Source organism: Cytobacillus spartinae, from assembly GCF_042865285.1.
Classification (GTDB): Bacteria; Bacillota; Bacilli; order Bacillales; family Cytobacillaceae; genus Robertmurraya_A; species Robertmurraya_A spartinae.
In genome coordinates this window covers 57,672-115,342 of sequence record NZ_JBIACK010000010.1, presented here as the reverse complement: position 1 = coordinate 115,342, position 57,671 = coordinate 57,672, and the positions used below count along the sequence as shown (strand labels likewise).

Here is a 57,671-nt window from a genome sequence, read left to right as displayed (position 1 = left end):
TCATGGGTACTTAGTGAATGAATTTTTATCCCCACTGACAAATAGACGGGAAGATGAATATGGCGGATCACAAGAAAACCGCTATCGTTTTCTTCGCGAGATTATTGATGGGATTAAAAAAGTATGGGATGGTCCTCTATTGGTTAGGGTTTCAGCATCTGACTACCATGAAGAAGGATTGAATGTTGAAGACTATGTCACGATGAGCCAGTGGATGAAGGAACAAGGAGTAGACTTAGTGGATGTGAGCTCTGGAGCGGTTGTACCAGCACATATTCCTACATACCCTGGATATCAGGTTACTTTTGCAGAAAAAATTAAGCATGGAGCTTCTATTCCGACGGGTGCTGTTGGATTGATTACTTCAGGCCTACAAGGGGAAGAAATCCTTCAAAATGATCGCGCTGACTTAATTTTTATTGCGCGAGAGCTGTTAAGAGATCCTTACTGGCCACGAACAGCAGCGAAAGAACTTGGGTACAAGTTGGAAAGCCCAGTACAATACGATAGAGGTTGGTAAAAAAAGAGGGCTACCGTGGCCCTCTTTTTTGGTTATTTATAGCTTTCGCGGTTATAATTTGATTTTTAGCGATTATATTTATTTTTTCGCGATTTAAATTAAAAATTGTCACCAAAACAGCACTCTGGAGAGATGCTATTTATTAACAGGAACCACGACCTCCATAAAATCCTCTGCCACAATCACATTAGGAAAGATCGTTTGTGCTTCCTCTGCTAGACTTTGCCACGCCGTACGTTCATATCTTGAGCTAATATGGGTCAAACATAATTTCTTTACGTTGGCTTCAAAAGCTACTTTCGCAGCCTGGGTTGTGGTCGAATGAAAATATTCATATGCCAAGCTTTCCTCTCCCATTGAAAAGGTCGCTTCATGTATTAATAAATCAGCTTCTCTAGCTAGCATAACTGAAGGTTCACAAATTCTCGTATCCCCTAATATCGTAACAACTCTTCCTTTTTGATCAGGCCCACGGAAACGTCCGGACTCAATAGTTGTTCCATCATCAAGAACCACATCTTGCCTGTCCTTAATTTTCTTATAGATAGGGCCGGGTGGTATCCCCTCCTCTTGAAGCTTCTCAACAAGTAGAGTGCCAGGACGGTCCTTCTCCACCACACGAAATCCCCACGAAGGAATTCCATGTTCTAATAACCTAGCTTCCACGACAAACTGATCATCTTCAAAAATGGTTCCTTCCTCTATTTCAACAACATGTAAGGGATATTTTAAGTATGTCTGGCTCACAGATAAACTGATTTCAATATAATCCTTTAATCCTTTTGGCCCGTACAATGTTACTTCCGTTTCTCCGGCTTGGAAAGAGCGGCTCGATAACAAGCCAGGTAGTCCATATATGTGATCTCCATGTAAGTGGGTAATAAAAATCTTCTCAATCCTTCTTGGCTTAATCGATGTATGTAAAATCTGATGCTGGGTAGCCTCTCCACAATCGAAAAGCCAAATCGACCCTCTTTCTTCTAATAGCTTTAAAGCTATCGAGGTGACATTTCGTAGCTTTGCGGGAATCCCTGCCCCTGTTCCGAGAAAAAATACTTCCATATTACACAGCTCCTATCAAGACAAATCCGATGCCTGTTAGACATCGGAAGAATATTACTATTATCATAACGTTTTTCCCTCAAGAGTTTCAATCAAGTATTGATTAAACACTTAAATCTCTCTTTTGGTAAAACACATAGGTTACTGCAATTGAAGATACGATTACAAGAAGGGATAATAAAACATAAACTACTTCAAAGCTACCTCCACTTAACAAGTGTTTCGCTTCAAAATACTTAAATGGGGTAAAGTACTTTAAACCCTCAATTTTACTGTTCATGTCGATCACTACAGATAATAAAAATGTAAACAATAAGATTCCGGTGGACAGGGAAGTAGCGGCTTTTGAGTTCTTATAAACACTTGCAATCGCGGTACCAATGAACATGAACATAAGCTGTAGGATAAACATTCCAATCATTAATTGGATAATATCAGGGGTAATACTCTCCCCATCATTGTAATATTGAACCACCACCAAAGAAGTAAGCAAAGTGATTACGTTTATCAGCGTAATATTTACAAGTGAAGCTGCTACTTTAGAAGTAATCACTCTGCCTCGTGAAATAGGCTTAGATAATAAAAATTCAGCCGTCTTATCCCGCTCTTCTTTTGAAACAATGTTTGCTCCAAGCATAGCTGCATGAATAGTTGTCATGACAATTAAATATAAGAATAAAACTCCATAATACCCACTTACAGTTGATAAATCCAAGGAGCCAGTTCCCATAATGGACTGTAATACTTTTGGCATACTTGCCATTAGGTCATTCATGGATTGCCCAGTTGTCTCAAGCCCTCCATATTTACTCATTCCCCCTGCAACCATAAATACAACGCCGATTGACCAAAGAATGAGTGATTTCCTATGAGCTCTCAATTCTCTAAAAAATAGATTCATCCATCTCCCTCCTTTAGGGGGCAAATAATAAGCAATTTTATACAGCGTGAATATCCTTTTTTATATATACCCAATAGCTAACGCCAATAGCAACGACGATAAATCCTAGTCCTAAGAAAACGAAGGGCCATTCGTACGAAGAGTTTTTAATAATATAAGATGGTTCAAAGTATTTAAAGGGCGTTATAAACCGTATTTTTTCATCGTTAGTTGTAGAAGCAAACATCCCTATAAAGAATAACGCAAACACCGTACTCAGAGATATTGGGAGAACAGCTTTTATTTTTCTTGCCAAGACGGAAACCAATATTCCTAGGAAGAAAAAAATTAATTGGATAAAGAACAATGTTAATGATATCAGTATGAAAATATTCGTGCTAAAATCGTCTGTTTTTACTAGAATGGCAGTTGATGTTGATATTAGTATGAATGCAATATTTGTGATTAAAAGTGATGAAAGGCCTGCTAGGATTTTTGACGACACGACTTGATGACGAGTAACAGGTTTTGTTAATAGAAAATCTGCTGTCTTTTCACGAACTTCCTTTGAAACAATAGATGTGCCTAAATTCATAGCCTGTATAGCCCCGCAAAGTGTTACGTAGAAAAACACATATGAATAAAACCCTAACATGGATGTGATGCTCTCTACTTCTAGGCCTACTGCTTTTCTTAATGCCTCTGGCAATCCTTCTAATAGTTTTTTAACTTCCTCTGCTTCTTTTGCAAAAGAAGGAAACATGGAAAGCAAAAGGATAACAAGTAGTAAGATGGAAGCTGTCCAGATAAATGTAAACTTTTTATAAGCCTTTAATTCATGGAGAAACATGTTCATTGCTACTAGTCCTCCTTTTCATAGTAATGCATAAATATTTCCTCTAAATCAGGCTCTTCTACCCATATATTCGTAATCTCAATATCTGCTATTTTACTCATAACGGAATTAACATTTCCTTTAAATAAGAAGCTAATGGTATGCCCTTTCTGCTCTAAATCGTTTACACCATTAATATTAAAGTGGTTTTTGTCCATTTCACTAACAGTTTCAACCTTGAACTTCTTATAGTTGTTTTCCTTTAGCGTACTTATTTTCTCGAGCGTGACGATTTCTCCCTCTTTAATAATCGCAACACGATCACATAATCGCTGTACCTCACTTAGAATATGGGAGGAAAAAAGAATGGTTGCCCCTTTTCTATTCTCTTCTTTTAACAAGTCAAAGAATTTCTGTTGCATGAGCGGATCTAACCCACTTGTTGGTTCATCTAAAATAATTAGTTTCGGCTCATGAAGTAACCCCTGAACAATTCCTACCTTCTTTTTATTCCCGAGTGACAGATCATCAATTTTTTTATTTAAATCTAAGTTCATGATTTCAGCTAATTCTTTTATTCGATTGCTACAGTCCTTTTTATAAAAGCTCGCAGAGTACTTTAGGAGGTCAATAACTTTCATATTGTCATAATAAAATACTTCCGACGGTAAGTATCCAATTTCTTTTTTGATTTCAGGAGCAAACTTAATACAGTCTTTACCGAAAATAGTGGCACTACCACTCGTAGGATATATTAAAGAGAGCAATGTTCGAATCGTAGTTGATTTACCTGCTCCATTCGGACCTATAAAGCCAAAGATTTCACCTTGTTTAACGGTAAAACTTACATTAGATATTCCCCTGCTACTTCCATAAGTTTTTGTAAGATTTTTAACCTCAATAGCATTCATTAGAGCCCCTCCCTTAATTAAAACAAAACTGCTATATCCACCTTCATCATACTACACTCATAATGGCTACACAATCATTTTATGAAATATTTTTATAATATTAATTCATAATTTTTATATCTACCTATTTATTAGGGATGTTGGATAGTTAGCCGTATTTAGATAAGAATAATATTAGTACTGGATAAAGTTGTTTAATAACCATGGACGGATTTTCCAACTGAGAGGTTAATTAGAAAAAGTTTATAAATAGGTAAATTTTATTTGCTTATTTATGGCGAAACAGCTAAAATTTTGTATTTGTATGGGTATGTTTTTTTAAGACTCGTCTAACGATAGATTTTATTTAGATTATTACATAATTTTTTGTGAATTTAGTTAAAGAGAGGTTCTTAAATCGTGAAACAGAACGGAAAGCCGACTGCATTAATCATGATATTTGGAGCAACAGGAGATTTAGCAAAAAGAAAGCTTTTTCCATCCCTTTATAGGCTTTTTGAAAAAGGGAATCTTTCAGAGCACTTTGCCGTTATTGGTGTTGCAAGAAGACCGCTGACCAATGACGAGTTTCAAGACAATGTTAAAAAATCAGTGAGTACTGCTATAGACAAAGAGGATCGAATTGAAGAGTTTTCTTCTCATTTTTATTATCACTCACATGATGTAACAGATTCTGATTCATATGCTTCATTAAACAAACTGGCTGAACAATTGGATTCTCACTATCAACTAGATGGAAATCGCATTTTCTATTTAGCGATGGCTCCAGAATTTTTTGGAACCATTGCACTTCATTTAAAAGAAGACGGACTAACGAATGTGAACGGCTTTAAACGACTTGTGATTGAAAAGCCTTTTGGACACAATCTAGAGTCTGCAAAAGAATTAAACACTCAACTTCGTACCGCTTTCGCAGAAGATGAAATTTACCGTATCGACCACTATTTAGGAAAAGAAATGGTGCAAAATATCGAGGTCATTCGCTTTGCCAATGCCATCTTCGAGCCCCTTTGGAACAATCGTTATATCGCTAACATTCAAGTTACCTCAAGTGAAGTACTTGGAGTAGAAGAAAGAGGGCGTTATTACGAAAAAAGTGGAGCATTAAGAGATATGGTGCAGAATCATATGCTTCAAATGGTTGCACTATTGGCAATGGAACCACCTATTCGTTTGAATACGGATGAAATTCGGTCGGAAAAAGTAAAAGTATTAAGAGCTCTTCGCCCCATCTCAGGAGAAGAGGTTAAAGACTATTTTGTGCGTGGTCAATACGATAGTGGAAGCATCACAAGCGAATCTGCTCCAGCATATCGCGAAGAACAAATGGTTGAACCAGATTCAAACACAGAGACCTATGTTGCTGGAAAATTACTGATAGATAATTTCCGCTGGGCAGGTGTTCCGATTTATATTCGTACTGGAAAGAGAATGGCAGCGAAGTCTACTAAAATTGTTATACAATTTAAAGATATTCCTATGAACTTATACTATCAAACAGAACAGACTTTAAATCCAAATCTGTTAGTCATTCATATTCAACCTGAAGAAGGAATAACGCTTCATTTAAACGCTAAAAAAGCTGGACAAAGTATGGAAGCGACCCCAGTGAAATTAAATTTTGCGAATAAAGGAATTGATGGGATTAATACACCGGAAGCATACGAGAAGCTTCTATATGATTGTATGCGAGGAGATGCTACAAACTTTACCCATTGGGATGAGGTTGCTCTTTCTTGGAGCTTTACGGATAAAATTTCAGAGGTATGGGAAAGTACAGTTGAAAAGAATTTCCCTAACTATGCATCTGGTACAATGGGACCTAAAGCAGCAGATGAACTCCTAGAAAAAGACGGATACTTCTGGTGGCCGGTTACTGATTTAGATGTAGAAAAGTGTTAAACAATAAAATACAATAAAAATGAGACTGCTACAATCGGTAGCAGTCTCATTTTTTTATTCCATCCAATTTGTATGGAATGTTCCTTCTTTATCAGTGCGCTGGTATGTGTGAGCACCAAAATAATCTCTTTGAGCTTGAAGTAAATTCGCTGGTAAAGTTTCCGTACGGTAGCTATCATAGTATGATAACGCTGCTGAGAAGCATGGTACTGGGATTCCGTTTTGTACAGCAACACCAATAATTTCACGAAGTGCATATTGGTAGCTTTCAACGATTTCTTTGAAGTACGGATCAAGAAGTAGGTTGTTTAGACCTGGCTCTGCATCATAAGCCTCTTTGATTTTTTGTAGGAATTGAGCACGGATGATGCATCCACCACGGAAAATCATCGCGATTTCCCCATAGTTAAGATCCCAACCATATTCATGAGAAGCAGCTCTCATTTGAGCAAATCCTTGTGCGTATGAGCAGATTTTACTCATATATAATGCTTTACGAACAGATTCAACGAAGCTTGCTTTGTCACCTTTAAAATCTTGAACATTTGGTCCGCTTAGTACTTTACTTGCATGAACACGCTCGTCTTTCATAGCAGAGATGAAGCGTGCAAATACTGATTCTGTAATAATTGGGAGAGGTACACCTAAGTCTAGTGCACTTTGGCTTGTCCACTTACCAGTTCCTTTTTGACCAGCAGTATCTAAGATGACATCTACAAGAGGTTTTCCTGTTTCATCATCTTTTTTCGTGAAAATGTCAGCAGTAATTTCAATTAGGTAGCTGTCAAGCTCTCCTTTATTCCATTCTGCAAACACTTCATGAAGCTCGTCTGCTGATAAGCCTAATACATTCTTTAATAGAAAATATGACTCTGAAATTAACTGCATATCTCCATATTCAATACCATTATGGACCATCTTCACGTAATGTCCTGCACCGTCCGGACCAATATATGTCGTACAAGGCTCTCCGTCTACTTTTGCAGAGATATCTTTAAAAATGGGAGCCACTAGCTCGTAAGCTTCTTTTTGTCCACCAGGCATAATAGATGGCCCTTTTAAAGCCCCCTCTTCACCGCCTGATACACCCGTACCGATAAAGTGAAGACCAAGTTCACTTAGTTCTTTATTTCGACGTTGTGTATCTGTAAACAACGTATTTCCACCGTCAATTAGAATATCACCTTTTTCAAGATGTGGTTTAAGCTGTTCAATTGTAGCATCGGTTGGTCCACCCGCTTTAACCATAAGCATGATCTTACGTGGCTTTTCTAATGAATCAACGAATTCTTCAATTGTATATGTACCTACGAAGTTTCTTCCTTCTACTTCTTGAAGCATTTCATCTGTTTTTTCACGTGAACGGTTGTATACAGATACAGAATAACCTCTGCTCTCAATGTTCATCGCAAGGTTTTTCCCCATTACTGCTAAACCAATCACACCAAATTGTTGTTTTGACATTTCTTTACTTCCCTTCTAACCTATAATTACCTTTCTCTAAGAGAATCCACTATACTTTAGCAAGATTCTGCAAAAAGAGCAAGAATGAATATCCCTCTTAATAGTAACTATTTTATTGTTTGTAAAATGATCGTGCATCATACTTCGCTACTTTTCTTTATCATTGAAATTGCGTAGAAAGTCTTTGTTAAAGCTTGTATCGGTTCCAATAGTGTGATTTTCTTTTTTCAATGGACGATTGTTAGCGTGTTCGATAATACTGTCTCCATATTTTTCCCTTAATTTTTGCATCGCGTTTATGAGAGGTTCTTTTTTAGCATCCTTTTCAAAAGAAAATAGATCAAGTTGTTTAACAGCCTCTTTTTGTTCAACAAGGTCCGTTCCAGTAATTCCAAGTAGGCGAACAGCATCTCCGGTCCAATGCTTTAGAAAAAGTTTCTTAGAGAATTCTGCAATCTCTTCTTTTCCACTTAAGGGATTCTCAAGTTTTTTACTTCTAGTGAATGTTTTTCTATCTTTATACCTGATGGTTATTGAAATTGTAGTTGCAAGTACTTGTTTGTTTTTCAGCCTAACGGAGACCTTTTCAGAAAGTTTTTCTATTACTCGAAAAAGTTCAAGTTGATTGGTAGTATCCTTCGGCAAAGTTGTAGAGTTTCCGATACTTTTAAAATCAGAGACTGCGTCAGGATCAACCCTCCTAAGGTCAACTCCATTCGCCCTTTCTATTAAACGAGTACCATTAATCCCAAGCAAAGAACGGATTTGTACTTCATTTCCATTAGCTAGGTCACCAATTTTATGGATGTTCAAATTTCGCAATTTCTCAGCTGTTTTACTCCCAACCCCATGCATCTGTTCAATATCCATTGGCCACAACACATTTTTAATATCTCTTTTTCTTAAAATCGTTATACCCATCGGCTTTTTCATATTAGAAGCCATTTTGGCTAAAAATTTATTCGGTGCAACACCGATACTACAAGGTAAGTCTAGCTGCTCTAGTATCCTCTTCTGAATCGTTTCGACCAGTTTCATAGGAGATTCAAAACCAGTACTCTCAGTAATATCCAAATACCCTTCATCAATCGAAACAGGCTCAACAAGTTCGGAGTACTGTCTTAGTATTTCGAACATCCCGATAGATGCAGCACGATAGCGTTCAAAATTGGGTTTCTTGACGATTAACTCTGGACAAAGTTTTTTTGCTTCCCATAAAGGCATAGCTGTCTTGACACCAAATTTTCTAGCTTCATAGCTACATGTAACAATAATACCACGTCGCTCCTCCACATTCCCGGCAATAGCTAGAGGCTTCCCCTTTAAGGATGAATCATATGCCGCTTCAACTGATGCATAAAAACTATTCATATCAACATGTAAAATGACTCTTCCTCCCCGTGGATACATTTCCATCATGCCGACACTTCCCTTTATATGATGTTATTTATTTTATCAAAAAAAATCATCCAATGCGTAGGATAGTGTGGGGACGGGTAGTAATGTCCACACAAAAGAAGAGCAGCTTTATAAGCTACTCTCCTTTTCGTTATTCATAAATTCTTGAATTTCTCTTATTCCCTCTAAAGATTTCACTAGTAATGAAGGATTAATAATAGTAATTAGACGGGAATCGAGGTTAGCAACTCCAGTAAAGTAACTTGTTTTATCATAAGCTACTAATCCTAATTGTTTGAGTTGACTTGCAGGAATATCGATAATTTCTTTTGCATCATTTACAAAAACACCGATTGATAGCTCATCTGTTTTTAAAACGATTAAACGTGTTGATTCATTCTCTGCAATAAATTGATCATACAGGATCTTTTGAAAATCAATTGCTGGGATAAGCTCTCCTCTTACTTTTCCGATTCCTTTTACGTATGATGGTAAATGTGGAATAGGAGTAATTCCCTCAATTCTCTCAATCGAGATTACATAATTAATCGGAATAGCATACTCTTCGCTACCTACTTGAAATACGACCACCTTGTTCATTTCTGTCACATTATAGCCCCCTAACAAAAATACGAACACTTTATACTATCTTCATATTACTAATTTCCTATAAGTTTTGTCTATGAGGTAGCTCACTTTTTTCAAAAATAAATTCAAGGTGGGATTATTTGAGTCAATTGCACTAAAAGAGGAGAACCCTACTCGGATTCTCCTTTCTAAACAGTAATCTATTAATTAGCTACTTCTTCTACAATAGCAACGACCATTTCAGCCAATTTATTTAGTTCTTCGATTGGCATACGCTCGTTTGTTGTATGAATTTCTTCATATCCTACCGCTAAGTTAACAGTCGGAATTCCGAAGCCTGCAATGACGTTTGCATCACTGCCACCGCCACTTTTTTGTAATTCAGAGCTACGTCCAATTTTAGATGCTGCTTTACGAGCCACTTCTACAACATGATCGCCTTCACCGTACTTAAAGCCAGGATACATGACTTGAACGTCTACCTCAGCTTTTCCGCCCATTTCTTCTGCAACAGCTTCGAACGCCTCTTTCATTTTGCGGACTTGTTCTTCCATTTTCTCTGGTACAAGTGAACGAGCCTCCGCTAAAATGTCTACAAGATCGCATACAATATTCGTCTGTTGACCACCTTCAAAACGGCCGATATTCGCTGTTGTTTCCTCATCAATACGGCCTAATGGCATCCTTGCAATTGCTTTTGCTGCCATTGTTATCGCCGAAACACCTTTTTCAGGTGCAACACCAGCATGAGCAGTTTTCCCAAGGATTCTTGCCTTAACTTTTGCTTGAGTAGGTGCAGCCACAATGATGTTCCCTACTTTTCCATCACTATCAAGCGCATAGCCAAACTTAGCTTTTACTAGAGATGAATCTAAGGCTTTCGCTCCAACTAATCCTGATTCCTCACCAACTGTGATAATGAATTGGATTGTACCGTGTGGAATGTTTTGTTCTTTAAGAACACGAACTACTTCAAGCATGACTGCTAACCCAGCTTTGTCATCTGCTCCTAAAATCGTCGTTCCGTCTGTTACGACATATCCATCTTGAATAGATGGTTTAATCCCTTTTCCAGGTACAACTGTATCCATATGAGAGGTAAAATAAATCGTATCTACGCCTTCTTTTGTACCTTGAAGTGTACAAATTAAGTTACCTGCTCCGTGACCAGTTTGGGCCGTTGTGTCGTCTTCAAATACATCCACACCTAAGTCCATGAATTTTTGTTTTAAGACTTTTGCAATTTCAGCTTCAAATTTTGTTTCAGAATCAATCTGAACAAGCTCTAGAAATTCGTTTAATAATCTTTCTTCATTAATCATGTAGTAATTACCTCCACTAAGTTGTTGCTCACTTGACTAGTATATCGATAAAGCGTTTAGAACCGCAAACAATAAACCCAATTACAAAGGAATGTTTCCGTGTTTTTTATACGGTCTTGATTCCTTTTTATTGCGTAACATCTCTAGGGATTGAATGATTTTAATTCTTGTTTCCCTCGGATCGATTACATCATCGACCATTCCCATGCTAGCTGCAACATATGGATTTGCAAACTTTTCTCTATATTCTTCGATTTTCTGTGCTCTTGTTGCTTCAGGATCTTCGCTGCCTGCTATTTCTCTTGCAAAGATAATATTTGCAGCACCTTGAGGACCCATTACGGCAATTTCTGCATTTGGCCAAGCAAACACAAGATCTGCTCCAATGGATTTACTATTGAGTGCAACGTAAGCTCCACCATATGCTTTTCTTAAAATAATCGTCAACTTTGGTACTGTTGCTTCAGAGTATGCATATAAGATCTTTGCACCATGACGTATGATGCCCCCATGCTCCTGCTTTACTCCTGGGAAAAAGCCTGTAACATCTTCAAAAGTAATAATTGGAATATTGAAAGAGTCACAGAAACGGATGAATCTTGCAGCTTTGTCTGATGAGTCTATATCAAGACCACCCGCCATTACTTTTGGTTGGTTACAAACTAGACCGACAGTCTCACCTTTGACTCTTGCTAATCCAACAACTATGTTTCTTGCAAAATCTTGTTGTACCTCTAAGAAAGAACCCTCATCAACAACTTGATTAATTACATTCCTTACATCATAAGGACGAATCGCATCAAATGGGATGGCATCCGTTAATTCAGGACGATAATCATCCTCAGTATCTTGCTCATTACGAGGAGGCTTTTCTTCATTGTTTTGTGGTAAGTAACTGAGCAGTAGTCGTACTTGTTCAATTACTTCCTCTTCTGTTGAGCCTTTGAAGTGAGCGTTTCCACTAATCGTGTTATGTACTTTTGCTCCTCCTAAGTCTTCTGCTGAGATTTTCTCCCCTGTAACTGTTTCAATTACCTTAGGACCTGTAATAAACATTTGGCTTGTTTTCTCTACCATGAAAACAAAGTCTGTGATAGCGGGTGAATATACAGCCCCACCTGCACATGGTCCCATAATAACAGAAATTTGTGGAATCACACCAGAATAAATAGAGTTGCGGTAGAAGATCTTTCCGTAACCATCGAGGGAAACAACTCCTTCTTGAATACGCGCACCACCTGAATCGTTTAGACCAACAAAAGGAGCTCCATTTTTAGCTGCTAAGTCCATAACATTCGCAATTTTATTTGCATGCATTTCACCAAGTGCTCCACCAAAAACAGTGAAGTCCTGTGAAAATAAATAGATTGGTCGACCATTTACTTTTCCGTACCCTGTAACGACACCGTCGCCAGGACCCTTTTGATTTTCTAATCCAAAGTCACGAGAGCGATGTTCAATAAAAGGATTTAATTCTACGAAAGAACCAGGATCTACTAATAGCTCTATTCTTTCTCTTGCCGTTAACTTACCTTTTTCATGTTGCTTTTCAATTCTCTCATCTCCGCCACCAAGTTCAATTTCTCTTCGGCGGTCATAAAGTTCATTAATTTTCTCATAGATGTCAGCCATTCTATTCTACCTTCCCTTTCTTTTCACATAATTCATATAATACACTACCGGTTGATTTCGGATGCATAAACGCAACAAGCGCTCCACCTGCACCTGTTTTGGGTTGATCATGAATCATTCTGATCCCATTTTGTTTCATCTCTTCTATTCGATCCTGAATAGAATCAACTCCAAGTGCGATATGATGTATTCCTTCTCCACGCTTTTCAATAAACGTCCAAATTGGGCTATCCTCACTCGTAGGCTCTAACAGTTCAATTTTTGTTTCATTAATTTTAAGGAATGCAACTTTTACTTTCTCACTATCAACTTCCTCTATGCCCTGTAGTTCCAATTTTAATATATCTGTGTAAAATGGTAAGGCATCATTTAGTGATTTTACTGCAATTCCAATATGGTCAACTTTTTTGATCACCGTTTTCCCTCCACATTATCTGATCATTTTTAAAGCGTTTTCAAATTGTTTATTTCCAATTAACGGAAGTGAATTTCACACTATATCCATACTTATAAATATTCTATATATATGTCGAAAATCCTTCAAATTTCGAGCGGTTGTTCAATTTGCAATATGCTAGTAAAATAGAGGAGAGAAATCTGTTCTTTTTAGGAGGGAAACTTTCAAGATGAATAATAGAAAAACTAGAAAGATAGTCGTTTATTTAATGATCTTCGCTATGCTAGCATCAACACTTTTAATGGGAATATCAATGTTCTTCTAATTGACTGGTAGATACTTTTCAGATAGACATGAAAAAGCCTGAGTTCATATGAATTCAGGCTAATATCTTATTTAATTGTCTTCAATGGCTCCATACTGAATCCCCATCTCCTCATAGCTTTTCTTTGAAGATACCACAAGGATTTTGGATCCAATTGGAATGTAATCAAATAATGATTCTATTGCCTCATTTTGCATACGTATGCAGCCTTGCGAAACGTTTTTGCCTATAGACTTTGGATCATTTGTACCATGTATTCCATAGATTCTTCCATCTGTATCACCTGCATTGAATCCAATCCACCTAGTTCCTAGTGGATTTTTCGGATCTCCACCTGGGATATCCTTTTTCCGATAATAAGGATTTTTTGCTTTTACAGTAATGGTGAACAAACCTTCTGGGGTTAAATCCTCTGTTTTTCCTGTTGCTACACTAATAACAGTCTGAACGCGGTTGTCATCGATAAAAGCCACTTCATTCGACAGCTTGTTCACAATGACGAATGGATCACCTGGTAATGGATTCGGGCCCAATGGCCAAATGGGTGATATTGTAAAAGCAAGCAAGAAAGAAGAAATGAGCTTAAACATCATTGGATCACCTACCTGTCCAAATTTCTAGAGCGAAATGGCAAAAAGGACTGAAACAAACCAGTATTTTCTTTATTGTTCTTCGACTTTTATTAATGTATTCAATTTTTCCTGTTTCTTCATTCCTTTGAATGAACTTTTTAAAATCAAGTAATGTTCCATCTCTTTAACAAAATGTAGTAATGCTGCTCTTGCCTCAAATTCCTCACGAGTTTTCGGAAGCTCCATATTTTCAAAATCAGATTTCATACTTAGGAGCTTTTCTAAGTAAACAAATGCCGTATTTCCTGGATTTATATTCTCTGACAGTTCCTGAATAAAATTAGCAATCATCTTTCCTTGTTCAACCGTTAAAGTGATGGATGTTACTAAAGGTAGAACTCGTTCTAGGATTTCAAATTGCTTCTCGCGCATCTTAAAATAATGGTAAAAAAGATTTTCATTCCGTAAAAAGTGATTTTCAACATCTCTAAAAGCAAGTGTTTTTGCTTCATCGATCAGGTTGGCAGTCTCCGTAAGCTCCCTTCCATCCCAATCGCTTTCACCCGTATTTAGATAAACGGCGATTTCCTCGAAAATTCTTTTAAAATTATGTTCGATTTTCACTTGTGCATTACCTAATTTATTCTCTAGGCTTGGCATATATAAATTCATAACGAGTGCGACACCAATCCCAATTAAAATTAACCATAACTCATTAAGTAGTAGTTCTGTTGTAACATTTCCATTTGAATAAACATGTAGAATAATGACACAACTGGTGACAATCCCATCACTAGCTTTAAAAAACACTACGGTAGGAATAAACAATACTAATAAAAGTCCGATTACAATTGGATGATAGCCGATCAATTCAAAAAATATCACAGAGAATAACATACCTAGAATACAGGCGAGAAATCGATCCCAGGATGCACGCAGTGACTTCTTCTTAGTTACTTGTATACACAGAATTGCGATAATCCCAGCTGACACGTAATGTTCAAGTTGAACGCTATGTGCCAACATGATTGCAATAGCTGTCCCAAGGGCTGTTTTTAATGTTCGATAGCCGATTCGAAATTGCATTTAATGTCTCCTAGTTTTACCTGAATTTTTACAGACAAACTTACTACAAGCTTATTATAGTTAATGACATCGAGTTTCATCAAACTGTTTAAGAAAGACTGTTTTTGTATTGGGAGTTTGTTTTCCCACATTGTACACCGTAGCTCCGTGCACTTTCGTAAAAAGCACAATGTCTATTTGTCAAAAACAACAAAGTTTACAAAAAGAGCCTTAAGAAAAAAGGAAAAAACCCCAGTTCCCTGAGGTTTACACTTCTTCACAATACTCTTCAAATGCGTTTTGTAGCTTTTGAACAACAGCCATTGGCTCGTGACCTTCGATTTCATGTCGCTCTATCATCGTTAAAATCTTTCCATCCTTTAATAATGCAAATGATGGAGATGATGGTGGATAACCAGTAAAATAGCTTCGTGCTTTCTCTGTCGCTTCTTTATCTTGTCCAGCAAATATAGTTACTAGCTGGTTTGGAACTTTATCAAAATGCAATGAATGAGCAGCAGCTGGTCTAGCAATTCCTCCTGCACATCCACAAACAGAGTTAACCATCACTAGTGTAGTTCCAGTCTTTGATAAAGCTTCTTCCACTGCTTCTGGAGTAGTTAATTCTGTATACCCTGCTCCAACAATCTCTTTTCTAGCTTGTCTCACGACATCGTTCATAAATAAATTAAAATCCATGTTCATAAGATCGCACTCCTCGTTGAATGTAAATATCATGTTCTATTTATATGATACCAATATGAGATTACTATTTACAAACGATAAAAATTTTTCTCTGATAAAAAGTTTATTTTTTAAAAGGGCGGGTAATGATAAAAATATAGCTAGGTCCATACCCCTAAACTCCCTAGATAAAAGCTAGTGTGCCCTTTGCACACTAGCCTTTTTTTATTATCGTACCGACTGATTATACATCTGGAATAATTCTTCTACAGCTGAAGTTACGGTTCGATTACCAGCAATCACTTCATTTTCAATCTTAGGCAACATTTCTTTTACGAGTGGATGGTAAAAGAAGCTTGTTTCTAAATGATCAACAATCATAGAGTAAACCCACTCTTTTGACTGTTTGCGTCTCCGATCCTCAAAAACACCAGACTGTTTTGTAGTTTCTTCAAATTCCTTAATGGTAGCCCAGACATGATTAATTCCTTGTCCGTGTAAAGCAGAACACGTATAAGCCTTTGTTTGCCACCCTTTTGTAGCAGGCTGTAGAAAATGGAGAATTCGATTGTATTCTTCCTTTGTCTTTTGAGCATAAGGCATATTAGATCCATCTGCTTTATTAACAAATACACCATCAGCAAGCTCCATAATTCCCTTTTTCATTCCTTGAAGTTCATCGCCAGCCCCTGTCAAGACTAAAAGCATAAAGAAGTCGACCATATCTCTTACAATGACTTCACTCTGCCCTACTCCAACCGTTTCAACAAGAATGACATCAAAACCTGCTGCTTCACACAATAGCATCGTTTCTCTTGTTTTTCGGTGAACACCTCCGAGCTTTCCGCCTGACGGTGATGGCCGAATAAACGCTCTAGGATTTCGAGCTAGCTGCTCCATTCTCGTCTTATCTCCCAGTATACTTCCACCTGTAATACTCGAGCTCGGGTCAACAGCAAGAACGGCTACCTTTAGGCCTAAATCGCACAAATACGTTCCAAAGGCCTCAATAAACGTACTTTTCCCCGCGCCAGGTACTCCAGTAATTCCAATTCGAATGGATTTTCCAGTTTGTGAAAGCACTGACTGAAGTAGCTGTTGCGCTTTACGAAAATGATGTTCAGCATTGCTTTCGATTAAAGTAATAGAACGAGCTAATAATGTTCGGTCCCCTGTTAGGATTCCATTGGCTAATTCCTCAATTGTCGGTCCTGTTGGGGCTTTTTTTCTAAATCGTCCTACCGGTGGTCTTACATGATCGTTCGTCTGTTCCACACCTTTTCTGACTAAGCTTGAACTTTGGTCTGGTTGACTTGGATCGCTCCATTCTGGCTTTCTTCCATCTGTCATTAATCTGACACTTCCTCATAGCCGAGCTTATCATAAATCGCACGAACTACTTTTTGTGCAGCAACTGGAATGACCGTTCCTGGTCCAAAAATGGCCGCAGCACCATGTTCATATAAATATTGATAATCCTGAGCTGGAATTACTCCACCTATAACAACTAATATGTCCTCACGGCCCAGTTTTTTGAGTTCTTCTACTAACTGTGGAAGCAACGTTTTATGACCAGCTGCAAGGGAACTCATCCCAATTACATGGACATCATTTTCTACCGCTTGCAGAGCTGTTTCTTCTGGTGTTTGAAAAAGCGGTCCGATATCTACGTCAAAGCCTAAGTCAGCAAATGCAGTTGAAATAACTTTTGCACCTCTATCATGCCCGTCCTGCCCCATTTTCGCGATGAGAATTCTCGGTCTTCTACCTTCATTATCAAGAAACTCATCCGTCATCTTCATAATTTCAGCAATTTCTTCTTCGTTAGAAAAAGCAGAACTGTAAACACCACTAATCGAACGAATAATGGCTTTATGTCGATTCGCCACTTTTTCAATCGCAAATGATATCTCACCTAACGTTGCTCTTACTCTTGCAGCATTTACGGATAGTTGAAGAAGATTGCCTTCTCCATATTCTGCAGCAGCTGTAATAGCTTCCAGCGCCTCTTTTACCTTTTCCTCATCACGAGAAGCTTTTAACCCATTTAATTTTTCAATTTGCTTTAAGCGTACAGCTGTGTTATCAATATCCAAAATCTCTATTGGGTCCTCTTGGTCGAGACGATACTTATTTACACCTATGATGGTTTCTTTACCAGAATCAATTTGAGCCTGACGTCTAGCAGCTGCTTCCTCAATTCTCATTTTTGGAAGTCCTGTTTCAATTGCTTTAGCCATACCACCTAGGTTCTCAATTTCTTCTATGTGCTCCCAAGCCCTTTTAATCAACTGATCTGTAAGAGCTTCTACATAATAGGAGCCTCCCCATGGGTCAATGACATTCGTAATTCCTGATTCTTCTTGTAAGAATAATTGGGTATTTCGAGCAATCCTTGCTGAGAAGTCCGTTGGTAATGCGATTGCCTCATCAAGTGCATTGGTGTGAAGAGATTGTGTATGTCCCATTGATGCTGCATGAGCTTCTATTAAAGTTCTAGTAACGTTATTAAAAGGGTCTTGCTCAGTCAAACTCCATCCAGAAGTTTGTGAATGTGTTCTTAATGCCATAGACTTATCATTTTTCGGGTCAAATGTTTTCATCATTTTCGCCCATATAAATCGTGCTGCTCGCATCTTTGCAACTTCCATGAAATAATTCATTCCGATTGCCCAGAAGAAAGATAATCTTGGTGCAAATGAATCGATATCTATACCCGCTTTTAATCCTGTTCTAACATACTCTAGTCCATCTGCTAACGTATATGCTAATTCGATATCAGCCGGTGCTCCAGCTTCTTGCATGTGATAACCAGAAATGCTGATACTGTTGAACTTAGGCATATATTTAGACGTATATTCAAAGATATCCGCAATAATTTTCATAGACATTTCAGGCGGGTAAATATACGTGTTACGAACCATATATTCTTTCAAAATATCATTTTGAATCGTTCCTGAAAGCTTTTCCTGAGATACCCCCTGTTCTTCAGCTGTTACGATATAGAAAGCCATTACTGGTAAAACCGCACCGTTCATGGTCATAGAAACGGACATTTGGTCTAATGGGATACCATCAAATAATGTTTTCATATCTAAAACGGAGTCAATAGCAACCCCAGCTTTCCCTACGTCACCTACAACTCTAGGATGATCTGAATCATAACCGCGGTGAGTTGCTAGATCAAATGCCACTGATAAGCCTTTCTGACCCATTGCTAGATTTCGACGATAAAACGCGTTACTTTCCTCTGCAGTCGAGAATCCGGCGTATTGACGAACCGTCCATGGTCTGTTTACATACATGGTCGGATAGGGTCCTCTCGTGTACGGGGGCAATCCTGGCTTATCATCCAGATGCTCTACTTTGGAACGGTCTTCACCTGTGTATAGATGCTTTAACATTATTTGCTCGTTCGTTTCGAATAAAAGATCATCTATATTTTTATCCAATTCATCTTTAGCTCTCTGTTCCCATGCTTCTTTGGTTCCTGGTTGCTTTTCTAGTGAAAAACTGATCTTATTAAAATCTGGTTTTTTCATTATTTTTCTCCCTCCATTTTATTTAATAGAGAAGAAAGTGTTTGATAACAATCGCTTCTTAAGTGGATAAATTGTTCAATTCCACCATTCATCCATTGTTCTTCTTCCTCATCCGGCTTACCAGCCAGGTACAAGTGTATTTCTGGATTACTCTGTTTTATATCATTTAATACTTCAAATTCCCATTCGTTATACTGAGTGTTTGAACCGCAAATACAATAATGCTTAAGCTTCGATTCTTGTATAAACGACATAATATCTTCTTTTGTAGTTAATTCCTTACTAACAACTGATTTAACACCGCCAGGGGCTAAAAATCCAGCGATAAAATCAGCGCGAGGTTTATGGTCCTTCAACTTTCCAATGCAAACAAGACCCACTTCAGGCTCAAAGCCTTTTTCAGCTAACCGCTCCGCACGCCTTCTCAACTGCTCATACGGTGTGGAAAGCCTATCTTGTTGAATGGACATACCCTCTCCATGTTCAACAGGTCCCTCTTGGTTTAGTGGCTTATCCTGTAAATTTGCGTACATGTTCGTACCAACAATCGTTTGTTTTCTATTAAAAATATCCTTTTGACGTTTCTTTTTCACTTTTGAAATCTCTTCTTGTATCCATCCTTCTTTTAAAGCCTCAACGATCCCGCCACGCTCTTCAATCATAAGGAATAGCTCCCAAGCTTTTTCAACCAGTTCATTCGTTAGATGCTCCACATACCAAGAGCCCCCAGCTGGGTCTATTGCTTTTGTTAAGAAAGATTCTTCTTTTAAAATTAACTGTGTATTTCGAGCAACTCTATCAGAAAAAGGAGTAGCTTTACCTTCTGGTTCATTGAACGGACTTACATGTAAATATTGAACTCCGCCTAGAACTGCTGCAAAGGCTTCATTTCCCGCTCTTAACATATTTACGTATGGATCATAAACGGTCTTTGTAAAATAAGAGGTTTGTGCAGAGATTGTCATCCCTCTGTTTTCTTCATTACCTCCGTACACTTCTGCAATTTTACTCCATAGCACTCTAGCTGCTCTTAATTTAGCAATCTCCATAAAGAAATTGGCCCCAACCGAAAAATGGAAAACGAGCTTCGATAAAATTTTATCAGCAGTTAATCCTTGTTCAATAAAATGTTGAAGGTGATTAACTCCCCCACTAACCGCAAAGGCAAGCTCTTGGACAGCATTTGCTCCACCATTATGATAAGGGGTTGTATTAACTAAAATGGTTTTTATATTTGGGTAATCTTGATCTGCCTGCTTAATCACTTCAGCCCATTTATCATAATCTAGATCCTTTGAACCTGTCTCCACAAGTTGTGAGATTGGATCTCTACCAATAACCCCTGTTCCATTACCGTAGTTAGGTAGGCTTTTTAACTCTTGTAAAATAGAAGTTTGATATTCTTTTGCATCAATAAAATAGGGATACTCTTCATGTAGGGACCCTACTGTAGTTGAAAGATTATCTACTACTTTTTCATTCACTGCAAAGGATATGGCCATTTGACCTTTTTCTATAGCGATTTTTAGCTTCATTTTTAACTCATCAGGAGATTGTGCAGTAATCCTTTGAGCTACCTTCCATTCATTTCCAACATAACCAAGAGCGTTTTTACCTCTTCTGTAATCAGATTGACTAGGGTATTCACTAATAGAATCTATCTCTTGGTCCTCTCTAGAATAAAGCGGTTTCAATTTTATGCCCTCGTAGGTATCGGTAGAAAGTTTCTTTAACGACTTCCCTTTTAACGATTCTTCTGCTTTTTCTGCCCATTGTTCGTTCGTCAATTTCGGAAATTGAACATCTAACATTTCTTTTATACTCATCATTTATCGCTGTTTTTTATAACAGCATTCCCTCCCTTCAGCATAAGTAAATGAGGTAAAATTGTATTAAAATTCAAAAAAGTTTATGTACATTATTATTTTAGTATACATAGAAAAAACAAGCAATGAGGACTTAAAGAGTAATTCATGTCATTTATGATGTCAAAAAACCGCTGCTTATTTGAGCAACGGTTTTTTGAGTTTTTCTTAATAGATAGAAGTATTTTCTTTAGACATGTTTTCAATAATTTCTTTGATTCTTTGTAAAAACCGGCCACATACTAATCCATCAAGTACGCGATGGTCAAGTGACATACAAAGGTTTACCATGTCACGAACCGCAATCATACCGTTATTCATAACAACCGGACGCTTAACGATGGATTCCACTTGTAGAATAGCAGCTTGTGGGTAGTTGATGATTCCCATTGACTGTACAGAACCGAATGAACCAGTGTTGTTTACAGTGAATGTACCGCCCTGCATATCTGCAGAAGATAATTTACCACTGCGAACTTTTCCAGCGTATTCTGTAATTTCCCGAGCAATGCCTTTGATTGTCTTTTCATCAGCATTTTTGATAACTGGAACAAATAATGCATCGTCTGTAGCTACTGCTATAGAGATGTTAATATCTTTCTTTTGAATAATTTTATCCCCAGCCCACATGGAGTTGATTTGCGGGAACTCTTTTAATGCTTGTGAAACTGCTTTAACGAAGAAAGCGAAGAATGTTAAATTAAACCCTTCTTTTGCTTTAAATTCGTTTTTAAGAGAGTTTCTGTATTCAACAAGGTTTGTTGCATCTACTTCAATCATCGTCCATGCATGCGGAGCTTCATGTTTACTGCGAAGCATGTTAGCAGCAATCGCTTTTCTCACACCTGTTACAGGGATCTCAATATCACCTGGTACCACTGGAACATTCACTTCTGCTGCAGCTGTCTTTGTAGCCGCTGGCTGAACTTGAGGTGTAGGTGCTGGTTGAGATACAGCCTGCCCCGCTTGAACTGCTTTCGGCTCTTCCACTTTATCTCCAGCTGATGGAATATTACCAGACTCAACGATTTTCAGTAAGTCTTTACGCGTAATACGCCCACCTGCTCCAGAACCCTGAACCTGAGTTAGGTCGATCCCGTGCTCTTGTGAGATTTTTAATACGGCAGGAGAATAACGAGCTTTATTTGTAGTATCCTGAGCTGTTGGTGCCGGTTCTACTGCAGGCGCTTCCTCTTTAGATGTTTCAGCTGGAGCATCCGAAGCTGCTGAACCTTCTAACTCAATTGTACAGATGACTTCACCAACTTCTAAAGTTTCTCCTTCACCAGCGATTAATTCTTTAATTACACCAGTAAATGAAGATGGAACTTCAGCGTTAACTTTATCTGTCATTACTTCAGCAAGTGGATCATACTTGTTTACTTTATCGCCAACAGAAACCAACCATTTACTGATTGTACCTTCTGTAACACTTTCCCCTAACTGAGGCATCTTAATTTGTTCAATTGCCAATGGGTTTACCTCCTTATTACTTTCAGGATCTATATGTAGCGGAGCACCAGTCGGCTCCGCTTTTCGTTTGTCTAGCTACGCCTCCTAGTCCCTCGAGCGCTTCAACTCCTCCTTCAGAAGCACATACCGCTTCTTTGTCGGAGTTTCCAACGCTTTTCGGGCCTTTTCAGTCGGCTTCGCTTTTCTTTGTCTAGCTACGCCTCCTAGCTTCTCGGCCGTTTCAATCCTCCCATCAAATCCAAAACCGGGATTTCCTGGGCGGCTTTCCAACGTCTGTCGAAGCTAAACAGTCGGCTTCACTTTTCTTTGTCTAGCTACGCCTCCTAGCTTCTCGGCCGTTTCAATCCTCCCACCAAATCCAAAACCGGGATTTCCTGGGCGGCTTTCCAACGTCTGTCGAAGCTAAACAGTCGGCTTCGCTTTTCTTATTAAAATTCCGCTAGTTCTCTAATTGCTTTTTCTACTTTATCTGGATTCACCATGAAGAATTTTTCCATTGTAGGAGCATATGGCATTGCAGGTACGTCTGGTCCTGCTAAGCGCTTAATTGGTGCATCAAGATCAAATAAGCAATTTTCAGCGATAATTGCAGCTACTTCTCCCATAATACTTCCTTCTTTATTATCTTCTGTGATCAGAAGTACTTTACCTGTCTTAGAAGCTGCTTCAATAATTGCTTCTTTATCTAAAGGATAGATCGTACGTAAGTCTAAAATATGAGTAGTGATTTCGTCTTTAGCTAATCTTTCAGCTGCCTGAAGTGCAAAATGAACACAAAGTCCGTATGTGATAACTGTAACGTCTTCACCTTCACGTTTTACATCTGCTTTCCCAATTGGAAGTACGTAATCATCCGTTGGTACTTCACCTTTGATTAGGCGGTAAGCACGCTTATGTTCAAAGAATAAAACAGGATCTTCGTCACGAATTGCTGCTTTTAAAAGTCCTTTTACATCGTAAGGCGTTGAAGGCATGACAATTTTTAAACCAGGCTGATTTGCGAATACAGCCTCTACTGATTGCGAATGGTATAAAGCACCGTGAACTCCACCACCGTAAGGAGCACGGATAACCATCGGACAGCTCCAATCGTTATTTGAGCGATAACGAATTCTTGCTGCTTCAGAAATGATTTGGTTTACTGCGGGCATAATAAAATCAGCAAATTGCATTTCAGCAATTGGTCTCATTCCATACATTGCAGCACCAATTCCTACCCCAGCAATTGCAGATTCTGCAAGCGGAGTATCAATAACTCTATCTTCACCAAATTGATCGTAAAGGCCTTGAGTAGCTTTAAATACTCCACCTTTTTTCCCGACGTCCTCACCTAATACGAAGACTTTTGGATCTCTTTCCATTTCTTCACGAATTGCCATAGTAACAGCATCAATATAAGAAATTACAGCCATGTTCGTTCCCCCTTACTTATCAGCGTAAACGTACTTCATTGCGTCTTCTGGTTGAGCATATGGAGCGTTTTCTGCATAGTCTGTTGCTTCATTCACAATTTTCATTATGCGATCGTTAATTTCTTTTACCTTCTCATCATTTAATAAGCCAACTTCTGTTAGGTACGCAGCAAATGTGATGATAGGGTCTTTTGCTTTTGCTTCAGCCACTTCATCTTGTGCACGATAGCTGCGATCATCATCGTCAGAAGAGTGAGGAGTTAAACGGTATGAAATGGTTTCAACTAGAGTAGGACCTTCACCTCGACGTCCACGATCAGCTGCTTCCTTAACAACCTTGTATACTTCTAGAGGATCATTACCATCTACAGTAAATCCAGGCATCCCATATCCAATCGCTCTGTCAGAAACGTTTTCACAAGCAAGTTGCTTTTCAATCGGTACTGAGATTGCGTATTTATTATTTTCACACATAAAAATCACAGGTAGCTTATGAACACCAGCAAAGTTTGCACCCTCGTGGAAATCTCCTTGGTTAGAAGAACCTTCACCGAATGTTACAAACGTACAAAGATCTTTGCCTTCCATTTTTCCAGCTAATGCAACACCTACTGCGTGAGGCACTTGCGTTGTAACTGGAGATGATCCAGTTACGATGCGATTTTTCTTTTGACCAAAGTGACCAGGCATTTGACGTCCGCCAGAGTTTGGATCTTCTGCTTTAGCAAATCCAGATAGCATTAAATCTCTTGCAGTCATCCCAAATGTTAATACTACCCCCATATCTCTGTAGTATGGTAGAACGTAATCTTTTTCTCGGTCTAATGCAAAAGCAGCCCCAACTTGTGCAGCCTCTTGACCTTGACAAGAGATAACAAATGGAATCTTTCCAGCACGGTTTAAAAGCCACATACGTTCGTCAATACGACGAGCTAGTAGCATTGTTTCATACATCTCGATAACTTTTTCATCACTTAACCCTAATGCTTGATGACGATTTTCAGTCATATCTATACCTCCCAAATTCATTGTGAAGAGGGTTCCTCTTCAAGAATTAGACTTATGAATGGATTGCTTTTCCATCAACAGCTAGTGCCGCTTCTCCAATTGCTTCAGATAAAGTCGGATGTGGGTGAATCGTATGTGCAATTTCCCAAGGAGTTGCATCAAGTACCATTGCAAGACCAGCCTCAGAAATCATATCTGTTACGTGAGGTCCAATCATATGCACACCTAAAAGGTCATCTGTGTCTTTATCAGCAACAATTTTGACAAATCCATCTGACTCACCGAATACAAGAGCTTTCCCAATGGCACGGAAAGAGAACTTGCCAACCTTAACATTATGTCCTTTTTCCTTCGCTTGATCTTCAGTTAGACCAACACTAGATACTTCAGGATTACTATAAATACATTTCGATACTAAGTTATAATCCATTGGAGCAGGGTTTTCTCCTGCAATATGTTCAACCGCAAGAATCCCTTCATGTGAAGCAACGTGAGCTAGTTGTAGTCCACCGATTACATCTCCAATAGCATATATATGAGATTCCTTTGTTTGGCCATACTCATTAACTGAAATGAAGCCCTTTTCAACTTGAATCTCTGTATTTTCTAAACCAATTCCTTCAACATTTGCCTGCCGACCCACAGAAACAAGGATTTTTTCAGCTTTAAATTCTCTCGCTTCTCCTTTAACCTCTGCAGAGATTGTGACTCCATCACCTTTTTGCAGTGTTTCTGGAAGTACTTTTGCGCTAGTAATGATTTTCACGCCTTTTTTCTTCATTAGGCGTTGCATCTCTTTAGAAATCTCTTTATCTTCAGTAGGAATAATTCGATCAGCATATTCAATTACTGTTACTTCAGTGCCGAAGTCAGACAGCATCGAAGCCCACTCAATTCCAATAACTCCACCACCAACAATAACGATAGATTTCGGTACTTCTTCCATTGCAAGTGCTTCATCTGAAGTCATTACATAGTCAGCATCTGCTTCTAATCCTGGTAAAGTACGAGGACGTGAACCAGTAGCAACGATTACATTTTTCGGAATAAGCATTTGGTTTTCTTCACCGCTATTCATCTCTACTGAAATCGTACCAGGCATTGGAGAGAAGATAGATGGACCTAAGATTCGCCCAAGTCCTTCGTACACATCAATTTTCCCTTGCTTCATAAGATGTTGAACACCTTTATGCAATTGGTCGATAATTTTTTCTTTTCTTTCTTGAACCTTAGCAAAGTTCAATGAAACCTCACTAGTCATTACCCCAAAGTCTTCAGAATGTTTAGTTGTAGCATAGACTTCAGCACTTCTAAGTAAGGCCTTACTTGGAATACATCCTTTATGTAGACAAGTTCCACCTAGCTTTCCTTTTTCAACAATAGCTGTTTTTAAACCTAATTGTGATGCACGAATAGCTGCAACATAGCCGCCCGTACCGCCACCAAGGATGACTAAATCGTATTCCTGTGACAATTTTATTTCCTCCTCTAACTGTTATGCTTTTGTCTTCTTTTTCACATTTCCAGGATATTGCTTTTCACTTTCTTCTCCACGTAATACACGTAAAGCACCTTCAGCGAGTGCTTGAAGTTCATTTTCTCCAGGTTGAACAATGACGTCTGCAATCCAATTGATTTTATCACTTATCTCTTTAACAAAATCTTTACCATAAGCCAATCCACCCGTTAGGATGATTGCATCTACTTTTCCTGCCAAAACTGCACTAGCTGCTCCAATTTCTTTTGCAACTTGATAAGCCATTGCAGAGTAGACAAGCTTTGCTTTTTCATCGCCATTTTCAATCATTTTCTCTACTTTAACAGCATCATTTGTTTCTAAATATCCAACCAGTCCACCTTGCCCGACCAGCTTTTTCATTACTTCCTCACGGTAGAAGTCCCCTGAATAACATAAAGAAACAAGGTCTCCAGCTGGAACAGTTCCCGCACGCTCTGGACTAAACGGACCATCACCATGAAGACCGTTGTTAACATCTACCACTCTGCCTTTTTTATGAGCACCAACAGTGATTCCTCCGCCCATGTGGGTAACTATCAGATTTAAATCCTCGTATCGTTTACCTAAATCTTTTGAAACACGACGAGCCACTGCTTTCTGATTCAAAGCATGGAAAATACTTTTTCTTTCAATTAGTGAAAAACCGGATATCCTTGCTACTGGGTCAAGTTCATCTACGACAACCGGATCTACAATATAAGAAGGAATATTAAGTCCAGTTGCTATTTCGTATGCTATTATTCCACCTAAATTTGATGCATGTTGCCCTGAATAACCTGAGCGTAAATCTTCCAGCATGATATCGTTTACAGCATAGGTTCCGCCTTCAATAGGACGAAGAAGACCCCCACGACCACAAACGGCATTTAATTTCGATATATTAATCCCTTCATTATCAAGCGTTTCAAGAATGGTATTTTTACGGAATTCATATTGGTCAATAATATTGTCAAACTGGTTTATAACTTCGCTTTCATGACGAATTGTCTTTTCAAAAATAGAAATGTCATTATCGAAAACTCCAATTTTCGTTGATGTTGATCCAGGATTGATAACGAGGATTCGATTGTTTGATTCTTGCAACGTTTAGACCTCCAATAGTGAAAAAATGAGTATATAAGGTATAACAACAAAGTATCGTAAAGTACCCTTACTCAAAAATGGCAAAGAGGCTGAATGGTGTATCCAGCTCTCTTCCCCTAATTATTTATTAACGACGGCTTAAAATGTGATGTCCGTTTTGTAAGAATTGGCTACGTGAATTACGCATTCTTTCAATTCTTTCTTCTGCCATGCGATCAGCAGCTACATAAGTAGGAACCCCATCACGTTTTGCAATCTCAATTACTTTTTCGATGTTATTGTAAATGGTTTCAACCTTTTTCAATGCACGCTCACGGTTGTATCCATAAAGTTCATCTGCAACGTTAATAACACCACCAGCGTTAATTACGTAGTCTGGAGCATAAACGATACCCATTTCATGGATAATATCTCCATGACGAGGATCTTTAAGCTGGTTGTTTGCTGCTCCAGCAATAACTTTAGCTTTAATTTGTGGAATTGTATCATCGTTAATTACTGCACCTAATGCACAAGGAGCGAAAATATCACAATCTACGCTGTAAATATCATTAATGTCTACCGCTTTAGCACCGAACTCATCAACAGCACGTTGAACTGCTTCTTTGTTAATATCTGTTACAATCAGCTGTGCACCTTCTTCATGTAAGTGACGGCATAAAGTGAAAGCAACATTCCCAACACCTTGTACAGCGATTACTTTGCCTTCAAGTGAGTCTGTTCCGAAAGCTTCTTTAGCTGCAGCCTTCATTCCACGGTATACCCCATAAGCTGTAACTGGAGAAGGATTTCCTGAAGAACCGAATGCTGGAGAGATACCAGTTACATAATCAGTTTCTTCATGAATTAAGTCCATATCAGCAACTGTTGTACCAACATCTTCTGCAGTAATATAACGACCATTTAAACCTTGGATGTAGCGACCAAAAGCACGGAACATTTCTTCATTTTTATCTTTACGTGGGTCACCAATAATAACTGTTTTTCCTCCACCCAGGTTTAATCCAGCAGCAGCGTTTTTGTAAGTCATACCTTTAGCAAGTCGAAGAGCATCTTCAATTGCCGCAGCTTCAGATTCATAAGTCCACATACGAGTACCACCAAGAGCTGGTCCTAACGTAGTATCATGAATAGCAATAATCGCTTTTAAACCTGATTGTTTATCTTGGCAGAACACCAATTGCTCATAGTCATAAGTTTCCATATACTTAAAAATTTCCATCTTTATTTCCCCCTAGTTAAAATTTACATGTAGTAATAGTATTAAAAATTGAAAAACGTTCTATAAATCCTCTAAAATCGTTTTTCAATATGTTTAGCTATAAAGTTTGTGTTACTTTCAACTCAATTTGCTGAGCAAATCGCCAAAGCAAGTGAATAAAGCTTACTTTCAGCTGTGTCAGCTCTAGATGTTAATACGATAGGAGCTTTTGCACCTGCAATTAGAGCTCCAACCTTTGCATTTGCAAAATAAATTAAAGATTTATAAAGTGCATTCCCAACTTCAATTGTTGGTACAAGTAAAATATCTGCTCTCCCAGCTACTTCACTTTTTATGCCTTTATGTTCTGCAGCTATCGCAGAAACAGCATTATCAAGTGCGAGTGGTCCGTCAACAATGCAGTTCTTGATTTGTCCACGTCTATTCATTTGCGTTAAAATTGCCGCATCAACTGAAGCTTGCATCTCTGGGTTTATAACTTCTACAGCCGCTAGAGGTGCTACCAATGGCGTTTCAATTCCAATTTTCCTAGCTATCTGTACTGCGTTATTTGTTATCTCCACTTTTTGTTCTAATGAAGGTGCTATATTCATTCCAGCATCCGTAACAATCGTAAAACGATTATATCCAGATACTTCAAATACTGCCACATGGGATAAAACTTTCCCTGATCTTAAACCAAACTCTTTGTTCAACACTGCCTTTAACAAAGTAGCTGTTGGCACATTCCCTTTCATTAAAACATTTGCTTCATTTAGCTTCACCGCTTTAACAGCTAACTCGGCGGAAGCACCTAAAGAATTCGTATGAATAATTTTTATTTTTTCACTTTTCACTACTTCTGAATGATGATGGTTTAGGATCTGAAATATTTTTTCTTTATCACCAAACAATAAAAAATTAGCCATGTTTCTCTTGAGTGCTTCAGCTACGGCCTCTAAAACTTCAGAATCCTCAGCCGCAGCAACTGCTACAGTTTTTTCTCCGTATTGGGTTGCTTTTTCAATAAGCGAATCCAATTTCATTAGTGCTCAACCCCTCTTCAATCATGCTGCAACACTCACCATTTAATATATGCAAGAAGCGTGCCAACTCAAATTCTTATGAAAGCGCTTCATTTTTGACAATCTTATCTGCAACTTTTTGCATACCATGAAAATTATTGCGTGTCATTTTTTGCAAAGATACCGTATTTCTCTAACTTATAATACAAGTTTCGAACTGAAAGTCCTAATACCTTAGCGGTTGCGGTCTTATTACCATCATTCCGGTCGAGTGCTTGTTGAATAATTTTTCCTTCATAATCTTCTACAAGATCAGCTAATTTCCCACTTTTACTAACAAAGGACTCTGAATCATTTTTATTGAAAACATTTTCTTTGCTAATTAGATCTGGAACATGATGTAAGTCGATTTCAGTTTCGTGATAATTCATAAAAATAATGGCTCTTCCTAAAATATTTTCTAGTTCTCTCACATTCCCTGGCCAGTCATATTTCATTAATTGCTCCATCGCAGCATCAGAAACCCCATCAACATTTCTTCCATAATCCTGGTTAATCTTTTGAATAAGCCGGTTACAAAGAAGCGGAATATCACCTTTTCTCATTCTAAGGGAAGGAATATGGATTGGCATTCGATTTAGTCTATAATATAAGTCTTCCCTAAATGTCCCATTTACAATGCCTTTCTCAATATTTACATTTGTAGCAGCGATCACGCGTACATTGATTGGTATAGCCTTTGTACCTCCGACTCTTGTAATTTCATGCTCTTGAAGGACTCGTAATAACTTTGCCTGAGTATTGGCTGTTAATTCCCCTATTTCATCTAAAAAGATGCTTCCATTGTTAGCCTCTTCAAAAAGGCCTCTTTTTCCACCTCGTTTTGCACCTGAAAAAGCTCCTTCTTCATATCCAAAGAGTTCGCTTTCAAGTAAGGTCTCAGATAATGCAGCACAATTCACCCTTATAAACTTGTTATATTTGCGGTCACTAGCATTATGGATTGCGTGGGCAAAAAGTTCTTTCCCAGTCCCTGATTCCCCTCGTAGTAAAACTGTTGCAGGTGTTTTTGCACCCAATCTTGCCTGGTCAACAGCAAGCTTCATTTCTTCTGAATCACCGATAATGTCTTCAAAAGAGTACTTTGCTTCTAGTGTACGAATGATTTGCCTAGCTCGACTTAATTCTCTATTTAAGTTCTTTATTTCAGACATATCGTGGATGACTCCAACACTGCCCTTTATCTTCCCATTCACAATGACTGGAGCAACATTTACTATGACTTCTTTCTTATTAGGACCAACGCGCATAGCGACGCCCCTTACAGCTCTTCTCGTTTGGAGCACCTTCATATGCATGCTTTCACCCTCTGAAATATCAGCAGTAGCGGGTTGTCCAATCACTTGTTCATCCGTTAAGCCCGTCAGTTTCGTATAGGCAGGGTTAATCATAATCCCTCTACCATTCTCATCAACGACAGATATTGCCTCTTCACTTGATTGGATAATGGCTTGAAGCATTGTCTGAATATTTTTTAAATCAGTAATCTCTTCGGCTAAGTTTACTACCTCGGTTATATCCTTAAAAACTGAAAACGCACCGATTAGTTCGTCATTTTCCCCTACCATTGGAATTCTAGTAGTAATAATTTTTAACCCATTTGGGAGTACGAGCTCTTGATTCACTTCAGGCCGTCTCGTTTCTAAAACTCTATGTAGCTGACTTGTTGGAATAACCTCTAATACATGCCTTCCAACTGCATCTTCTTGTTTAATTCCGATCATCTTTTCAGCACTTCGATTAAAGAGGATAATCTCTAAATCTTTGTTAATAACGACCATACCGTCATCTGTAGAATTAAAAATTAGATCGTGCTTATATGTTTCATTTTGAAACTTCTCAATTAGATCTTCTTTTTCTTCAATTAGCATGGAAATCAGATAAGCAACACTTCCAGGGATGAGAACTGTATTTTTACTTCTTGCATTTAGTAACTGTTTGAATACTTCATCATTTCCCGTTACATCTATGACAATATCTATTTCTTTTGTTAAGTGCGGGCGCCAATCTATGTCTGTCAAAATTCCTTCCTCTTTTGCAAACATTATGCCAGGAGCATTTTCATTCTTATCAACGACCACTCGGACATCGAGCATAGCTGTTTCTTTTAAAATTTTCAGGATGGAAGTGCCACCTTTTCCTGCACCTACAATTATAACCTTTTGCACCACTTTCACCTGCCATTTATATGGAAAAATATTGCATGTTCATGGTATGAAATTTTTTTCATAATCACATTGTAAAACGAAAAGTAGTCGTTTACAAATTTTTTATTAATTCAGGCTGCTTCGAATAGATTGTTGCTATTCGCATATGATCTTCAACACGAATTCTATGCTACTTCGTGGTGTCTTTTCATCCCTACAACAAGAAAACAACCCCGTAGTCATTTAAAGCGGTATATAGTATTTAATAGCGACGAAGTTTACGAAAAGATGTAAATTTATTATTTTCCATGAAATTGATCCTTAATAGAGTTATAATAGATTGTACTTCTTTTTACGAAAGTTGCATTTCTGAAAGGATCTGTTGATATGATAAGAATCATTGCACTCTTAGTTTTACTTATCCCAGGTATTCTTGCTGCATATGGAATTAAGCTTATGCGCGATATGATATTCACGATACTTCACCCTCCGTTTCCATTCTTATGGCTTCAATTCCTTGTAGGCCTTTTACTATTTGTACTAGGACTAGCTTTCATAGCTGGGTTTATTTTTAGACGTGATCGTCGAAACAATAAAGTTCAAGCTCGCTTTAAGTTACCACAGGAAAAAAATAAATAAACGTAGAAACAGTAAAAAACGCTTGGTCAAAGTTCCATCACTCACCAAGCGTTTCTCTATTTTTTATATTGTTTTCGAATCCTAATTGCTTTAGCAGGATCATCTGTTATAAAACCTGAACAACCTACATCGAATAATCGACGCATTTCAGCTTCCTTGTTAACTGTGTACGGTCTAACGTCAATTCCGTTTTCCATAGATTTTATGATTACTTCATTTGGAGCAGCGATGTATTTAGGTTGAATACTCTTAGCACGAATTGATTTTGCATATACCCAGGGCATATACAGTCCCTCAACAATAAGGGGAGCAATTTCAATTTCGGGAGCCAATCGGTAACAATAGATAATGCTGTAGTGGTTAAAGGATGAGAAAATAATTCGATCGGATAAACCATATCGCCTCACTAGTTCAACAATCTTTTCCTCCATACCCTCATACGGGAAAATACCATTTTTCAGTTCAATATTGCATATAATCTCGTTTGACGTTAACCACTCTAAAACTTCCTCTAACGAGGGGATTCGTTCTTTCTTCAAAAAGGTTTTATTTTCATAACTAGCATCAAGATTTCTAAGTTCTTTATAGGTTAAATCTTTAACGAATCCTTTGCCATTCGTCGTTCGATCTACCTTTTCATCATGGATAACAACCACTTGACCGTCCTTTGAAAGTTGAACATCGATTTCTAAACCTTCAGCTCCGACTTTTTCAGCTTCTCTAAAAGCTTTCATCGTATTTTCTGGATAAGAGACTGAATAACCTCTGTGAGCAAAGATTAATGTCAAAGGATCACTTCCTTAGATGAGTCTAAATTCCACCTATATAAATCCCAGGTGTAAAAAGCCAAAAGTCTCCCTTAATCCCCTATCAATAAGTTATGAGTTGGAAGGCTCATCTTATGTTCCTAAAATAAAGATTATGATTCAAAAAAACTCGTGCTATTTACTCAAAATGTAAATAATTTCTCTCTGCATAAAAAGTCCCCTTAACGGTTGAACTCAATCTTCTATGAAGATTTTTGATTTGTAGCAATGTTTCTGGATAGGCTGCTTCATGGATAGAAACTTGCCCTTCACCTTTCGTTTCTAACAATGACATAATGGACTTCCGATTTTCATCAATAGATGTTAATTCGAGTAATTCTTTTTCAAATTCCTCTTTTATTTCTTCATATTGACTACTTTGTGCAGGATTCAACTGATGAATAAAGCTTTCAAAAACATCTAACTTTCGTTTTAAGGTCTCAAGATTAATGATTTTCTCTTTATAATTAAGCAGTATATCCTCTAAATCCCGCTCGAGTTCTTGCCTATCGAAGCCCTCAACTTGAATAATTGTCTTTCTTTCCATCTTATTTCCCAATATAGCTGTTACAACTTTCCCCTTTGCCTCGATGGAACCACCAATAATTTTCCCTTGCTTCATATCAGTTATAATGTTTTTCCCCTTAAGAACACTCCCAATTGAATAATAACCAATATTAATATCCTCACCAGCTTCAAGGAAACATTCATTGGCGTGTTTTACAAATATATTTTTTGCCGCCTTTATAATGCTATTTCCTTTTCCAAAAACGCCACCCTTAATAAATATGTCTCCACCTTTTGAAGTAATAGATTTAATCCCACTAACACCCATTTCCCCAAGTACAGATATATCCTTAGTAGCCGTTACACTATAACCTGTATTAATAATTCCCTTAACCGTGACACTTCCATCAAACTCAATATTTCCAGTTTCTACTCCCACGTCACCTTCGATGATAAGATGGTCACCTACCGCTATTTTGCCTCCGTGAAAGGAAACCACTCCGTCTACAAGCGCTCTCAAAATGCTCTTGCCATCCTCTTCAAATAAGCCGACTGTTTTTCGATCATATATAAAGTTTTTATTTTTCCCATTCCTAGGATGTAAAACTTCCCCGGTAACCGTCTTTCCTGGAGTCCCTTCAGTTGGTGGAGTTTTCTCTCCAAGCCATGTCCCTTTTTTTACTTCATCAATAAAATTCATATCGTAGTAATCTGCTTTTCCATCTTCTCTAATCGTCGGTTTCCGATCAGATAGTTTGAAATAGATAATTTCGGCATCTTTTCCGTTCTGTGGTTCAGTTCCCTCAGCAATTGTGATATCCTTCATTACCTTTAACTCATCATGAAGAACTGAAACATTGATTCCTTCTTTTACTCCACCGTTATGTAGGGTTTCTAATATTGTTGAGATAAGTTTTTCCCTGTTCTCTTCTAGCTCAGCTTGAGTACTATTCAGACGAATTTTCGCAATCATTTTATCTTTTGAAACCATTAGATGTACTAATGGCTTCATTTCACCTATATGAGTTTTCTCAGTATGGACTTCTTCAAGAGCTTCTTTTAATGGTAAGAATTTTGTAATGCTTATTCTAGGAAGGTCCTTTAATAATTCATTTAAATCAGACATAGAAGATCCTTCTTTTAAGACTGTAAGGAACACTGACCCGTTCTCTTCTTCTAATTGAATGTATTCATTTATAAATAGTTCCATATTAAAATACCTTTCCCAAAATATTTGCTAAATTTAGTATATAGGAAAATAAGAGGATTCGCTTGGAATTTTTTGAGAAGTTTAATGATTTTCAGGAAAAATTTTTTAGGTAATTTGAACTAAAAAACTACATTTACACATTATAAAAACCCAATAAATCTAATGATTTACTGGGTTTTATTAAAGGTATAATTCAATAATGTTATATAATTTCTAACTCTTTCAAGAAGCCTTATGCTCTAAGCGTAGTTTATCCGCGACCATGGCAATAAACTCTGAGTTTGTAGGTTTTGCTTTCGACATACTGACCGTGTATCCAAAAAGGCTTGAGATACTGTCAATGTTTCCACGACTCCAAGCTACTTCAATTGCGTGACGAATGGCACGTTCTACTCGAGACGCAGTCGTATTGTATTTTTTAGCGATATCTGGATATAACACCTTTGTAATAGATCCTAAAAGTTCAATATCGTTGTATACCATTGAGATGGCTTCACGTAAATACAGATATCCCTTTATATGAGCTGGTACGCCAATTTCATGAATGATACTTGTGATACTAGCATCAAGATTTTTTGGCTTTTGTTCAACCTGAACACGATATCCATTATTTGAAGCTAATGTTGAAGGTTTTCTAAGAATACCGTTGGACTTTCCACTCACTTGGCGGATATGGTTTCCTAGATTTTCAAGATCAAATGGCTTCAAGATAAAATAAGAAGCCCCTAATTCAACTGCTTTCTTCGTAACATCCTCTTGTCCGAATGCAGTTAGCATAATGACATGTAGTGGCGGATTCTTTTTCATCTCACGTACTTTCTCGAGCACTGCTAACCCATCAAGATGCGGCATGATTATATCTAAAACAAGGACATCTGGATTAACACGTTCAAGTAGGTCCAGACATTCTTGACCATTATGAGCTACCCCAACAACTTCCATATCCTCTTGAGAACCGATATAGTCTTCTAACATTCCCACCAGTTCTCTATTATCATCCACTACACAAACTTTAATTTTTTTCACTTCAAGTTTCCTCCTCGATCCGTTTTCTCGTCTCTGTAAGTCGTTATATATATATATTCTAATAACAGATTCGACAATGCAACTAAAAATCCTTTTCTTTTTTTATTTTTTCTAAAAAAAGCCATAATATCTTTATTTTTCTTTAATTTTCTCTCATATTCGACTCGATTCGAGTATTGACATCAAATTGATAGTAATTTTGTCGAAAAATCTTTATTTCGCTGATTTAAAGCAAAAAAAAGGCGGAAAAATCCGCCTGCATCATTTTTCTGGGCGATAAGCACCCTTTGATATTCTGTGCTGGTAAACGCATTTTTGTTCTAGCTCCAGCGACTAGCTCCTCGATCACTTCAACTCCTCCTACAGAAGCAAACACCGCTTCTTTGTCGGAGTCTCCAGTGCTTGTCGGAGCTGACCAAGTCGCTTCCGCTTTTCTTCTTTGTCTAGCTCCAGCGACTAGCTCCTCGATCACTTCAACTCCTCCTACAGAAGCAAACACCGCTTCTTTGTCGGAGTCTCCAGTGCTTGTCGGAGCTGACCAAGTCGCTTCCGCTTTTCTTCTTAACTTGCTTTTTCTCTTGGTTTTTCGTAGATGTCGATTCCGGCTTCATTCAGCATCCATTCGATATGAACGCCGTATCCAGATGTAGGATCATTGACGAAGACATGTGTTACAGCACCAATTACTTTACCATCTTGAATAATTGGGCTTCCACTCATTCCTTGTACAATACCGCCGGTTTTATCTAATAATTCTTTGTCTGTTACCTTTATAACCATTCCTTTTGTTGCTGGAAACTTCTGTGGAATCGTACTAACAACTTCTATGTCAAACAGCTTTACTTCATCGTTATCAACAACAGTTAGTATCTGTGCTGGACCTTCTTTTACTTGGTGGGATAATGCAATAGGCATCGGCTTATCCATGATGCCATTTGACATGTCTCGATTTAACTTTCCAAAAATTCCAAACGGACTGTTCCTCGTAATATCACCAATTACTTCACGATCTGATGAAAAGCGAGCTAATTTTTCCCCTGGATCTCCATTAGCCCCTTTTTCAATGGATGTCACGGTTGAACGAACGATTTGTCCATCTTCAACCACGATTGGTTTCTTTGTATCCATATCTGAAATCACGTGACCTAATGCGCCATATTTTTTGGAGCCCGGATGATAAAAAGTCATCGTCCCAATCCCTGCAGCTGAGTCACGGATATATAATCCTAATTTATAGTTTTCTTCATTTTTTTCTTTTAATGGTTTTAGCTTTGTTTGGACCTTTCCGCTTTCTCTACTAACAACAATATCTAAATCTTTTCCTGTTTTACCTGCTTCCTGTACAAATGGTGCTACATCTGACATTTTTTCAATCTTTTTACCATTAATCTGCGTAATAATGTCTCCAACCTTAATTCCCGCGATCTCTCCTGGTGATAAATTCCCCTCTGTCGTACTTACTTGATGGTGACCTACAACTAATACGCCAACCGTATTTAACTTAACTCCAATTGATTGTCCGCCTGGTATAACCTTGAAATCCTTAATAACATTAACATCGACCTTTTTGATTGGGAAACCAGCTAATTCCAATAGCATCTCATTTTTCCCATATTCTTTTGCTTGTAAAGAAACAGAGTTTTTTTCTTGTTTAAGTGAAATATTTGATTCATCGCTTGAGAATGTTGCCGATACAGGGGATGCTTTCTGAATTTCAAAATCTTGCCCTTCAAAAAGGGTAAGATTTTTCGGAATATGGATATACTCCTGAAATGGCTTGGAAAATCCGATTGCAACTAATGAAACAAGGAGAATTCCACCAATTATTTTTCTAAGAAGTTCAAGTTTCAACATCTTCACTCTCCTCGCTTCTAGTCCACACACAACAATTTTTATGGCTACATCTTTAATTTTGCCTCGTTGAGTTGCATTTATAACCTCAACTGAAATAAAAAAGCTACCCTGTTTGGATAGCTTTTCAAGTTATTTTTGTTTCGTTAGCTAAATGAAGTAATTCTTTTGCGTGTTCCTTCGTCAAATCCGTGATTTCCACTCCGGAAATCATCCGACCAATTTCCTTAATTTTTTCCTCCGTATCAAGAGGTTTTACAGAAGTTTTCGTTCTTCCATTTTGTGTATTTTTTGCAATATACAAATGAGTATCCGCCATTGCAGCAACTTGAGGGAGATGTGAAATGCATAATACTTGCGAGTCAACTGAAACATGATAAATTTTGGAGGCAATCGCTTGAGCCACTCTTCCACTAACTCCGGTGTCAACCTCATCAAAAATAATTGAAGTAACACCCTGATGTTTGGAAAAGATACTTTTTAGTGCAAGAATTATCCTAGAAAGCTCCCCACCAGAAGCAATTTTAGATAATGGCTTTAAAGGCTCACCTGGATTTGTGGAAATATAAAATTCTACTTTATCGGATCCTGTTGAACTAAAGCTCTCATAGTCACTATTGAACATAACCTCAAAAACCGTTTTTTCCATATACAACTCTTTAAGCTCTTTATGAATTAACTTTGTCAATAGTACAGCATACTTTTGTCTAATCGTGCTTAATTCTTTAGCTTCAAGTACCAAGTCTTTCTTAAGGGAATTTAATTCTTTTTGAAGCTGTTCAATATGCGTTTCTTTGTTTTGCAATGTCTCTATTTCTTCATCAATTCGAGCGGCATACTCAAGGATTTCCTCAATTGATTTTCCGTACTTACGTTTCAATTGATTAATCTCATTTAGTCTGTCTTCAATTTCACTTAGTCTTTCAGGATCAAATTCAAGTACGTCTAACTCATTTCTGATTGAACGCGATAGGTCTTCAAGGATATAAAAGCTGTTTGAGACAGTCTCAGCCATTTCCTTATATGAAGGTTCAATTTGAGCGATATCCTCAAGCTGACTCATTACATGACCAATCCAGTCTAATCCCTTTTGTTCTCCTTGTAGGGACGAGTAGGCGGATTTCATGGCGCCATATATTCGCTCAAAGTTACTTAATCTTCTCTTTTCCTCTAGAAGTTCCTCATCTTCATTCATTTTTAATTCTGCACTTTGAATTTCATCAAACTGAAATTTGATTAAGTCTAAGCGATGGGCCATTTGTTGTTCATTCTCACTTAGGCTTTTCAATTTTTTTAGCGTTTGCTCATAGGCTCTATACAGATTTTCATATTCCAGTAGGGCTGGCTTAATCTTTTCTAACCCAAATTGATCGAGTAAGGGTAAATGCTTGGTCTCGTCCATTAATTCTTGATGTTCATGCTGGCTATGAATATCAATTAATGTACTACCGATTTCTCGGAGTGTTGAGATTGTTACTAATTTTCCATTTACCCGACAAACACTCTTGCCACTACTTGATATTTCACGTCGAAGTACAACCATTCCATCTTCTATTTCTATTCCAAAATCATTCATTTTTTTATACAGAGATTGTACCATGGTATCAATTTGAAAGAGACCTTCAATTTCTGCTTTTTGTTCCCCATGTCTAACAAATTCGGCAGAACCTCGACCGCCAACAAGCAAATGGATCGCATCAATAATAATTGATTTACCTGCTCCAGTCTCACCTGTTAAAACGGTTAAACCTTTTTCAAAAGAAACTGAAAGAGTTTCAATAATTGCAAAGTTTTTAATCGATAATTCGCTTAGCAATACATTTCACCTCTATTAAAGCATTTCAAGGAATCGATTAGAAATTACTTCATTTTCTTCTGGAGTTCTACAAATAATTAGGATTGTATCATCTCCACAGATGGTTCCTAATATTTCTTCCCAATCTAAATTATCAATAAGGGCTCCTATCGCCATCGCATTTCCTGGTAATGTTTTCATAACAAGAAGATGGCCGGCCGAATCAATTCGAACAAAAGCATCCATTAGATTTCTTTTTAATTTTTGCAATGGATTAAAGCGTTGATCGGCTGGTAAGCTATATTTGTAACGCCCATCCATTAACGGAACCTTCACAAGGTGTAATTCCTTAATATCCCTTGAAACTGTGGCTTGTGTGACATTAAACCCTGCATTTTTTAATTCATCAACAAGATCGTCCTGTGTTTCTATATCATTATTCGTAATAATTTCACGAATCTTAATATGTCGTTGGCCTTTATTCATCTCTTTCACCTCTATAAACAATCAATTTCATTTAGGCTGTTTTCCATAGATTGTTGCTATTCGTATATGGTCTTTAACACGTATTCTATTCCACTTCGTGGCATCTTTTCTTCCAGAATTAAGAAAACAGCATCATAGTGCGTATAAAAGCAGTTTAAAGCATTTAAGAAGCAACAAAGGTTACGAAAAGAGCCTTCATTAATAAATATAAGTCCTACTCATATGTTAATCGAATTCTTATTTTTTGTACAACCATTCCTGAAAATACGATAATATTCTGTCTATTTCGATATTAAACAAGAAAATCATCATCTGAGTATCTATTTCTTGCTTTTATGATTCGACAGAAAAATTAGAATACCTTTTTCAAATTTTAGCAATTCAAAAAAAAGAATAAGCATTTAGCGCTTATTCTTCATTACCCGTATTCTTTGTTTTTAATTCTTGATGTGCATCAGCTACAACGGAAGAAGGAGATGCAGGAAGATTGTTAGCTCCTACCTCTTTTTCTCCCTCCCAGCGTAAATGGAGTAAAAATTCAATATTGCCGTCTCCTCCTGTTATAGGAGAGAAGGAAAGGTTTTCAATATTATAGCCTTGTTTCAAGGCAAAGTCGATTATCATATTGATAACCGCTTCATGTACCTTTGGATCTCGGACAATTCCCTTTTTTCCAACCTGTTCCCTTCCTGCTTCAAACTGCGGCTTTATTAAAGCAACAATATCACTACCTGAAACTAGAAGTGTTTTTAAGACAGGTAAAATTAGTTTTAAAGAGATAAAAGAGACGTCAATGGAAGCGAAGTTTGGCATGTCCCCACCTAAATCAGCTGGTGTGACATAGCGAAAATTTGTTCTTTCCATTACAACGACGCGTTCGTCCTGTCTTAGCTTCCACGCGAGCTGATTATAACCCACATCTAAGGCATAAGACATTTTTGCACCGTTTTGTAGAGCACAATCTGTAAATCCACCAGTTGAAGCACCAATATCAATCAATACTTTATTTTGGATGTCTACTTGAAAGATTTTTAACGCTTTTTCTAACTTTAGTCCCCCTCTACTGACATAAGGAAGGACATTCCCTTTTATCATTAACGGTAGATCTACACTTACTTTTTCACCAGGTTTGTCTAGGCGGTTTTCATTACTAAATACAAGCCCAGCCATAATCGCTCTTTTAGCTTTCTCACGAGTTTCAATTAATCCTCTTTCTACTAGTAAAACGTCTAAGCGTTCTTTCTTACTTTTCATCATTTAAGCCCTTTTTTGTTTTATTCTAGCCAAAGTTTGTAATTTTTGTACAACATCTTCGGTTGTTAAACCAATTTCCTTCAATAACTCTTTTACGCTTCCGTGTTCTATAAAACGATCTGGTATTCCCATTCTCTCAATCGTTACATGGTGATAGCCTTTGTCGTGTGCAAACTCTAAAACAGTGCTACCAAATCCACCTTGCAAAACAGCCTCTTCAATTGTTAAAACAGGAATATTCTGTCCAAAAATGGTCAAAAGCATTTTCTCATCCAGTGGTTTAATAAAACGTGCATTAACAACCTTAACGGAAATACCTTGTTTTTCTAATTGTTCAGCTGCCTCCATTGCCATTGGAATGGTCGTACCGAATGTTAAAATAGCAGCATCTTCACCATCCTTTAAAACTTCCCATGTACCAATTGGAATTTCCTGAAGCGTTTCATCCATAGGAACTCCATAACCATTTCCACGAGGGAATCTCATCGCGATAGGGCCATCATCGTAGCTGATTGCAGTCTTTACCATATGTTGCCCTTCATTTTCATCCTTTGGCATCATTAATACAAGATTTGGCACATGTCTTAAAAATGCGATATCAAAGACACCTTGATGGGTTTCGCCATCTGCACCAACTAACCCTGCTCGATCAATTCCGATAAAGACATTTAAATTTTGACGACAAATATCATGTACGACTTGATCATAAGCTCTCTGAAGGAACGTGGAATAAATAGCTAAAAATGGTTTCATCTTTTGGGTTGCTAACCCTGCTGCTACGGTTGCAGCATGTTGTTCTGCTATCCCTACATCATACATCCGCTCTGGAAACTCACTTGCAAACCCTTCAAGCTTAGAACCCACAGGCATTGCAGGAGTAATGGCTACTACACGCTCATCTTCCCTAGCGAGCTTTCGTACTGTTTCACTGACAAGCTTGCTCCATGATGGAGGAGGAACTACAGCGGGCTTTACAAAATCACCCGTTTCAATTTTATATGGGCCTGTACCATGCCAAGTCCCTGTACGATCGGTTTCAGCAGGTGTATACCCTTTTCCTTTTTTCGTTATAACATGAAGAAGGACAGGACCATCTATTTTTTTAGCGTATGCTAGGTTCTCAAATAAGTCCTCATAATTATGACCATCAACAGGACCTAAGTATGTGAATCCCATTTCTTCAAAGAACACACCTGAAACAAGTAGGTATTTTAAGCTGTCCTTAATTCTCTCAGCTGTTGAAGCCAATTTCCCTCCAACTGCAGGAATCTTTTTGAGAATATATTCTAATTCATCTTTAACCCATTGATACTTACCGGCTGTTCTAAGTCTTCCAAGAACATTGTGAAGAGCACCAACATTCGGTGCGATTGACATTTCATTATCATTTAGAACGACAATCATGTCTTTTTTCTCGTGTCCAATATGGTTTAACGCCTCAAGTGCCATACCTCCAGTTAAGGCACCATCTCCTATTACTGGAATAATATGAGAATCTTCTTTTTTCAGGTCTCTGGCAATAACCATCCCCATGGCTGCAGACAACGATGTTGAACTGTGTCCTGTTTCCCACACATCATGCTCACTTTCAACCATTTTAGGAAATCCACATAGACCCTTGTATTGTCTTAACGTGTCAAAGTCACAAGCTCTACCAGTTAAAATTTTGTGGACGTAAGATTGATGTCCCACATCCCAAAGAATTTTATCCTTTGGACTGTCAAAACATTTATGAAGAGCTATTGTTAATTCCACCACACCTAAATTCGGCCCAATATGTCCACCAGTTTTTGAAAGCTTTTCAATTAGGAATCGTCTTATATCTTCACTAAGCGCTTCCAATTCTTTTTGAGATAAATTTTTTAGAAAAGATGGGTCTTTAATAGATAATAGATCCATTTGAGGATCACTCACTTTCATTTCGTTTTATTCATTAGTTCGTCATTAAGTTCAATATGATTACTAAGGTTGTTTTCGTAGAGTGAATCTAACGAACATTATACTTTGTTTTGTGGCATGTTTTTATAAAATAACAGCACTTTAAATAAGTTTGAGAATACCTTTATATGCCCAGAAGCAAGAATTACGAATAAAGGCTTACTAAAATTCTTTAAATCATATAAGAAATAGTATCTTTAGAGTACCTCATTGCAAAGAATTTTCCAAATGAAAGATAATGATTACAACTATACGTATAAAATTGAAAAAAGAGCCGCTAACACGAATGTGATAACGGCCACACGATACTTTTACTTTTAAACATATTTCACACATGAAATTTCAAGTATGTATAGAGAAATGAGGACTGCTCATAACAATCATCGAAAGTAATCAATATTATAACATATTCAAAAATATCACTCAAATGCCAAAATATACTTACTAGTGATCTCGACTTGCTACTAAATCCGTAATCTCTTCTAGCAATTCAGTATCTAGCCCTGTTTCTTTCAATGCTTGTTTAGCTTTCGTAATCTGAGTATTTAAAGCCAATTTTGCACCTTCCATGGTTAGCAGTGATGGATATGTGCTTTTTTGATTCGTTTCATCACTACCAACTCGCTTACCTATTTTTTCTTCACTTCCTTCTAAATCCAAAATATCATCACGAATTTGGAAGGCGAGTCCTAAATGATTTGCAAAAGAAGCGAGTAATTCCATTTTTTCATGATTGGCATTAGCTAGAATAGCCCCAGCAACTACACTAAATACCAATAGCTTTCCTGTTTTATGAATGTGAATGTATTCTAACTCTTCTATCGTGAGTTTTTTTCCTTCTCCGTTTATATCGGCAACTTGACCGCCCACCATGCCTTCTGCACCAGCTGCCTTTGCAAGTTCTTCAATCAATTTTACTTTCGTTTCAGCAGTGGCTAAATCTGATGGTGTATGGGTGACTAATTGAAAGCTATAGGTTAAAAGTGCATCACCTGCTAGTATGGCAAAGGCATCTCCGAATACTTTGTGATTGGTTGGCATACCTCTTCTTAGATCATCATTGTCCATACTAGGAAGATCATCATGTATTAACGAATATGTATGAAGCATTTCTATTGCCGAAGCAGTAAACAATCCCTTCTGAGTGTTTTCACCAAATGCTTTTAATGTAGCAAATAGCAACAACGGACGAATTCTTTTTCCACCTGCTTCTAGGGAATAAAGCATGGAGTCTTTAATAATTTGGGGAGCATTTAGGGTTTGAACACTTGCTTTTAAATGTTCCTCAAGTAATTCCTTGTGTTCTTTAGAAAAGGCTACAAGAGAGTTTCCCAATTCTTATTCCTCCTCCTGAATGGTGAAGGGTTCCTTTTCTCCATCAACGGTTAATATTTGTACAAGTTGCTCTTCTACATTTTTTAATTTATTATGACAGAGCTTTGAAAGTTCCATACCATCTTTATAGATTGAAATAGCTTCTTCTAGAGGAACATCCCCCTCTTCAAGACGCTCAACAATGAGTTCTAACTTTTTCATTGCTTCCTCAAATGTAATATTCTCATCTTTAACCATTTAATTTCCCTTCCCCTCTATCTCAATTACCGTACATTTCATCGATCCATCTGCCATCTTGACTTCAACGGTATCGTCTTTCGTAACTTGCTCGATACTTTTAACAAGATTTCCAGCATCACTATAAACAAGGCTATAGCCTCGATCCATAATCTTTAAAGGGCTTAATGCCTCTAACGTTGAAAGCATTGAATGAAAATCCTTTTGTTTGGAAGATACAATAGCCGTCATAGCCCGGTTTAAGTTTTTCTCCATTTTCTGATGTTTTAGTGAAGCATCTACCAAGAGATCATTTGGATGATTTCTTACTAATCTTTTATGCTGTTGTTGAAGTTCTTCCTGTTTTAATTCAAATAACTTTTTTGCACCTTTTCTTAATTGTTCTGACAGCTTATCGACTTGCTCCAACTTTTGTTCGTAAAGTCTTTGTGGATAACGAAAAGCATAAGACTTTTGAATTCGTCGTAGCCTTTCACTATTCAAACTAATTTTCTCTTTCATCCCTCTAATAAGCCTTGTTTGGGTTGTAAGCAACTTATCTAATAACTCTTCAATATTAGGGACAGCCAATTCCGCTGCAGCTGTTGGTGTTGGCGCTCTGAGGTCTGCAACAAAGTCCGCAATCGTAAAGTCCGTCTCGTGCCCTACTGCAGAAATAATCGGAATTTCAGATTGGAAGATCGCTTTAGCCACTGTTTCCTCGTTAAACGCCCAGAGTTCTTCAATGGATCCTCCACCTCTCCCTACTATTAATACATCGATTTCGTTAGAACGATTTGCTTTCTCAATAGCCTTAACAATCGATGGTGCGGCTTGTTCCCCTTGTACTAGAGCGGGAATTACGAGGATATTAACAATCGGGTAACGCCTCTTAATCGTTGTGATAATATCTCGGACTGCTGCACCTGTTGGTGAAGTAATGACTCCCACCGTGTTGGGATGTTTTGGTAGCCTTTTCTTATTCCGATCAGAAAATAGCCCGTCTTTTTCTAGTTTCTCTTTTAACTGTTCAAAGGCCAAATACAAATCGCCTATTCCATCAGGTTGAAGTTCTTTTATGTATATCTGATATTGTCCAGCAGGCTCATAAACAGAAATCTCACCCCTAATTAATACCTTCATACCGTTTTCAGGTTTAAACTTCATGTATCTATTTTGACTTGAAAACATGACAGCCAAAATACGAGCCTTTTCGTCCTTTAATGTAAAATACATATGCCCACTAGAATGTTGTTTAAAATTTGATATTTCCCCTCTTACAAAAATGTCTTGAAGGTGAGGATCAGCATCAAATTTTCTTTTTATGTATTTAGTAAGAGCATTGACAGATAGATAACGCTGATCTTTCATAATAAGCTCCTTTTATATGCAGTTAATCCTTTGTCTAGTGAAATTCGCAAAGTTCTCCCTCACTTTTCAACTAAGCTCCCGAACTCTAACTTACTCCACTAACTAAAGAAATGATTATAAAAATAAAAATCTGCCCATTCCTATTATAAATTCTGAGCTCTTGTCCGTCACGTTTGGACTTAAATTAGCTCACTTTTAAATAGCAAGGACAGAAACTACTAATATGAATGCTTACATGAATTGTTATAATAAATGACTTTTCACTTTCGATAATACACCGTTGACGAACCGGCTTGAATTCTCATCACCATATAATTTTGCAATTTCAATTGCCTCATCTATTACAACATTTGCTGGAACTTCTTCTTTACAAAACTGAAGCTCATAGACAGACAACCTGAGAAGATTTCGATCTACGTTCGCTAAACGATCTAACGTCCACTTTTCAAGAAATTTAGTAATCGTCTCATCTATGTTTTGCTTGTGCTCAAGTACACCATTTACCAATGTATTTAAATATTGATCATTTGATTGTCCATCTAAAACATGTTCAATAGCGTCTCTTGATTCTACTTCACTTACCTCTATTTGAAATAAAGCTTGTAATGCTTTCTCTCTCGCTGTTCTTCTTTTCATCTATTCTTGAACTCCTTTTAGGGCTTGATTAAGATACCTAGAAAAATCATAACACATGAAATGTGATTGCGTACAATATCCAATTATATTTTTTCACAATTACCGTTTCTGTACTCATTTAATTAATTTTTTCGTGTGATTGCTCTTAAGAAGTTAGGTGGATCTCATCTATACTTGTTACAGTCCCATAACCACAAAAATAAACGTCTGAGGTTCTTAAGAACATATATTCACCATGTTATCCAATCGTAAAGTTTTAAGACATAATAAAAAGCCAGAGACATTTAATCCCTGGCTCAAATGTTTTTATTATAATTCTTGATCCGTTTCTGGCTCTTGCTTTTGATTTTCAAATTGAATTCCAACAATGTGGATATTCACTTCTTTTGCATCAAGAGCAGTCATGTTTAATAGCGCTTGGCGGATGTTGTCTTGAACCTTCTGTGCAACAGTTGGGATTGATACCCCAAATTTCATTAAGCAATACACGTCAACTTTAATACCTTCTTCACCAAGTTCAACACGGACACCCTTACCGTGATTCTTCTTTCCTAATCTTTCAACGACACCAGAAGCGAAGTTCCCTCTCATTTGTGAAACGCCTTCTACCTCAGATGCTGCAATACCTGCAATAACTTCAATTACTTCAGGAGCAATTTCAACCTTCCCAAGACCAGTGTTACTTGGGCTCATCTCCAAGATGTTGTTTTCGTTCATATGGCACCTCCTGTAATTATTCTTCAGTCTTCATCACATCATACATTTCTAGGAATTTAGTATTAAATTCCCCTTCTACAAACTTTTCATGACTAAGAAGTTTTAAATGGAACGGAATTGTCGTATGAATACCTTCAATGATGAACTCACTAAGAGCTCGCTTCATACGGGAGATTGCTTCTTCCCTTGTGCTTCCGTATGTGATGACCTTCGCAATCATGGAATCATAATATGGTGGAATCGTATAACCTGGATAAGCAGCTGAATCAATTCTCACTCCTAAGCCACCTGGTGGTAAGTACATTTGAATTTTCCCTGCTGAAGGCATAAATTTCTTTTCAGGATTTTCAGCGTTGATCCGGCATTCAATTGCCCATCCGTTAAAAGTTACTTCTTCTTGGTTAAACTTTAATTTTTCCCCAGAAGCAACTTTTATTTGCTCCTTAATCAAGTCCACACCAGTTACCATTTCAGTAACAGGGTGTTCTACTTGTATACGTGTGTTCATTTCCATGAAATAAAACTTTCGATTGCGGTAGTCATATATAAATTCTACCGTGCCAGCGCCTGTATAATCAACTGCTTTTGCAGCTTTTACTGCAGCTGCTCCCATTTCGTTTCGTGTTTCTCCATCTAGAGCTGGGGATGGGGTCTCTTCTAGAAGCTTTTGAAGTCTTCTTTGAATGGAGCAATCCCTTTCTCCTAAGTGAACCACGTTTCCATAGTTGTCTGCAAGCACTTGAATCTCTACATGGCGGAAATCTTCAATATACTTTTCAATATATACCCCAGGATTACCAAAGGCTGTAAGCGCTTCCTGTTGGGTAATATTAATACCCTTGATTAACTCCTGCTCTGACCTTGCAACACGGATCCCTTTACCACCGCCACCAGCAGTAGCCTTAATAATAACCGGATATTCGATTTTCTTTGCAAGCTCAATAGCCTCATCCGTATCTTTAATAATCCCTTGTGAACCTGGGACAATTGGAACGCCAGCTTCTTTCATCGTTTCACGAGCAATATCCTTTGTTCCCATTTTTGAAATGGCTTCAGGACTTGGACCAACAAAAGTAATATTGCACTCACGACAAAGCTCAGCGAAGTCTGCGTTTTCAGCTAGGAATCCATAACCAGGATGGATTGCATCGCAGTCCGTTAATTTTGCAACGCTAATAATATTGGTAAAGTTTAAATAGCTATCTTTTGAAAGTGTAGGACCTATGCAATACGCTTCATCTGCTAATTGTACGTGAAGTGATTCTTTATCTGCTTCAGAGTAAACCGCTACAGATTCAATTCCAAGTTCACGACATGCTCGAATAATTCGTACAGCAATTTCTCCTCTGTTTGCAATTAATAATTTCTTTATCATCCTGAAATCACTCCTTATTCAGGCTTAACTAAAAATAGTGGTTGTCCGTATTCTACTAGCTGCCCATCTTTAACTAAGACTTCTACAATTTCTCCGTTCACTTCGGCTTCAATTTCGTTAAATAATTTCATTGCTTCAACGATACAAACAATGGAATCATTGGAAACCTTTGAACCCGGTTTTACATATGGACCCGCTTCTGGAGATGGAGCAGCATAAAAAGTTCCTACCATTGGAGATGTGATTTTATGTAAGTTACTAGTGTCAGTAGCTGCATCTTTTGTCGCTTCTACTTTAGGCTCCTCAGCTTTAACCTCTTGCCTAACAGCAGCTGTCTCAACTATTTGTGGTGCTGGTGCTGCCTCTGGAACCGCAACTTGTTTAACTGGTTGGGTCACTGACACAGTTCCTGTAATATTTTTTTTCATTTTGATTTTTGAACCTTCAAATTCGTAAGTAAACTCATCTAGACTTGATTGATCAACGAGTTTAATTAATTCTCGAATCTCTTGTACTTTTAACATGTTAGGCACCCCTTGTTATTTTCATTAATTATACATGGCTTAATTGAATTTAAAATTAAGAACTAAATGTTCTAGAGAGAGTCAACTTCTAATTCTCTAGATTTAAGAACCTGAATGCTTTTTTAGCACTAGATACTAATACTATACGATAATACCTTATGAAAGTTCAACACATTTAAAGAACTCTGTACCCAACATTAAATGTGAAAAACTACGCTTATCAACAAAATGTGATGCCATTTTTTCTGTAAAAAAATTAAAGTTTTGTAATCACTTTCTCCGCCAAACGTCCATTATCATTTATTTATTTTTTGAAAAATTTGTGAACTTTTACAGAGGAGTTTTCTTTTACAATATCGAAATAATATCTAGAGTTTTTGATTAAGGATTAAAAAATCTTCAATACAACGATTGACATCATCCTAAAGACACACGAATTGAGTTTTTTGATTATAACTAGACTCTGTACTTAATGTTTAGAGAGAGGGAGATCCATGAAAACAATCGAGGAAATTAAAAAGGAAGATTTAACTAGAAAGAACTCTCTAGTAGTTAAAGCCACATTTGTAAGCGTTTTATTGGCTGCAGTAGTTGATATTGCTATGAAGAAGGAACTTGCCGTGATTCTTTCCATTATAATTGGAGGGTTAATCGGAGTAGCCATAGTCGGAGGACTTCATTATTTTAGAAAGTTTACAACCTTCATTCCCTATCTTGCCATTATCATTGTTACATCGGTCCTGTTTATTATTATGGAAAGTAGCGTGTCTCCTACCGCTTATTATTTATTATTTTTTGTTTTAGCTACAGGCGCCATTTATATGGATAGGAAGGTTCTTTGGCTTGCCTCATCATTAGGCTTTTTAGTAATCACCCTTTTTACTTGGCTTCACCATGAAACATTGCCTTTGGAATCAAAGAATTATGTAACAATATACCTATTATATCTTCTTGTGACTATTTTACTCTCATTTCAACTTTCAATTGCAAAAAAATTATCTGAGAATATTGTTTCTGCTCAAGAAGAAACAGAACAATTACTAATCAGAGACCGAGAAATTCGACAAACCGTTGAAGAAAGTACATATAACCTTTCCCATTTAATTGATCATGTGAAAAATAAAAGTCATGAAAACTTTCAAGTTACTCAAGAAATGAACACTTCTATCTCAGAAATTGCTTCCGGTATTCAAACCCAGTCAGATTCAATTATTGAAATATCCCAATCATTGGAGAACTCAAACAAAGTAGTGAATGATACAAGTATACTAGTCAACAAGCTTCACACTGATGCTGTCAATGCAGAAAAAGTGACTGATAGTGGGGAGAAGCTAGTTTTTAAACTTAAAAATGATTTATCTGTTTCCTATGAAGATATGCAACAAGTTCATTCCCATATTACTTCTTTATCTAGTTTAGTTAAAGAAACCTCTCAATTCGCTAAATCCATTCAAGAGATCGCAGAACAAACAAATCTACTTGCTCTAAATGCATCTATTGAAGCAGCTCGCGCAGGTGAGAGTGGGAAAGGATTTGCGGTTGTCGCAGAAGAAGTTAGAAAACTAGCAGATATAACTAGGAAAACAGCTACTCAAATTACGGATAATTTAAATAATGTCATCACCGATACAGATTTAACGAAAGAAAATGTAACAAGGACTGGTCAAAAAATTACGGATAATTTACAGCTTGCTGTAGATACCGAACAAGCATTTCTAAAGATCCAAGAGACTTTCTACAGGTTAAAAGAAGATATAACTCAGTATGATTCTCTAACACAAGAAATCCTTAACTCATCCAATTTTATTCAAGAAGCTATTAATGATTTCAGTTCAGTGATTGAGCAAGCAAGCGCTTCTCTTCAAGAACTCTCTTCGACTGTTGGTGTTCAAACCACACAACACGAAGACCTGTTCCATTCTGTAACAAATGCACATCAATCGGTTGAGAATTTGGTGAAGTTACAGCAAAAATAGGAGATGACCAAAGGGATCGTGAACTTGATTCCTTTGGTCTTTTTTAATTGTTTTGTAGATAAAACGGCTGATTTCCGCTACAGGCGCTTGCTTTCCGGGGGGCGTTCGCCAAGCCTCCTCGTCGCAAATGCTCCTGCGGGGCCTCGGCTGTAACGCTACTCCCCTAGGAGTCAAGCGCCCTTCGCTACAATCAACCTAAGTTTTGTCCTCTTTAAAAAAATTGTCCATGCCAGGCAATGCTTACGTTTGCTGCCATGAACTTGAAGAAACTAGCAACTTGGGCATGGAAAGTTGCTATGGTTTGTCGCAAAGACCGTTACGACGGGATCATACTTGGACGGCCGATACCCGAACATAGGGTTCAACCATGGGATAGATGAAAGAGAAATCAATGACTGGCTCCAACTTACGTTCTAAATAATTCTCAGGAACTACTTGATCATTCGTCAGCATTTCTAACTGTTCGCGTTCATTGGATTGTTTTTCCTTATCATGGTACGTTACCTCAAAAAATTATTACAGGTTACTTAGTTGATTGGAGCGAAGGGCGACGACTCCAGCGGGAAAAGCGGGAAAGTCGAGACCCTGGACTGAGTGTAGCGAGGGAAGCGGCTCGGCCCCGCCCGCGGAAAGTGTTCGCCCGTAGCGGAAATCAAGGGTATTAAGGAGATGAATTTAATATAATAAAAAAACTGTAGGCAAACTAGATGTGATTTGAGTTTGTCTACAGATGAAAGGGACTTCCAATTTAGGAAGTCCCTTTCAATTAATCTATCATTTACTTTTTAGGTTGGAATTCCACTACAGCATGAAGCTGTCCAATTTCGTTTTTAACAAGCTGAAGAATTTCGTTTGCTGCTGTTGGAGAGTGCTTTTCAGCTTTAACAGTAATTCTTACTTTATCACCATCAGCACGAACTAGTGCATCTTCATAACCCATTGCAACGATTAACGTTTCTAATACACTTTCCTTTTGAGCAATTTCATCTAGTTCTTGAATTTTATCATATGCTTCGCTACGCTTTTCAGTCGGTAGGTCTGTAGATGCCATGATTTCTGTTAATTCTTCTTTCATCTTGCTTCTATCTTCATCTAACTTTAAACGTAACGTTTCAAACACTTCGTCACTTGCAATGCTAGAGATTACAGACTCGCCTTCTTCTCCTTCAGTAGTCATTTCTTCTCCAGTAGTTTCTTGACCTTCAGTTGTTACTTCATTTTCCTGAGACTCTTCTTGAACTCCAGCCATATCAGACCCTTGCTGTGGAGAAGTAATGTAGTATACCGATAATACTACTACTAGACTTAACATTGTTAATAACCATACCGTTTGTTTTTTTAATAACATTTATAAATCCCCCTTTATTTTTTAGGCATTACGGAAACGCGGTGACTTGGAACATCGAGCAATCTAGTCACTGATTCAATAATCCATTTTTTCACTTGGATATTGTCAGCTCCTTTCGCAACAACGAGAACACCTCTTATTTCAGGTTTTTTAGTCTCTAGAATAATAGGACCTTCACTTTCTCCGTTGCGAATGATGACGAGCTGTTCATCCTTCGACTGATCCTCGACGATTCTTTTGCCACCTTCACGATCCGTCTCATCCGTTTTTTGTGAGTTTGTAACCGTATTCTTTTCTAATACTTTTCTTTCAGTGGAGTCGACGTTGACTACTACCATTACATCATCTACACCAGTGATCCCTTCAAGAGCCTCTTCTAATTCGGTCTCAAAATGGTGTTCATAACTAGCAATAATGTCATTCTCTTCGGTCTTTTTTTGTCCGAAGGTTTCAACTTCTCCTTTTTCTTCCGAAGCACTGTTGAATGTAGGAAGAGTTGCATTTGATCCCTCTTCTTGGAAAAACATATTGCTTACTAACATAATTGCTGCTCCAAATAAAAGGACGAGTAGTAAATATTGATATTTTCCTGATTTTTTATCTGTTTGCTCATTATTTGAGAACAGATTCTTTAGCCACTTAAACGGGCCTTTTTCTTGGTCCATTGCTACGTGTTCCCCCCTTCTATCATGATTTCAATTGTTTTCTCATCAACATCCCATTTTTCAGCAAGAAGAGAAGAAATTTTCTCTATTTGAAATGAATGCTCCTTTGATGGAAGAGGTGTTTGAGTATTGATCTCGACTTTTTTGACCACTTCTACAGCTTCAGCTTCTTTTTTAGGCTCTTTTAATTGAACAGTGATGGCTTGTATATCCTCTGGCACAGCTCCTTCACTGTTTTCATCAACGAAAAGATCTATGCTCGCAATCTCTAATCCGTACTGGTCCATCAACTCCTCCTCCGCGTCCGTTTTTAGTTGGACAGCCATTTGTTCTAAAATATATGCACGATTGGAGGCTTGTATTTCTTTTTTCTGCAATTCTATTAAATTTTCCATATTTTTTTCTTCAGAATCCTTAAATGAAGGGACCGTCGCTAATGCTGTTTCAAGATCTGTTGAGAATATTTTTAAGATTGGAGAAAGAATTATCGCTATCAATAAAAGACCAGTAACCATTTTCGTGTACTTTTGCAAGCTAGAATTCGGAAGAAGCATATCAATGACTGTAGCCAATAGTATAAAAAGGATAATATTTGTAATCCATTCTTTTAAGAAATCCATATCGCTTCCTCCCTTCTAACGAATCATCATCGTTAAGTTCCCAGCTGCTATAATGACCGTTAAACTCAAAAAGAACATCAACGATACTATAGCTAAAGCAGCAAATACATAGATTACACTCTTACTTATAATGTCGAGACAAGTAATGATAGGTCCTCCGCCCAATGGTTGTAATATAGCGGCTGCAAATTTATATATAAACGCAATCATTAGAATTTTGATTGCAGGAAAGGCTACAATAAGAAGTAATATGGCTACACCAGCAATTCCGACCGTATTCTTTAAAAGCAATGAGGCGCTTATGACGGTATCTGTCGCATCTGTAAACATTCTTCCAATGACCGGAACAAAGTTACCTGTTATAAATTTAGCAGTTCTAATCGTGATTCCATCTGTCACAGCAGCTGAAGCACCCTGAACTGAAATAACTCCTAAAAAAATAGTTAAGAAGAGTCCCAGAAGTCCAATACTCCAATTTCGTAATAGATTGCCTAGTTGAGTGACTTTATAGTTCTCACTCAAGGTACTGACAATGTGGAGCAATGTAGCTAAAAATAAAAGAGGTAGAACAACATACTGGATAAACATTCCACTAATATTCATTAAAAATAGAATGACTGGATGGAAGAAAGCGGCTGACACTAACCCTCCCGATGATGCAATTAAAGCTAGTAAAAGAGGAATGAGGGCAAGTATGAAAGAAACCATTGTTCCTATTGCTTCATTCGTGTATTGGATAGCTATGTGAAAGCTATTCAAAGCAATAATCATTAATACCATGAACACGATCGAGTATGCTACTTTACTGACTGTACTTTTCTCAAAAGAATTTTGAAGTGTTTGTAGGAACATGGAGAAGATCGTGAGCATAATTAACATCCCAAGTAACTTCCCATTTACAAGAAATTCATGAAACATAAATTTAAAAAAGCCTGAGAACCATTCTTTTAAGGAAAACTTCTTTTCTCCCTTAATAAAATCGTAGAGGCTCCCCTTTTGACTTTCTGGTAGAAAGCCACCATACTGGCTGACAATGCTCTCCCAAAATGTTTTTAACTCATCAATATTTAAAGATTCTATCTGGGCATCTACTAACTGTTGTGGATCTAACTTGGTTTGATCCTCCTCGGCATTTGTTGTAGACGTAGCTTGTACACTTTGATGGCTCAACGAAAATAGGAAGACGACTACTATAATAGTTAGAATAAACTGGATCCATTGCTTCATTTTTTCACCTTCTCTAAAAAGGGTGGTTGCTTCGATTAATTAGGTATCAACTGAATGATTGTCTCGATTAATACGGTTAAAATGGGGATGGCCATCGCCAAAATAAGAATTTTACCTGCTAGTTCAATTTTTGAAGCAATCGCTCCTTGTCCGGCATCCTTTGTGATTTGAGCTGCAAATTCCGCTATGTATGCGATGCCGATAATTTTTAAAATGGTTTCAACATAAACAATATTCACCTTGGCATTCACTGCGATCTTCTCAAGCATATGAATGATCGCGTAAATCTGATCCACTAAGAATAAGAAAATTGAACAGCCAACAAACACGATGAGCAAAAAAGCAAAATTTGGTTTTTGTTCCTTTACAATTAGCGCTAAGAAAGTTGCGACTAGTGCTACGCCAACTATTTGAATGATCTCAATGGCCGAACCCTCCCTTTACCCTTGAAAAAGAAATACGGATTTAATTTTTTGGAACAAGTTATCTACAATGGAAGCTACCATAAACAGGATATATATGAATCCAAATAATGTTACCCATTGGGCATATTCCTTCTTCCCAACTTGATCTAGAATGGTATGCAAAAATGCAACGACAATTCCTACCCCAGCAATCTTAAATATAATATCAACCTCTAAACCCATGAAATTTCCTCCTAAAGACTTGTCTAGTTATAGCCTCAAGCTCCCGAGTTACCTACCTTTAAATTACTGGTAGCAACCTTTATTTTCTTATCCAGATCCCACTATATAAGTAAAATGATTAATAATAGTCCCGATAAGAATCCTAGACTTTTAACCATTTTTTCGTATTTTGCTTGTTTCTCATACGCGTCAGCTTCCTCACGCTCCAAGTGAGTCAAGGTTAACCGAATTTGCTTTTGCTGCGAGAGTCGATCATGTCTGCCAAGTGTTTCTCCAAACTGTTTCATAATTTCAAATTCACCCTGTTTAAAAGCTGTGAATTTCCACATCTCAACTAAACTTTCTTCCCAGGCATCTTTAACGGTTGTCTCTGAGTTCGTAAGCTTTTTTGAAAAAGATTCAAAAAACCATGATAACGGCTTTGAAAGCTGTTCCGCTAAACGTCTTGATGCCTCGTGTAATGGAGTATGACCGTACATAATTTCTGCTTCTAAGGATTGAAGTGCTGACTTTAGTTGTCGTAGCTGACGAGGCCTTTCATTTAGGTGTCTAGAAGCCTCAAAGCCCGTCCAAGTAGTTGCAACAATAATGAATATTGCCCCAATTATTTTCATCATTTACGTCACTCTCACTTTTGGGAGTATCCCATTACCACTTTTATTTTTTATAGAGGTTATCGTTCCAGGTCCTTCAGACCGTCCTAGTTCAATAAATCTATCAAATATCCCCATGTCTAAAATGGGCTTTAGAGATGGTCTATTTTTTACTTCTTCAAGAGAATTACCATGGGTAGTCATAAATAGCTTAATTCCGGCATGAACTGCTTCCAATATAGCCTCACAATCTTCTTTTCTACCTATTTCATCCACTACTAGCACATCTGGACTCATAGATCGGATCATCATCATCATTCCTTCTGCCTTTGGACATGCATCTAGAACATCTACACGAGGACCAAACGTTAACTGAGGAATTCCATTAACACTTCCTGCGATTTCTGATCTTTCATCTACAATACCCACCTTAACAGGTGGAACTTTGTCAGGATTTCCACCCGAAGCAATCCGAGCCAAATCTCTTAGCAAAGTTGTTTTTCCAGTCTGAGGTGGCCCGATAATCATTGTATGCTGCCAGCCCTTATCATATAAAAGAGGAATGAGCCCCTCTGATATCCCTATCTGTTCCTTGGCAATCCTAATATTGAAGGAGGAAATGTCCCGGATTGCTTTTACCATGCCGTTTTCAAGAATCACTTTGCCAGCTAGTCCAACTCTATGCCCCCCTGAAATCGTTACATACCCTCGCTTTAGTTCTTCCTCCATCGTATAAATAGAAAAATGACTTACCTTATTCAACAAATGCAAAGCATCTTCTGCAGTCACCATATAATCTAAGAAACGTGGAATCCCTTTAACCGTAACTTCTAAAGGTCTATTAATTCGAATACGTATTTCTTCCATCTCGTAAAGCTGAATAGGAGGGATTTGGTCCAATTCTTTTGCAATATTTTTAGGTAGCATTTTCTTTACTTCATTCATTGTGCTTGTCCTCCTTATTAGATTGCTAGACGATGATTACGACCTTTATCAAAAATTTCATAGTTTTTAACT

Annotated in this window: 53 protein-coding genes (1 of these 53 only partly in view); 5 read left to right on the top strand and 48 right to left on the bottom strand. The window is 37.6% G+C overall.

The annotated features are described in order from the left end of the window. On the top strand, positions 1 to 520 hold the 3' portion of the coding sequence (namA, locus tag ACFYKX_RS18375; protein ID WP_389362529.1) for an NADPH dehydrogenase NamA. It extends 497 nt beyond the left edge of the window; only the last 520 of its 1,017 coding nucleotides appear in the window; the start codon falls outside the window, past its left edge; its stop codon occupies positions 518 to 520. A gap of 135 nt (positions 521 to 655) precedes the next feature. On the opposite strand, the gene rnz is transcribed toward namA, so the two are convergent. The 4 genes from rnz to ACFYKX_RS18355 all read right to left on the bottom strand — a co-directional run bounded on the left by rnz (position 656) and on the right by ACFYKX_RS18355 (position 4,208). Continuing rightward, positions 656 to 1,582 carry a ribonuclease Z gene (gene rnz / locus ACFYKX_RS18370; protein ID WP_389362528.1) on the bottom strand — a complete coding sequence of 309 codons (927 nt, stop codon included), beginning with the start codon at positions 1,580 to 1,582 and terminating at the stop codon, positions 656 to 658. 103 nt (positions 1,583 to 1,685) lie between these two features. Continuing rightward, positions 1,686 to 2,483, bottom strand: a complete 798-nt coding sequence (locus ACFYKX_RS18365; RefSeq protein WP_389362527.1) for an ABC transporter permease subunit — start codon at positions 2,481 to 2,483, stop codon at positions 1,686 to 1,688. Between the two features lie 37 nt (positions 2,484 to 2,520). Next, positions 2,521 to 3,318 carry an ABC transporter permease subunit gene (locus tag ACFYKX_RS18360; protein WP_389362526.1) on the bottom strand — a complete coding sequence of 266 codons (798 nt, stop codon included), beginning with the start codon at positions 3,316 to 3,318 and terminating at the stop codon, positions 2,521 to 2,523. 5 nt (positions 3,319 to 3,323) lie between these two features. Then, complete coding sequence (locus ACFYKX_RS18355; RefSeq protein ID WP_389362525.1) at positions 3,324 to 4,208, bottom strand: ABC transporter ATP-binding protein; 885 nt, start codon at positions 4,206 to 4,208, stop codon at positions 3,324 to 3,326. A 432-nt stretch (positions 4,209 to 4,640) separates the two neighbouring features. Between ACFYKX_RS18355 and zwf the strand changes: the two genes are divergently transcribed. Beyond that, a complete protein-coding gene (gene zwf, locus ACFYKX_RS18350; RefSeq protein ID WP_389362636.1) occupies positions 4,641 to 6,110 on the top strand; it encodes a glucose-6-phosphate dehydrogenase in 1,470 nt (489 codons plus the stop codon). A gap of 54 nt (positions 6,111 to 6,164) precedes the next feature. Here zwf and gndA read toward each other — a convergent pair whose 3' ends face one another. From gndA to mce, 6 genes are all read right to left on the bottom strand, one after another. Further along, positions 6,165 to 7,574 carry an NADP-dependent phosphogluconate dehydrogenase gene (gene gndA, locus ACFYKX_RS18345; RefSeq protein ID WP_389362524.1) on the bottom strand — a complete coding sequence of 470 codons (1,410 nt, stop codon included), beginning with the start codon at positions 7,572 to 7,574 and terminating at the stop codon, positions 6,165 to 6,167. A 147-nt stretch (positions 7,575 to 7,721) separates the two neighbouring features. After that, the gene (locus tag ACFYKX_RS18340) at positions 7,722 to 8,993 is read right to left on the bottom strand and encodes a DNA polymerase IV (protein ID WP_389362523.1); all 1,272 of its coding nucleotides are present in this window, start codon (positions 8,991 to 8,993) and stop codon (positions 7,722 to 7,724) included. A gap of 108 nt (positions 8,994 to 9,101) precedes the next feature. Beyond that, the gene (locus tag ACFYKX_RS18335) at positions 9,102 to 9,581 is read right to left on the bottom strand and encodes a chemotaxis protein CheW (protein ID WP_389362522.1); all 480 of its coding nucleotides are present in this window, start codon (positions 9,579 to 9,581) and stop codon (positions 9,102 to 9,104) included. Between the two features lie 182 nt (positions 9,582 to 9,763). Continuing rightward, the gene (locus tag ACFYKX_RS18330) at positions 9,764 to 10,882 is read right to left on the bottom strand and encodes a tripeptidase T (RefSeq protein WP_389362521.1); all 1,119 of its coding nucleotides are present in this window, start codon (positions 10,880 to 10,882) and stop codon (positions 9,764 to 9,766) included. 81 nt (positions 10,883 to 10,963) lie between these two features. Then, complete coding sequence (locus tag ACFYKX_RS18325) at positions 10,964 to 12,514, bottom strand: acyl-CoA carboxylase subunit beta (RefSeq protein WP_389362520.1); 1,551 nt, start codon at positions 12,512 to 12,514, stop codon at positions 10,964 to 10,966. 1 nt (position 12,515) lies between these two features. After that, complete coding sequence (gene mce, locus ACFYKX_RS18320) at positions 12,516 to 12,929, bottom strand: methylmalonyl-CoA epimerase (RefSeq protein WP_389362519.1); 414 nt, start codon at positions 12,927 to 12,929, stop codon at positions 12,516 to 12,518. 211 nt (positions 12,930 to 13,140) lie between these two features. Here mce and prli42 point away from each other — a divergent pair, with 211 nt between their 5' ends. Then, on the top strand, positions 13,141 to 13,236 hold the full coding sequence (gene prli42 / locus ACFYKX_RS18315; protein ID WP_389362518.1) for a stressosome-associated protein Prli42: 96 nt from the start codon (positions 13,141 to 13,143) through the stop codon (positions 13,234 to 13,236). Positions 13,237 to 13,307: 71 nt separating this feature from the next. Here the strand turns inward: prli42 and ACFYKX_RS18310 are convergent, their stop codons facing one another. The 14 genes from ACFYKX_RS18310 to ACFYKX_RS18245 form a co-directional block, all read right to left on the bottom strand. Further along, entirely contained in the window at positions 13,308 to 13,826 is a 519-nt protein-coding gene (locus ACFYKX_RS18310) for a L,D-transpeptidase (RefSeq protein WP_389362635.1), read from the bottom strand. Positions 13,827 to 13,898: 72 nt separating this feature from the next. Further along, positions 13,899 to 14,894 carry an aromatic acid exporter family protein gene (locus ACFYKX_RS18305; protein ID WP_389362517.1) on the bottom strand — a complete coding sequence of 332 codons (996 nt, stop codon included), beginning with the start codon at positions 14,892 to 14,894 and terminating at the stop codon, positions 13,899 to 13,901. Positions 14,895 to 15,140: 246 nt separating this feature from the next. Beyond that, positions 15,141 to 15,578 (bottom strand): BrxA/BrxB family bacilliredoxin, encoded by a 438-nt coding sequence (locus tag ACFYKX_RS18300; RefSeq protein WP_389362516.1) that lies wholly within the window; start codon positions 15,576 to 15,578, stop codon positions 15,141 to 15,143. A 207-nt stretch (positions 15,579 to 15,785) separates the two neighbouring features. After that, positions 15,786 to 16,907: a methylmalonyl Co-A mutase-associated GTPase MeaB gene (meaB, locus tag ACFYKX_RS18295; protein ID WP_389362515.1), complete on the bottom strand. Its 1,122-nt coding sequence runs from the start codon at positions 16,905 to 16,907 to the stop codon at positions 15,786 to 15,788. Continuing rightward, complete coding sequence (scpA, locus tag ACFYKX_RS18290) at positions 16,907 to 19,099, bottom strand: methylmalonyl-CoA mutase (RefSeq protein WP_389362514.1); 2,193 nt, start codon at positions 19,097 to 19,099, stop codon at positions 16,907 to 16,909. The genes meaB and scpA overlap by 1 nt, the downstream gene beginning before the upstream one ends. Then, complete coding sequence (locus ACFYKX_RS18285; RefSeq protein WP_389362513.1) at positions 19,099 to 20,910, bottom strand: methylmalonyl-CoA mutase family protein; 1,812 nt, start codon at positions 20,908 to 20,910, stop codon at positions 19,099 to 19,101. The genes scpA and ACFYKX_RS18285 overlap by 1 nt, the downstream gene beginning before the upstream one ends. A 222-nt stretch (positions 20,911 to 21,132) precedes the next feature. Then, a complete protein-coding gene (locus ACFYKX_RS18280) occupies positions 21,133 to 22,437 on the bottom strand; it encodes a dihydrolipoamide acetyltransferase family protein (RefSeq protein ID WP_389362512.1) in 1,305 nt (434 codons plus the stop codon). A gap of 428 nt (positions 22,438 to 22,865) precedes the next feature. Beyond that, on the bottom strand, positions 22,866 to 23,849 hold the full coding sequence (locus ACFYKX_RS18275; protein WP_389362511.1) for an alpha-ketoacid dehydrogenase subunit beta: 984 nt from the start codon (positions 23,847 to 23,849) through the stop codon (positions 22,866 to 22,868). Between the two features lie 12 nt (positions 23,850 to 23,861). After that, positions 23,862 to 24,857 carry a thiamine pyrophosphate-dependent dehydrogenase E1 component subunit alpha gene (locus ACFYKX_RS18270; RefSeq protein ID WP_389362510.1) on the bottom strand — a complete coding sequence of 332 codons (996 nt, stop codon included), beginning with the start codon at positions 24,855 to 24,857 and terminating at the stop codon, positions 23,862 to 23,864. 52 nt (positions 24,858 to 24,909) lie between these two features. Beyond that, on the bottom strand, positions 24,910 to 26,331 hold the full coding sequence (gene lpdA / locus ACFYKX_RS18265) for a dihydrolipoyl dehydrogenase (RefSeq protein ID WP_389362509.1): 1,422 nt from the start codon (positions 26,329 to 26,331) through the stop codon (positions 24,910 to 24,912). A gap of 21 nt (positions 26,332 to 26,352) precedes the next feature. Next, positions 26,353 to 27,459 (bottom strand): butyrate kinase, encoded by a 1,107-nt coding sequence (buk, locus tag ACFYKX_RS18260; RefSeq protein ID WP_389362508.1) that lies wholly within the window; start codon positions 27,457 to 27,459, stop codon positions 26,353 to 26,355. 127 nt (positions 27,460 to 27,586) lie between these two features. Then, positions 27,587 to 28,681, bottom strand: a complete 1,095-nt coding sequence (gene bcd / locus ACFYKX_RS18255) for a branched-chain amino acid dehydrogenase (protein ID WP_389362507.1) — start codon at positions 28,679 to 28,681, stop codon at positions 27,587 to 27,589. A 122-nt stretch (positions 28,682 to 28,803) separates the two neighbouring features. Beyond that, positions 28,804 to 29,706 carry a phosphate butyryltransferase gene (yqiS, locus tag ACFYKX_RS18250; RefSeq protein ID WP_389362506.1) on the bottom strand — a complete coding sequence of 301 codons (903 nt, stop codon included), beginning with the start codon at positions 29,704 to 29,706 and terminating at the stop codon, positions 28,804 to 28,806. 134 nt (positions 29,707 to 29,840) lie between these two features. Further along, positions 29,841 to 31,913 carry a sigma 54-interacting transcriptional regulator gene (locus ACFYKX_RS18245; RefSeq protein WP_389362505.1) on the bottom strand — a complete coding sequence of 691 codons (2,073 nt, stop codon included), beginning with the start codon at positions 31,911 to 31,913 and terminating at the stop codon, positions 29,841 to 29,843. Positions 31,914 to 32,279: 366 nt separating this feature from the next. Here ACFYKX_RS18245 and ACFYKX_RS18240 point away from each other — a divergent pair, with 366 nt between their 5' ends. Then, entirely contained in the window at positions 32,280 to 32,531 is a 252-nt protein-coding gene (locus ACFYKX_RS18240; protein WP_389362504.1) for a DUF2627 domain-containing protein, read from the top strand. Between the two features lie 56 nt (positions 32,532 to 32,587). Here the strand turns inward: ACFYKX_RS18240 and ACFYKX_RS18235 are convergent, their stop codons facing one another. The 16 genes from ACFYKX_RS18235 to accB form a co-directional block, all read right to left on the bottom strand. Next, positions 32,588 to 33,319, bottom strand: a complete 732-nt coding sequence (locus ACFYKX_RS18235; RefSeq protein ID WP_389362503.1) for a glycerophosphodiester phosphodiesterase — start codon at positions 33,317 to 33,319, stop codon at positions 32,588 to 32,590. A gap of 157 nt (positions 33,320 to 33,476) precedes the next feature. Next, the gene (locus ACFYKX_RS18230; RefSeq protein ID WP_389362502.1) at positions 33,477 to 35,054 is read right to left on the bottom strand and encodes a DUF342 domain-containing protein; all 1,578 of its coding nucleotides are present in this window, start codon (positions 35,052 to 35,054) and stop codon (positions 33,477 to 33,479) included. Positions 35,055 to 35,276: 222 nt separating this feature from the next. Then, the gene (spo0A, locus tag ACFYKX_RS18225; protein ID WP_389362501.1) at positions 35,277 to 36,080 is read right to left on the bottom strand and encodes a sporulation transcription factor Spo0A; all 804 of its coding nucleotides are present in this window, start codon (positions 36,078 to 36,080) and stop codon (positions 35,277 to 35,279) included. Positions 36,081 to 36,306: 226 nt separating this feature from the next. Then, entirely contained in the window at positions 36,307 to 36,552 is a 246-nt protein-coding gene (locus tag ACFYKX_RS18220; protein WP_389362500.1) for a hypothetical protein, read from the bottom strand. Between the two features lie 89 nt (positions 36,553 to 36,641). Next, entirely contained in the window at positions 36,642 to 37,934 is a 1,293-nt protein-coding gene (gene spoIVB, locus ACFYKX_RS18215) for a SpoIVB peptidase (protein ID WP_389362499.1), read from the bottom strand. Between the two features lie 124 nt (positions 37,935 to 38,058). After that, positions 38,059 to 39,747 (bottom strand): DNA repair protein RecN, encoded by a 1,689-nt coding sequence (gene recN / locus ACFYKX_RS18210; protein WP_389362498.1) that lies wholly within the window; start codon positions 39,745 to 39,747, stop codon positions 38,059 to 38,061. A gap of 15 nt (positions 39,748 to 39,762) precedes the next feature. After that, the gene (gene ahrC, locus ACFYKX_RS18205) at positions 39,763 to 40,212 is read right to left on the bottom strand and encodes a transcriptional regulator AhrC/ArgR (RefSeq protein WP_389362497.1); all 450 of its coding nucleotides are present in this window, start codon (positions 40,210 to 40,212) and stop codon (positions 39,763 to 39,765) included. 408 nt (positions 40,213 to 40,620) lie between these two features. After that, positions 40,621 to 41,466 carry a TlyA family RNA methyltransferase gene (locus ACFYKX_RS18200; RefSeq protein WP_389362634.1) on the bottom strand — a complete coding sequence of 282 codons (846 nt, stop codon included), beginning with the start codon at positions 41,464 to 41,466 and terminating at the stop codon, positions 40,621 to 40,623. Between the two features lie 3 nt (positions 41,467 to 41,469). Further along, positions 41,470 to 43,365, bottom strand: a complete 1,896-nt coding sequence (dxs, locus tag ACFYKX_RS18195; RefSeq protein ID WP_389362496.1) for a 1-deoxy-D-xylulose-5-phosphate synthase — start codon at positions 43,363 to 43,365, stop codon at positions 41,470 to 41,472. A gap of 483 nt (positions 43,366 to 43,848) precedes the next feature. Further along, complete coding sequence (locus ACFYKX_RS18190; protein WP_389362495.1) at positions 43,849 to 44,739, bottom strand: polyprenyl synthetase family protein; 891 nt, start codon at positions 44,737 to 44,739, stop codon at positions 43,849 to 43,851. 3 nt (positions 44,740 to 44,742) lie between these two features. Continuing rightward, positions 44,743 to 44,976 (bottom strand): exodeoxyribonuclease VII small subunit, encoded by a 234-nt coding sequence (locus ACFYKX_RS18185; protein ID WP_389362494.1) that lies wholly within the window; start codon positions 44,974 to 44,976, stop codon positions 44,743 to 44,745. Beyond that, a complete protein-coding gene (gene xseA, locus ACFYKX_RS18180; protein WP_389362493.1) occupies positions 44,977 to 46,326 on the bottom strand; it encodes an exodeoxyribonuclease VII large subunit in 1,350 nt (449 codons plus the stop codon). It abuts the gene before it with no gap. A 243-nt stretch (positions 46,327 to 46,569) separates the two neighbouring features. Continuing rightward, entirely contained in the window at positions 46,570 to 46,962 is a 393-nt protein-coding gene (gene nusB / locus ACFYKX_RS18175; RefSeq protein ID WP_389362492.1) for a transcription antitermination factor NusB, read from the bottom strand. 309 nt (positions 46,963 to 47,271) lie between these two features. Beyond that, positions 47,272 to 47,679, bottom strand: coding sequence for an Asp23/Gls24 family envelope stress response protein (locus ACFYKX_RS18170; protein WP_389362491.1), 408 nt, complete (start codon positions 47,677 to 47,679; stop codon positions 47,272 to 47,274). A 16-nt stretch (positions 47,680 to 47,695) separates the two neighbouring features. Beyond that, on the bottom strand, positions 47,696 to 49,054 hold the full coding sequence (gene accC, locus ACFYKX_RS18165) for an acetyl-CoA carboxylase biotin carboxylase subunit (RefSeq protein ID WP_389362490.1): 1,359 nt from the start codon (positions 49,052 to 49,054) through the stop codon (positions 47,696 to 47,698). A gap of 14 nt (positions 49,055 to 49,068) precedes the next feature. Continuing rightward, a complete protein-coding gene (gene accB / locus ACFYKX_RS18160; RefSeq protein WP_389362489.1) occupies positions 49,069 to 49,578 on the bottom strand; it encodes an acetyl-CoA carboxylase biotin carboxyl carrier protein in 510 nt (169 codons plus the stop codon). Between the two features lie 494 nt (positions 49,579 to 50,072). On the opposite strand from accB, the gene ACFYKX_RS18155 reads away from it, so the two are divergent. Beyond that, the gene (locus tag ACFYKX_RS18155) at positions 50,073 to 51,554 is read left to right on the top strand and encodes a methyl-accepting chemotaxis protein (protein ID WP_389362488.1); all 1,482 of its coding nucleotides are present in this window, start codon (positions 50,073 to 50,075) and stop codon (positions 51,552 to 51,554) included. A gap of 778 nt (positions 51,555 to 52,332) precedes the next feature. Here ACFYKX_RS18155 and ACFYKX_RS18150 read toward each other — a convergent pair. The 8 genes from ACFYKX_RS18150 to spoIIIAA form a co-directional block, all read right to left on the bottom strand. After that, entirely contained in the window at positions 52,333 to 52,902 is a 570-nt protein-coding gene (locus tag ACFYKX_RS18150; RefSeq protein ID WP_389362487.1) for a SpoIIIAH-like family protein, read from the bottom strand. Positions 52,903 to 52,916: 14 nt separating this feature from the next. After that, positions 52,917 to 53,567: a stage III sporulation protein AG gene (spoIIIAG, locus tag ACFYKX_RS18145; RefSeq protein WP_389362486.1), complete on the bottom strand. Its 651-nt coding sequence runs from the start codon at positions 53,565 to 53,567 to the stop codon at positions 52,917 to 52,919. A gap of 2 nt (positions 53,568 to 53,569) precedes the next feature. Continuing rightward, the gene (spoIIIAF, locus tag ACFYKX_RS18140; protein ID WP_389362485.1) at positions 53,570 to 54,187 is read right to left on the bottom strand and encodes a stage III sporulation protein AF; all 618 of its coding nucleotides are present in this window, start codon (positions 54,185 to 54,187) and stop codon (positions 53,570 to 53,572) included. A gap of 15 nt (positions 54,188 to 54,202) precedes the next feature. Further along, positions 54,203 to 55,414 carry a stage III sporulation protein AE gene (spoIIIAE, locus tag ACFYKX_RS18135; protein ID WP_389362484.1) on the bottom strand — a complete coding sequence of 404 codons (1,212 nt, stop codon included), beginning with the start codon at positions 55,412 to 55,414 and terminating at the stop codon, positions 54,203 to 54,205. A 35-nt stretch (positions 55,415 to 55,449) separates the two neighbouring features. Continuing rightward, on the bottom strand, positions 55,450 to 55,839 hold the full coding sequence (spoIIIAD, locus tag ACFYKX_RS18130; RefSeq protein ID WP_389362633.1) for a stage III sporulation protein AD: 390 nt from the start codon (positions 55,837 to 55,839) through the stop codon (positions 55,450 to 55,452). A 15-nt stretch (positions 55,840 to 55,854) separates the two neighbouring features. Beyond that, positions 55,855 to 56,061, bottom strand: coding sequence for a stage III sporulation protein AC (gene spoIIIAC, locus ACFYKX_RS18125; protein ID WP_009332905.1), 207 nt, complete (start codon positions 56,059 to 56,061; stop codon positions 55,855 to 55,857). Between the two features lie 101 nt (positions 56,062 to 56,162). After that, a complete protein-coding gene (gene spoIIIAB, locus ACFYKX_RS18120) occupies positions 56,163 to 56,678 on the bottom strand; it encodes a stage III sporulation protein SpoIIIAB (protein WP_389362483.1) in 516 nt (171 codons plus the stop codon). Next, entirely contained in the window at positions 56,679 to 57,599 is a 921-nt protein-coding gene (spoIIIAA, locus tag ACFYKX_RS18115; protein WP_389362482.1) for a stage III sporulation protein AA, read from the bottom strand. It lies immediately after the preceding gene. Between the last annotated feature and the right edge of the window lie 72 nt (positions 57,600 to 57,671).

Excerpts from the sequence above, each read along its gene's own strand:
- rnz (WP_389362528.1), bottom strand. The coding sequence starts at position 1,582 with ATGGAAGTATTTTTTCTCGGAACAGGGGCAGGGATTCCCGCAAAGCTA.
- ACFYKX_RS18365 (WP_389362527.1), bottom strand. The coding sequence starts at position 2,483 with ATGAATCTATTTTTTAGAGAATTGAGAGCTCATAGGAAATCACTCATT.
- ACFYKX_RS18360 (WP_389362526.1), bottom strand. The coding sequence starts at position 3,318 with ATGAACATGTTTCTCCATGAATTAAAGGCTTATAAAAAGTTTACATTT.
- ACFYKX_RS18355 (WP_389362525.1), bottom strand. The coding sequence starts at position 4,208 with ATGAATGCTATTGAGGTTAAAAATCTTACAAAAACTTATGGAAGTAGC.
- zwf (WP_389362636.1), top strand. The coding sequence starts at position 4,641 with ATGATATTTGGAGCAACAGGAGATTTAGCAAAAAGAAAGCTTTTTCCA.
- gndA (WP_389362524.1), bottom strand. The coding sequence starts at position 7,574 with ATGTCAAAACAACAATTTGGTGTGATTGGTTTAGCAGTAATGGGGAAA.
- ACFYKX_RS18340 (WP_389362523.1), bottom strand. The coding sequence starts at position 8,993 with ATGATGGAAATGTATCCACGGGGAGGAAGAGTCATTTTACATGTTGAT.
- ACFYKX_RS18330 (WP_389362521.1), bottom strand. The coding sequence starts at position 10,882 with ATGATTAATGAAGAAAGATTATTAAACGAATTTCTAGAGCTTGTTCAG.
- ACFYKX_RS18325 (WP_389362520.1), bottom strand. The coding sequence starts at position 12,514 with ATGGCTGACATCTATGAGAAAATTAATGAACTTTATGACCGCCGAAGA.
- prli42 (WP_389362518.1), top strand. The coding sequence starts at position 13,141 with ATGAATAATAGAAAAACTAGAAAGATAGTCGTTTATTTAATGATCTTC.
- ACFYKX_RS18310 (WP_389362635.1), bottom strand. The coding sequence starts at position 13,826 with ATGTTTAAGCTCATTTCTTCTTTCTTGCTTGCTTTTACAATATCACCC.
- ACFYKX_RS18305 (WP_389362517.1), bottom strand. The coding sequence starts at position 14,894 with ATGCAATTTCGAATCGGCTATCGAACATTAAAAACAGCCCTTGGGACA.
- ACFYKX_RS18300 (WP_389362516.1), bottom strand. The coding sequence starts at position 15,578 with ATGAACATGGATTTTAATTTATTTATGAACGATGTCGTGAGACAAGCT.
- meaB (WP_389362515.1), bottom strand. The coding sequence starts at position 16,907 with ATGACAGATGGAAGAAAGCCAGAATGGAGCGATCCAAGTCAACCAGAC.
- scpA (WP_389362514.1), bottom strand. The coding sequence starts at position 19,099 with ATGAAAAAACCAGATTTTAATAAGATCAGTTTTTCACTAGAAAAGCAA.
- ACFYKX_RS18285 (WP_389362513.1), bottom strand. The coding sequence starts at position 20,910 with ATGTTAGATGTTCAATTTCCGAAATTGACGAACGAACAATGGGCAGAA.
- ACFYKX_RS18275 (WP_389362511.1), bottom strand. The coding sequence starts at position 23,849 with ATGGCTGTAATTTCTTATATTGATGCTGTTACTATGGCAATTCGTGAA.
- ACFYKX_RS18270 (WP_389362510.1), bottom strand. The coding sequence starts at position 24,857 with ATGACTGAAAATCGTCATCAAGCATTAGGGTTAAGTGATGAAAAAGTT.
- bcd (WP_389362507.1), bottom strand. The coding sequence starts at position 28,681 with ATGGAAATTTTTAAGTATATGGAAACTTATGACTATGAGCAATTGGTG.
- yqiS (WP_389362506.1), bottom strand. The coding sequence starts at position 29,706 with ATGAAATTGGATTCGCTTATTGAAAAAGCAACCCAATACGGAGAAAAA.
- ACFYKX_RS18240 (WP_389362504.1), top strand. The coding sequence starts at position 32,280 with ATGATAAGAATCATTGCACTCTTAGTTTTACTTATCCCAGGTATTCTT.
- ACFYKX_RS18230 (WP_389362502.1), bottom strand. The coding sequence starts at position 35,054 with ATGGAACTATTTATAAATGAATACATTCAATTAGAAGAAGAGAACGGG.
- spoIVB (WP_389362499.1), bottom strand. The coding sequence starts at position 37,934 with ATGTTGAAACTTGAACTTCTTAGAAAAATAATTGGTGGAATTCTCCTT.
- ahrC (WP_389362497.1), bottom strand. The coding sequence starts at position 40,212 with ATGAATAAAGGCCAACGACATATTAAGATTCGTGAAATTATTACGAAT.
- ACFYKX_RS18200 (WP_389362634.1), bottom strand. The coding sequence starts at position 41,466 with ATGAAAAGTAAGAAAGAACGCTTAGACGTTTTACTAGTAGAAAGAGGA.
- dxs (WP_389362496.1), bottom strand. The coding sequence starts at position 43,365 with ATGGATCTATTATCTATTAAAGACCCATCTTTTCTAAAAAATTTATCT.
- ACFYKX_RS18185 (WP_389362494.1), bottom strand. The coding sequence starts at position 44,976 with ATGGTTAAAGATGAGAATATTACATTTGAGGAAGCAATGAAAAAGTTA.
- xseA (WP_389362493.1), bottom strand. The coding sequence starts at position 46,326 with ATGAAAGATCAGCGTTATCTATCTGTCAATGCTCTTACTAAATACATA.
- nusB (WP_389362492.1), bottom strand. The coding sequence starts at position 46,962 with ATGAAAAGAAGAACAGCGAGAGAGAAAGCATTACAAGCTTTATTTCAA.
- ACFYKX_RS18170 (WP_389362491.1), bottom strand. The coding sequence starts at position 47,679 with ATGAACGAAAACAACATCTTGGAGATGAGCCCAAGTAACACTGGTCTT.
- accC (WP_389362490.1), bottom strand. The coding sequence starts at position 49,054 with ATGATAAAGAAATTATTAATTGCAAACAGAGGAGAAATTGCTGTACGA.
- accB (WP_389362489.1), bottom strand. The coding sequence starts at position 49,578 with ATGTTAAAAGTACAAGAGATTCGAGAATTAATTAAACTCGTTGATCAA.
- ACFYKX_RS18155 (WP_389362488.1), top strand. The coding sequence starts at position 50,073 with ATGAAAACAATCGAGGAAATTAAAAAGGAAGATTTAACTAGAAAGAAC.
- ACFYKX_RS18150 (WP_389362487.1), bottom strand. The coding sequence starts at position 52,902 with ATGTTATTAAAAAAACAAACGGTATGGTTATTAACAATGTTAAGTCTA.
- spoIIIAG (WP_389362486.1), bottom strand. The coding sequence starts at position 53,567 with ATGGACCAAGAAAAAGGCCCGTTTAAGTGGCTAAAGAATCTGTTCTCA.
- spoIIIAF (WP_389362485.1), bottom strand. The coding sequence starts at position 54,187 with ATGGATTTCTTAAAAGAATGGATTACAAATATTATCCTTTTTATACTA.
- spoIIIAE (WP_389362484.1), bottom strand. The coding sequence starts at position 55,414 with ATGAAGCAATGGATCCAGTTTATTCTAACTATTATAGTAGTCGTCTTC.
- spoIIIAC (WP_009332905.1), bottom strand. The coding sequence starts at position 56,061 with ATGGGTTTAGAGGTTGATATTATATTTAAGATTGCTGGGGTAGGAATT.
- spoIIIAB (WP_389362483.1), bottom strand. The coding sequence starts at position 56,678 with ATGATGAAAATAATTGGGGCAATATTCATTATTGTTGCAACTACTTGG.
- spoIIIAA (WP_389362482.1), bottom strand. The coding sequence starts at position 57,599 with ATGAATGAAGTAAAGAAAATGCTACCTAAAAATATTGCAAAAGAATTG.